The organism is Pseudoalteromonas sp. SR44-5, assembly GCF_014163675.1.
Lineage (GTDB): Bacteria > Pseudomonadota > Gammaproteobacteria > Enterobacterales > Alteromonadaceae > Pseudoalteromonas > Pseudoalteromonas rhizosphaerae.
The window spans coordinates 1-43,337 of sequence record NZ_JACJDT010000041.1 but is presented as its reverse complement, the minus strand read 5'-3'; the positions used below and the strand labels follow the sequence as shown (position 1 = coordinate 43,337).

42 protein-coding genes, 2 pseudogenes and 1 riboswitch are annotated in these 43,337 nt (G+C 39.4%); of the genes and pseudogenes, 22 read left to right on the top strand and 22 right to left on the bottom strand.

Features of this window, described 5'->3' with window-relative positions; all coding sequences use genetic code 11:
* Positions 1-71 precede the first annotated feature (71 nt).
* Complete coding sequence (sbcB, locus tag H5154_RS17835; RefSeq protein WP_182719152.1) at positions 72-1,523, top strand: exodeoxyribonuclease I; 1,452 nt, start codon at positions 72-74, stop codon at positions 1,521-1,523.
* A 47-nt stretch (positions 1,524-1,570) separates the two neighbouring features.
* Here sbcB and H5154_RS17830 read toward each other — a convergent pair whose 3' ends face one another.
* The 11 genes from H5154_RS17830 to H5154_RS17780 form a co-directional block, all read right to left on the bottom strand.
* The gene (locus tag H5154_RS17830) at positions 1,571-2,233 is read right to left on the bottom strand and encodes a hypothetical protein (RefSeq protein WP_246175522.1); all 663 of its coding nucleotides are present in this window, start codon (positions 2,231-2,233) and stop codon (positions 1,571-1,573) included.
* Between the two features lie 38 nt (positions 2,234-2,271).
* Positions 2,272-3,012 carry an iron transporter gene (locus H5154_RS17825; protein ID WP_182719151.1) on the bottom strand — a complete coding sequence of 247 codons (741 nt, stop codon included), beginning with the start codon at positions 3,010-3,012 and terminating at the stop codon, positions 2,272-2,274.
* Complete coding sequence (locus H5154_RS17820) at positions 2,999-3,325, bottom strand: cupredoxin domain-containing protein (protein ID WP_246175520.1); 327 nt, start codon at positions 3,323-3,325, stop codon at positions 2,999-3,001. Before H5154_RS17820 ends, H5154_RS17825 begins: the two co-directional genes overlap by 14 nt.
* Before the next feature lie 13 nt (positions 3,326-3,338).
* Positions 3,339-4,643, bottom strand: a complete 1,305-nt coding sequence (locus tag H5154_RS17815) for an ATP-binding protein (RefSeq protein WP_182719150.1) — start codon at positions 4,641-4,643, stop codon at positions 3,339-3,341.
* A complete protein-coding gene (locus H5154_RS17810) occupies positions 4,643-5,302 on the bottom strand; it encodes a response regulator transcription factor (protein WP_182719149.1) in 660 nt (219 codons plus the stop codon). The genes H5154_RS17815 and H5154_RS17810 overlap by 1 nt, the downstream gene beginning before the upstream one ends.
* Before the next feature lies 1 nt (position 5,303).
* Positions 5,304-5,951, bottom strand: a complete 648-nt coding sequence (locus tag H5154_RS17805) for a hypothetical protein (protein WP_182719148.1) — start codon at positions 5,949-5,951, stop codon at positions 5,304-5,306.
* A 2-nt stretch (positions 5,952-5,953) separates the two neighbouring features.
* Positions 5,954-6,748, bottom strand: coding sequence for an SDR family oxidoreductase (locus H5154_RS17800; protein WP_182719147.1), 795 nt, complete (start codon positions 6,746-6,748; stop codon positions 5,954-5,956).
* On the bottom strand, positions 6,745-7,434 hold the full coding sequence (locus H5154_RS17795) for a TenA family transcriptional regulator (RefSeq protein ID WP_149980954.1): 690 nt from the start codon (positions 7,432-7,434) through the stop codon (positions 6,745-6,747). Before H5154_RS17795 ends, H5154_RS17800 begins: the two co-directional genes overlap by 4 nt.
* On the bottom strand, positions 7,431-8,903 hold the full coding sequence (locus H5154_RS17790; protein ID WP_182719146.1) for an AMP-binding protein: 1,473 nt from the start codon (positions 8,901-8,903) through the stop codon (positions 7,431-7,433). The genes H5154_RS17795 and H5154_RS17790 overlap by 4 nt, the downstream gene beginning before the upstream one ends.
* Positions 8,903-9,541, bottom strand: coding sequence for a thermostable hemolysin (locus H5154_RS17785; RefSeq protein WP_149980952.1), 639 nt, complete (start codon positions 9,539-9,541; stop codon positions 8,903-8,905). Before H5154_RS17785 ends, H5154_RS17790 begins: the two co-directional genes overlap by 1 nt.
* Before the next feature lie 242 nt (positions 9,542-9,783).
* Entirely contained in the window at positions 9,784-10,665 is an 882-nt protein-coding gene (locus tag H5154_RS17780; protein WP_182719145.1) for an NAD(P)-dependent oxidoreductase, read from the bottom strand.
* A 122-nt stretch (positions 10,666-10,787) separates the two neighbouring features.
* Here H5154_RS17780 and H5154_RS17775 point away from each other — a divergent pair, with 122 nt between their 5' ends.
* From H5154_RS17775 to H5154_RS17760, 4 genes are all read left to right on the top strand, one after another.
* Positions 10,788-11,309 carry a glutathione peroxidase gene (locus H5154_RS17775; protein WP_182719144.1) on the top strand — a complete coding sequence of 174 codons (522 nt, stop codon included), beginning with the start codon at positions 10,788-10,790 and terminating at the stop codon, positions 11,307-11,309.
* On the top strand, positions 11,269-12,255 hold the full coding sequence (locus H5154_RS17770; RefSeq protein WP_182719154.1) for a 2-hydroxyacid dehydrogenase: 987 nt from the start codon (positions 11,269-11,271) through the stop codon (positions 12,253-12,255). The genes H5154_RS17775 and H5154_RS17770 overlap by 41 nt, the downstream gene beginning before the upstream one ends.
* A gap of 437 nt (positions 12,256-12,692) precedes the next feature.
* Positions 12,693-13,727: a hypothetical protein gene (locus tag H5154_RS17765; RefSeq protein WP_182719143.1), complete on the top strand. Its 1,035-nt coding sequence runs from the start codon at positions 12,693-12,695 to the stop codon at positions 13,725-13,727.
* Between the two features lie 122 nt (positions 13,728-13,849).
* Complete coding sequence (locus H5154_RS17760) at positions 13,850-14,353, top strand: hypothetical protein (protein ID WP_182719142.1); 504 nt, start codon at positions 13,850-13,852, stop codon at positions 14,351-14,353.
* A gap of 145 nt (positions 14,354-14,498) precedes the next feature.
* On the opposite strand, the gene H5154_RS17755 is transcribed toward H5154_RS17760, so the two are convergent.
* Positions 14,499-15,377: a LysR family transcriptional regulator gene (locus tag H5154_RS17755; RefSeq protein WP_077535644.1), complete on the bottom strand. Its 879-nt coding sequence runs from the start codon at positions 15,375-15,377 to the stop codon at positions 14,499-14,501.
* 93 nt (positions 15,378-15,470) lie between these two features.
* On the opposite strand from H5154_RS17755, the gene H5154_RS17750 reads away from it, so the two are divergent.
* The 6 genes from H5154_RS17750 (at position 15,471) to H5154_RS24200 (ending at position 19,063) form a co-directional block, all read left to right on the top strand.
* Positions 15,471-16,091 carry a LysE family translocator gene (locus H5154_RS17750; RefSeq protein WP_182719141.1) on the top strand — a complete coding sequence of 207 codons (621 nt, stop codon included), beginning with the start codon at positions 15,471-15,473 and terminating at the stop codon, positions 16,089-16,091.
* 14 nt (positions 16,092-16,105) lie between these two features.
* Entirely contained in the window at positions 16,106-16,798 is a 693-nt protein-coding gene (locus tag H5154_RS17745) for a glutathione binding-like protein (RefSeq protein WP_182719140.1), read from the top strand.
* Between the two features lie 18 nt (positions 16,799-16,816).
* The gene (locus H5154_RS17740) at positions 16,817-17,488 is read left to right on the top strand and encodes a glutathione S-transferase N-terminal domain-containing protein (RefSeq protein ID WP_182719139.1); all 672 of its coding nucleotides are present in this window, start codon (positions 16,817-16,819) and stop codon (positions 17,486-17,488) included.
* 81 nt (positions 17,489-17,569) lie between these two features.
* Complete coding sequence (locus H5154_RS17735) at positions 17,570-17,950, top strand: hypothetical protein (protein WP_077535648.1); 381 nt, start codon at positions 17,570-17,572, stop codon at positions 17,948-17,950.
* A 242-nt stretch (positions 17,951-18,192) separates the two neighbouring features.
* On the top strand, positions 18,193-18,459 hold the full coding sequence (locus H5154_RS17730) for a hypothetical protein (RefSeq protein ID WP_077535649.1): 267 nt from the start codon (positions 18,193-18,195) through the stop codon (positions 18,457-18,459).
* Between the two features lie 151 nt (positions 18,460-18,610).
* Positions 18,611-19,063 carry a tetratricopeptide repeat protein gene (locus H5154_RS24200; protein ID WP_404936191.1) on the top strand — a complete coding sequence of 151 codons (453 nt, stop codon included), beginning with the start codon at positions 18,611-18,613 and terminating at the stop codon, positions 19,061-19,063.
* Between the two features lie 184 nt (positions 19,064-19,247).
* Here the strand turns inward: H5154_RS24200 and H5154_RS17720 are convergent, their stop codons facing one another.
* The 3 genes from H5154_RS17720 to H5154_RS17710 all read right to left on the bottom strand — a co-directional run bounded on the left by H5154_RS17720 (position 19,248) and on the right by H5154_RS17710 (position 21,597).
* Positions 19,248-19,727: a zinc-ribbon domain containing protein gene (locus tag H5154_RS17720; RefSeq protein WP_182719138.1), complete on the bottom strand. Its 480-nt coding sequence runs from the start codon at positions 19,725-19,727 to the stop codon at positions 19,248-19,250.
* 5 nt (positions 19,728-19,732) lie between these two features.
* Positions 19,733-20,137: a biotin/lipoyl-containing protein gene (locus H5154_RS17715; RefSeq protein ID WP_182719137.1), complete on the bottom strand. Its 405-nt coding sequence runs from the start codon at positions 20,135-20,137 to the stop codon at positions 19,733-19,735.
* A 137-nt stretch (positions 20,138-20,274) separates the two neighbouring features.
* The gene (locus tag H5154_RS17710) at positions 20,275-21,597 is read right to left on the bottom strand and encodes a sodium-dependent transporter (RefSeq protein WP_182719136.1); all 1,323 of its coding nucleotides are present in this window, start codon (positions 21,595-21,597) and stop codon (positions 20,275-20,277) included.
* Between the two features lie 153 nt (positions 21,598-21,750).
* Between H5154_RS17710 and H5154_RS17705 the strand changes: the two genes are divergently transcribed.
* A complete protein-coding gene (locus H5154_RS17705) occupies positions 21,751-22,494 on the top strand; it encodes a 4'-phosphopantetheinyl transferase superfamily protein (RefSeq protein WP_182719135.1) in 744 nt (247 codons plus the stop codon).
* Here H5154_RS17705 and lysC read toward each other — a convergent pair.
* Positions 22,471-23,874, bottom strand: coding sequence for a lysine-sensitive aspartokinase 3 (lysC, locus tag H5154_RS17700; RefSeq protein WP_149982695.1), 1,404 nt, complete (start codon positions 23,872-23,874; stop codon positions 22,471-22,473). The genes H5154_RS17705 and lysC overlap by 24 nt on opposite strands.
* A 77-nt stretch (positions 23,875-23,951) precedes the next feature.
* Positions 23,952-24,123: riboswitch (Lysine riboswitch) on the bottom strand.
* Positions 24,124-24,237: 114 nt separating this feature from the next.
* Positions 24,238-25,485 (bottom strand): sodium:proton antiporter NhaD, encoded by a 1,248-nt coding sequence (gene nhaD / locus H5154_RS17695; protein WP_145242276.1) that lies wholly within the window; start codon positions 25,483-25,485, stop codon positions 24,238-24,240.
* Positions 25,486-25,663: 178 nt separating this feature from the next.
* On the opposite strand from nhaD, the gene H5154_RS17690 reads away from it, so the two are divergent.
* From H5154_RS17690 to H5154_RS17675, 4 genes are all read left to right on the top strand, one after another.
* On the top strand, positions 25,664-26,944 hold the full coding sequence (locus tag H5154_RS17690) for a hypothetical protein (protein WP_182719134.1): 1,281 nt from the start codon (positions 25,664-25,666) through the stop codon (positions 26,942-26,944).
* A gap of 5 nt (positions 26,945-26,949) precedes the next feature.
* Positions 26,950-27,495, top strand: a complete 546-nt coding sequence (locus tag H5154_RS17685) for a condensin complex protein MksE (RefSeq protein ID WP_149982697.1) — start codon at positions 26,950-26,952, stop codon at positions 27,493-27,495.
* A complete protein-coding gene (locus tag H5154_RS17680; protein ID WP_182719133.1) occupies positions 27,495-30,272 on the top strand; it encodes an ATPase in 2,778 nt (925 codons plus the stop codon). The genes H5154_RS17685 and H5154_RS17680 overlap by 1 nt, the downstream gene beginning before the upstream one ends.
* A gap of 169 nt (positions 30,273-30,441) precedes the next feature.
* Positions 30,442-30,987 carry a DUF4136 domain-containing protein gene (locus tag H5154_RS17675; RefSeq protein ID WP_145242267.1) on the top strand — a complete coding sequence of 182 codons (546 nt, stop codon included), beginning with the start codon at positions 30,442-30,444 and terminating at the stop codon, positions 30,985-30,987.
* A gap of 55 nt (positions 30,988-31,042) precedes the next feature.
* Here H5154_RS17675 and H5154_RS17670 read toward each other — a convergent pair whose 3' ends face one another.
* Positions 31,043-31,423 (bottom strand): SMI1/KNR4 family protein, encoded by a 381-nt coding sequence (locus tag H5154_RS17670; RefSeq protein WP_182719132.1) that lies wholly within the window; start codon positions 31,421-31,423, stop codon positions 31,043-31,045.
* 77 nt (positions 31,424-31,500) lie between these two features.
* Positions 31,501-32,013, bottom strand: a complete 513-nt coding sequence (locus H5154_RS17665; RefSeq protein WP_182719131.1) for a peptide-methionine (S)-S-oxide reductase — start codon at positions 32,011-32,013, stop codon at positions 31,501-31,503.
* A gap of 203 nt (positions 32,014-32,216) precedes the next feature.
* Here H5154_RS17665 and H5154_RS17660 point away from each other — a divergent pair, with 203 nt between their 5' ends.
* Positions 32,217-34,073 carry a TonB-dependent siderophore receptor gene (locus H5154_RS17660; protein ID WP_182719130.1) on the top strand — a complete coding sequence of 619 codons (1,857 nt, stop codon included), beginning with the start codon at positions 32,217-32,219 and terminating at the stop codon, positions 34,071-34,073.
* Positions 34,074-34,117: 44 nt separating this feature from the next.
* On the opposite strand, the gene H5154_RS17655 is transcribed toward H5154_RS17660, so the two are convergent.
* Positions 34,118-34,381, bottom strand: a complete 264-nt coding sequence (locus H5154_RS17655) for a YkgJ family cysteine cluster protein (protein ID WP_145242261.1) — start codon at positions 34,379-34,381, stop codon at positions 34,118-34,120.
* 126 nt (positions 34,382-34,507) lie between these two features.
* Here H5154_RS17655 and H5154_RS17650 point away from each other — a divergent pair, with 126 nt between their 5' ends.
* Together H5154_RS17650 and H5154_RS17645 are read left to right on the top strand one after the other, a co-directional pair.
* Positions 34,508-35,680, top strand: a complete 1,173-nt coding sequence (locus H5154_RS17650) for an efflux RND transporter periplasmic adaptor subunit (protein WP_182719129.1) — start codon at positions 34,508-34,510, stop codon at positions 35,678-35,680.
* A 3-nt stretch (positions 35,681-35,683) separates the two neighbouring features.
* Positions 35,684-38,863: an efflux RND transporter permease subunit gene (locus H5154_RS17645; RefSeq protein ID WP_149982707.1), complete on the top strand. Its 3,180-nt coding sequence runs from the start codon at positions 35,684-35,686 to the stop codon at positions 38,861-38,863.
* A 189-nt stretch (positions 38,864-39,052) separates the two neighbouring features.
* Here the strand turns inward: H5154_RS17645 and H5154_RS17640 are convergent, their stop codons facing one another.
* Entirely contained in the window at positions 39,053-39,991 is a 939-nt protein-coding gene (locus tag H5154_RS17640) for a LysR family transcriptional regulator (protein ID WP_182719153.1), read from the bottom strand.
* Positions 39,992-40,115: 124 nt separating this feature from the next.
* Between H5154_RS17640 and H5154_RS17635 the strand changes: the two genes are divergently transcribed.
* The gene (locus tag H5154_RS17635; RefSeq protein ID WP_182719128.1) at positions 40,116-40,772 is read left to right on the top strand and encodes a nitroreductase family protein; all 657 of its coding nucleotides are present in this window, start codon (positions 40,116-40,118) and stop codon (positions 40,770-40,772) included.
* Positions 40,773-40,844: 72 nt separating this feature from the next.
* Here H5154_RS17635 and H5154_RS17630 read toward each other — a convergent pair whose 3' ends face one another.
* The gene (locus H5154_RS17630) at positions 40,845-41,129 is read right to left on the bottom strand and encodes a hypothetical protein (protein WP_145242251.1); all 285 of its coding nucleotides are present in this window, start codon (positions 41,127-41,129) and stop codon (positions 40,845-40,847) included.
* 887 nt (positions 41,130-42,016) lie between these two features.
* On the opposite strand from H5154_RS17630, the pseudogene H5154_RS17625 reads away from it, so the two are divergent.
* Positions 42,017-42,748: pseudogene (locus H5154_RS17625) on the top strand (MCP four helix bundle domain-containing protein); the annotation flags it as partial.
* Positions 42,749-43,087: 339 nt separating this feature from the next.
* Positions 43,088-43,216 (top strand): annotated as a pseudogene (locus H5154_RS23450) (methyl-accepting chemotaxis protein); the annotation flags it as partial.
* Between the last annotated feature and the right edge of the window lie 121 nt (positions 43,217-43,337).

Here is a 43,337-nt window from a genome sequence, read left to right as displayed (position 1 = left end):
ACATACTCGAAAATACAAGAACAAATGAAAGCGCAGTAAAAACCCGCATAAATAAAGGGCTAAGAGACAGAATGAGCGAACCAACATATTACGAAAACCAACCTACGATATACTGGCACGATTATGAGACCTGGGGGGCGAGTCCGCAAAAGGATAAGCCGAGCCAGTTTGCGGGTGTTCGTACTGATCTTGATTTAAACATTATTGGTGAGCCGTTGATTGAATATTGCAAACCTGTGGCTGATTATTTACCGCATCCTGAGGCATGTTTGATCACCGGTATTACTCCGCAAGTGGCGATGCAAAAAGGTTTAGTTGAGGCTGACTTTATTGCCAAAATTCATGCTGAATTTAGTGTGCCGAATACCTGCGTGGCCGGTTATAACAGCATTCGTTTTGATGATGAAGTAAGCCGTTATAGCTTTTACCGTAACTTTTACGACCCTTACGAACGCGAATACAAAAACAATAACAGCCGCTGGGATATTATAGATTTAGTGCGTGCTTGTTATGCACTGCGCCCTGAAGGTATTGAATGGCCGTTAAAAGAAGATGGCAGCCCAAGCTTTAAGTTGGAACATTTAACGGTTGCTAACGGCATTGAACACGCTGCGGCACATGATGCGTTATCTGATGTAACCGCGACGATTGCTTTGGCTAAACTAATAAAAGAAAAACAGCCAAAACTGTATAACTTCTTTTTTAGTTTGCGCAGTAAAAAAGCCTTAGCTGAGTTAGTTGATGTGTTTAATATGACGCCGCTGGTGCATACTTCATCACGTATTCCTGCTACCCAAGGCTGTACCAGTTGGATTGCCCCGATGAGCTTTCATCCGACTAATAAAAATGCAGTCGTGTGTTTTAACTTAACCGAAGATCCACAGGTATTACTCGATTTGTCAATTGAAGAGTTGCGCACCCGCCTTTATACCAAGCGCAGTGAGCTTGCCGATGATGAACTGCCTGTTGGTTTAAAACTGGTACATTTAAATAAATGCCCTATTTTAGCGCCGGCTAAAACCTTATTACCTGAAAACGCCGCCCGTTTAGGCATTGACCGCGAGCAGTGTTTAAAAAATCTTGCGATTTTAAAAGCCAACCCAAGTCTTCGCGATAAAGTCACTGAAGTATTTAACGATAAGCCCGATTACGGTAAAACCACCAATACTGATTACATGTTATACGACGGCTTCACCAGTCATGCTGATAAAGCTAAATTTGCCATTATCCGTGATGCCAGCCCTGAGCAATTAGCGGGTATGAAGTTGGATTTTGAAGATAAAAAGTTTGATAACTTATTGTTTAAATACCGTGCCCGTAATTGGCCGCAATCGCTTAATCAAGATGAACTTGATCAGTGGCGTCAATATTGCCAAAACAAATTAATGCATGGTGAAGATCAACCATCGTTCAGCGCACAAGATTTTATGGTTACGCTAGAAAATCTCGCCCATGAACATGACGATAATGAAAAAAATCTGACTATTCTAAAAGCGCTTTATAACTACGCGCAAAGTATGTAGTTTGCAGAGATTTAAAGCCGCGAGAAAAGTTTTCGCGGCTTTTTACTTTAAAATTCAAACTCTAGGGCAAGGCGAAAACTATGATCTTTACCTTGTTGGCTCAGCTCTGTCACAAATCCTGCTTCCCACTTTAGTTGTCGCTTCGCTGAAAATCGATGCAGGCCAATAAAACCAGGGCCAATACCAAAGAAGTCTTCTCCGGCGTATAGCTCTAATGCAGGCTGAAACTCAGAGCGAAAACGATAGCGATACTGCGCGCGAAACTCAGTTTCCCATTCGTTTTTAATATCACCGCCCCACTCGTAGACTAAAAATGCATTCATGGTGAGGCTAGTCCGACCAAATTCTTTTTCCCATAAAAAGCCAGTTGTGGCTTCATAACTATCTTTGCCTTCTTGCTTTTCAAGTTCAAATAAGGCGCCCCAATCAGCCCACAGCCGCCCTTGCTCCACCAACTGCCAACGCAGTTCTAGTTCGTAGGCTGAGAAGCCAAAGTTACCGTCGTCATCACGTTCTCCAACCGCATAACCTTCCAAACTCATGGTATCGTTAAACGAGCCACCTAAGCCAATTCGTTGGGCTAAAATATTGCCCTTATCTGTTTGATGAGAGATCAAACGCCATTCAAATTCGCGCTCAAATGGTAGTACGTAAGGGTGGTAAACTTTATCTACGACTATTCCATCGGCTCGCACATTAAACGATGCCATGAACAAAAGCGAAGTTAAGCACCACGCGAGAATAAATCTCATGATGGCTCCTTTTGAGAAAATTGCCGAGTAAATACTATACTGGTGCCAATAAAGGCTAAAACCGCCACTAGATAAAGCCATAATGCAGTTTTGCTTGGCGTTGCTTCATAGCCGACTAAGGCTTTGAGTACACGGCCTAACTCTGAGTTTTCGACTAGCACTGCACGCCAATCAAAGTAGTTGGACGTAATATTGATCAAGTCAATTTGGCTGGCCAGATCTAATACTATCAGTAATTTTGCCGAGGCATTAAAAGCCAAAAACAACATCAGTGGATACACACCAAATCGTGCTCTAACACTATGCAGTAAAAATAATAGCAACACACCAAAACTACCACAGATCCCTATTCCCAAAGATGTCCCTATAAGCAAAGGTTTTGATGTGTCGGTGTTATGCCAAAAACCAACCAGATAAATAAAATAGTGACTCAAATACAGCGCCATAACCGCAACTATTGCAAGCAATGCGAATAAACGCTGCTGTTTACAACTTATTAGTGATGCAACATACACAATGACACACAATAGCATTTGACTAAACTCAAGGCCGCGATGATCAAATAACTGGCTCAACCAAGCGGCACTTTGTACATAAATAATACTACAAAGCAGCCCAACAAAAGCGGTCACTATCAGCACACGCTGGTTTAGCTTTAGCAATGACTGTAACAGCACGAGTAAAATCACGACTGGTAACAGCTGATTTATACTCATCAATAAACTAGTTATCAGCATCAGTCTTTCCTTCTACTAATACTGCACCACGGGCTGTGTTAGGTGAAAACTCACCAAAAAACTCATAACGCCCAGGGCTCAGTGGCCCGATATAAATCACACTACTACGATTTGGATACAGCACTTTCTCTCGATTTAAATCAAAGCTGTCAAACTCTTCTGGCGTACTATCTTGATTTTCAATTAAAAGTTTTAGTTTAGTATTGGCCGGAACAATGATCTCCGCTGGATAAAAAAGGTGATCTTTTAAAATTAATTTATATTCTTTAGCAAAACACGAAAACGGTAATACGCTAAATAGCAGCAGGCTGATAAACCCTAACCAGTTATTCACTCTCTGCTCCTTGCATAAATTCTACTCGTACTTGTAAGCCGCCTAATTCACTGTCGGCTAAAGAAATACTTGCATCATAAATTGTTACTATATGTTCAACTATCGCCATACCTAATCCGGCACCTTGCTCTCCAGAGGGGTGTTTATCACCTCCAACACGGTAAAAACGGTTAAAAATTCGTGCTTTATGGGCATCATCAATGCCAGGACCTGAGTCATCAATCTGCCAACCATACTCACCTTGTTGATTATTTAAGCGGATCACTATATTGCCACCACTGGGCGTATATTTTATGGCGTTACTTAATAAATTACTAAATAAGGTTGCCAAGGTAAATTGGTCACCATTAATAACATAATCATCGCCTTCAATACTGATCATATGTTGTTTTGCATCAAGTCGTTCGTATAGCTGTGCAACCACTTGTTGACTGACCTCTAGCACTGAAATTGGGCTAAATTGTGCCTGCCATTGCTCTGGATAGGTGCGTCCCAAAATCAACATTTGCTCAACAATATTACTAAGTTTATCGATACCTTGCGCCATTGCATCAAGTTCCAAGCAACCGTCACCTTGTGCGCGTAGATTATGAACATTTATTTTTAAACTACTCAACGGGGTGCGTAATTCGTGGGCAGCATCTGAGGCAAAAAAGCGTTCTCTTAAGTAGGCACTTTCTACACGTTTAAACAGATCATTTAACCGTGAGATCACCGGTTTAATTTCGTATTCGCTCACTTGCCAATTAATGGCAGTAAAGTCATTGGCTTGTCGCGTTTTTAATAATGTTGAAAGGCGTGTTAAGGGCCTTAATCCTTGTTTGACAAATAGACTGATCAACACCGCAAGCAGTGGCACACTCCAAAGCAAAGGTGTCATTGCTGACAAAATCATGGTCTCGCTAAGGGCATAGCGTTTACTCAGCGGCTCTGCCACCAGCACTTGTTTTGTCTGCATGGTTAATCTGAATACTCGCATCCGCTGTCCGGCTAAGTTTTCAACACTAAATCCATTCAGGCTTGGTTTTTGCGCCAGTTCAGCTAATGATTTAGACGCGCTAAGCAAATTGTTATCTTGCCAAATTTGAAACAGTAATCGAGTTAGATCACTTCTTAACACTGGCTTGTCGCTGTGTATAGGTTGCTCGATCAGTACATGAGCAATGGTTTGCAATTCGTTATCAAGTAGCAGCTCGGCCTGGCTCATACTTTCGCGGTAGCCTTTGCTGAATGCCAAAAAGCAAGTCAGGATCACCGTTGATAAAATAATCAGCGTTAATCTGCGTTTAATTGACACTAACGTTTACCTACCACATAACCTATGCCACGTAAGGTTTTAATTAGATCTTTAGGGAGCTTTTTACGTAGATGATGAATATGCACCTCAATAGTATTTGAACCTACTTCTTCGCCCCACTCATATAGTTTGCTTTCTAATTGTTGTTTGGACAATACGCGCCCTTGATTTTCAAAAAGTGCTTTTAGTAACATAAACTCTTTACGCGGCAGGTTTACCGGTTGCTGATCAAGTGTGACTGTAAAAGCGGAGGTATCCATTTCTACATTTGCTACATTAATAGTACTTGATTGCGCATGAGTTACGCGCCGACTAGCGACTCTTAAACGGGCAAATAATTCAGCAGGATCGAATGGCTTAGCTAAATAATCATCAGCACCTAAATCTAGCCCTTGTACTTTGTCGTCAATACTACCGCGTGCCGTTAAGATTACTACTGGTAAGTTAGGGCGATGCTTTTTGACGTGTTTTAATACATCAATGCCATCGCCATCAGGTAGTCCTAAATCAAGCACAAGTAATTCGATCTCGTCATTTTCGAGCCATTGCATGGCTGATTTTATACTAGCACAGTGCTCGACACTGTAACCTTGTTGGCGAAGTGAACGACATAATCCTTCAGCCACTAACTTATCATCTTCAACCAGTAGTAAATGCATATTATCTCTTTAGTTTCTTATCTACTTTTACCAATAACTGGGTGATCTCTTGCTGGCGGTATAAATCCGCTTTTGGCCTATCAGGGCGTGCCGGTGCCTGTTGAGCGGCAAGTAAATGTGTTTTTGCCTTTTTGTATTCTCTTTCGTCATACAAAAATGCCGCGTATAAGTAATTACTATCGATACCGTTTGGATTAATAGCAAGCGCTTGGTTAAATAATTTACTCGCTTTGTCATCATCACCAAATCCAATTGGCCAACCCGGTACTTTACTGTAAAGGGTCGCTAAACTGGTGTAAGCAGAGCCTGATAACGCATTGGCATCAATTTCTATGGCTTGCTCTAACTGTGCTTTAGCATCTTTTGCTAACCCTAACGCACCTAAGCCGCCTTTTGCCCCAGCATAACTTGATAGCACAATACCATACCAAATATGGCTTTGTGCCTGATCATCATAGGTCTTTGCAAACCCAGCGGCCTGCTCTGATAACTCTTCAAATGCATTGAGCTGCGCTTTATCTACTAATTCATAATTCACAGTTGCCCAACTTGTTTGCACCTGAGTTAATTCGCTAGCAAGATCGGCATGCGCTGCGCTGGTTAAAAATATCCCAGTTAACAAGCAGCTAGTATAAAGTAGTTTAGTCATAGTCATTCACCTTTATCAATTTTATCTGCAAAAAAACTTTTAATTTTAGGAAGTTGTTTTGCAATTGCGTTATCTACTAAGGATGGAAAAGCACCATTTAGTTTGACAAATAAGCGTTCTGGAAAGCCAATGTAACTGCGTGAATTTCCAGATTTCAATAATGAAATGAGCGCATCTGCCACTTTATCAGGTGGATCCATTGTATTGCCTAAAGCTTTATTCATCGCGCGTACTTGCACTGAATTGATATTTGTATCAGTTGCTCTAGGTGCTAAATATAATATTTTTACATCACAGTGACTGAGTTCGCGGGCCAGCGCTTCGGTCATTCCTCGTAAACCAAATTTACTTGCGCAATATAAGGTTTGATAAGGGTAACCAATACTACCAAACGATGATCCCACATTAACAATTGAGCCTTTTTTAGCTAAAATTTGTGGTAAAAATAGTTGGCATAACTTAATTGGCACCGACAGATTAACGATCAGTAAGTCATCTATTTGCTGCTCCGTCATTTCACTAAAACCTTGCATCACATTAATGCCAGCGTTATTGATAAGCATTGTTGCACCGCCAAGTGATTTAGCATGTTCAAGTAATTTTTGGCGAGTCTGTGCTGATGTTAAATCACCAATAAATATCTCACAGTCTTGGCCACACTTAACCTGTAATACCTCTAGTTGTGCTTGTTGACGACCAACTAACAGTAAACGCCAGCCATGCTGAATCAACTTTAATGCAACGGCTTGACCAATTCCGCCTGTCGCACCTGTTAACACGCAAAGTGGACGGTTCATGCAGTTTGCTCCAAGTCGCTACTTGCAAACTGTGGATCTGTATCTAATTCACGAAAAATATTGCCATATAACTTATAAAAACATTTAGCGGCATGCACAATCGCTTGTTGATCTGCAGGAGACTCTATTTTATTCATCAGATCTTCAAAAAACTTCACATGCTCAATATCCAAAGCCCCATGAGATGTTAAATAGCTAAATGCCTTTTTAGGTAATCCGGTCATATTGGCTATATTACTTGCCGCATTATCGGCTAACGCAATTGAAGTACCTTCGAGTACATGCACCATGCCAAAAAATGCCAATGGATTACCACGATTAATTGTATCGTAGGCATAAGCAACCATTAACTCGGTGGCAAATTTGGGAGCACTTTGACGTACTTGTTGTTTATCAAAACCACAGGCTGCAATATCATTGAGCACCCACTCTTGATGACCTATTTCTTCTTCTATATATTGTGCAACAGCCTCGCGGATCCACTCTTGTTCAGTCGATAATTTCGCGCCCACGGCCATCATTAATGGCACCGTATGTTTGACGTGATGATAGGCTTGAGCTAAAAATGAAGCATACTCAGTTGTGCTTACTTGCCCCTTGAATACTCGAGCTATGATCGGTGCAGCCAGTAAATACTCGCGTTCTGCTTGGGTTTGTGATTTTAATGTCTCGAAAAAATTGCTCATAATATTGCCTCACTGTACAGTGCTGTTAGTTGTGCATGATAATAGTTTGCTATTGCTTGGCGTTTAGGGCGGTTATTACTGGTTAATAATCCCCGCTCTGCAGTAAGTGGTTCAGCTAAGCGATGAAATGTTTTAATTTGGGCATATTCCGGTAATTGTGCGTTAATACCTCTACAATGCTCCGCTAATACCTCATCAGTCATATTTACTGATGCATAAATAAGTGCTACTAAATGCGCTTTACCTTCACCAAAGACAACAGCTTGTTGTACTTCACTGTTACTGAGTAGCAAAGATTCAGGCCACTCAGCGCTGATGTTGCGCCCAAAACTAGTAATAATTTGGTTTTTTAAACGCCCCTTAATAGTTAACCGACCTTGTTGTTGATCAACCAAATCACCGGTTGCATACCAACTCGTTTGATCATGGGGTTGTTGACCTAAATAGCCTAAAAATAAGGGTCCTTTAATAAATAGCTGCCCGTCTACCAGTTTGCTTTGCAAGTGATTTAACACCCGCCCTGCACACTCTATGTCATCATCATTTGGCGTATTTAAGCTCACCACTGATGAAGCTTCAGATAAGCCATAACCTTGATAAACTGGTAACCCTAAACTACGCGCCACAGTGATCAATTCACTGCTGAGTACAGCGCCACCAACGGCAATAAATTTCAGGCTCTTTGGTACTGTCCACCCCTGCTTGGCAAACCAAACTAAACAGGTCAATAATTCTGGCACCAAAATAAGCGTATTCGGTTGCACACGATCAATGGCATTGATCAGTTGACTGGCATCATTTAATTTTGCCCCAGAGAAGCCTAATTCTGCCAGTGTCATAACATGCACTTCACCTGCGGCTAATAACGGTGCAAAAACCCCTGCAATGTTTTCAAGTAATACTGGCAAAGGTAATAAACACAGATGTTTTGGCTGTTTTATCGCTATTTTTTTATGCAATGAGGTCGCCACTTGTAATTGACTTTGTAAAGATAAACACACTCCCTTTGGCTCACCGGTAGAGCCTGAAGTAAACGTCACTTTTTGGGTATCTGTAAAAAATGTTGTAGGGCTCGACGCGCTTACTTTATAGATATAAAGCGGGTAGCGGGTTAACACGCTCAAGGTCGCAATACATTCTAATCCGTCAAGTTCACAGGGGGTGTCGCTGATAAAATGCGAAACGCCGCTTTTATTCACGCTATTAGTTAGCTGTTGTGGGCTAAAAAAGGTCGGCAGCGGAATGCTTACTTGTTGTAACTCAATCAATGCAAAGTCAACAATTAACCAAGCAGGCGTATTGTCCATTACAAACGCCACGGCTGACATATCAAGCGCTTTAAAGTCGATAATTAACTCGGCTACTGCTTGCATCAGCGTCTGTTTACTGATCGGCTGCATTTGTTGGTCATGATGATCAACAATCACAGTATCAAGCGCTGCGTGTGGTAGTTTCGATAAAAACCCCATTATGCCTCCAATTGCGATGCTAATTGGCAACTCGCTTGATGATAGTGCTGTTTAATATTAAACAAATGAGGTGTATTTATTACGCAATCATGAGCAGCCGCTAAATCAACCACACACAGTGTTGGTTTATTTTCATAATAAGTCCCCCAATCTGCTGGGTTATCAAGTGCCTGACTATTGGCTAATGCAATTTCAGTGCAATTAACTGAGAGCATTTTTAATAATGCTCTAACCTTTGCAGTGGCACAAAATACCAAACGTTTTGCGCCAATTTGATAAAGTGCTTCATTCATTAGTACAAAATGAGCGAGAGTAGCTTTGCGATTTGTTGAGCATAAATTACCAAGCTCGTAAATATCTTCCCTCGGTACATCAACAAAGTATTCAATCGGCTCTGGTAAGTATTGCTCGATAAAAAGTGATTGAGTAGCAGCTCTAAGTCCCAGCGTGCAAGAATCAGCGGCAATACTTAATTGGCATAACACCGGCATAAACTGCTTAATATTGGCGCCGTAAGCTCTGGCAAAACTCGCTTTAACGACTTGCTCTAATTGCACACGAAATGGCATGTTTGCATTAGCACACACATAATCATGTGTGTTGGTAACAGGCAAATTAGTAACTTGAAGTGATTGCATAGTGTTCGCTCTTTTTAGACTATGGGTAAAATCTAACGAGCAAAACTTAAATAAACCTTAAGAAAAATTAATTTTTATAAAAAAACCCAAACAATGTTTGGGTCAGTGATTACGTAACTGGAGATTTCAGGAATAATAAGCCACATCTACCCGCTAATTGCGGGCTTATGCAAGTAAATTTAAGACAGTTAGCGTTTAATTTACTTGCTGGAGATAGACTTATTATCCGACGCTCTGATTATCTATTTTTTATGTAACGCTTCGATGCGCGCCAATAAGCTTGATGTGTCAAAACGCCCACCACCAAGTGCTTGTACGTCAGCGTAGTACTGATCGACCGTCGCGGTCATTGGTAAAATGGCACCATTATTTTTTGCTTCATCTAACGCAATACCTAAATCTTTACGCATCCAATCAACAGCAAAACCAAATTCGTACTCACCTGCCCACATGGTTTTGTAACGGTTTTCCATTTGCCATGAACCAGCCGCACCTTTTGCAATCGTCTCAATGACTTTTTCGCCATCAAGGCCTGCTTGTTTGGCAAAATGTAAGCCCTCGGCCAAGCCTTGCACAACGCCCGCGATACAAATTTGATTAACCATCTTACACAACTGCCCAGAGCCAACCTCGCCAAGTAACTGGCTAAAACGGCTAAATGCCGCCATAACTGGTTGTACTTTTGCAAACACTGCTGAGTCGCCACCAGCCATGACTGTTAATACACCATTTTCAGCACCAGCTTGACCACCCGATACTGGCGCATCAATAAACGCAATATCTTTTAGTGCCGCATTAGCGGATACTTCGCGCGCAACTTCGGCTGAAGTCGTAGTGTGATCGACTAAAATAGTGCCTGCTTGCATACCTTTAATCACCCCGTCAGCACCATAAACGACTGAGCGTAAATCATCATCGTTACCTACACACATAAATACGATATCTGCATGTTCTGCGGCTTTTGCTGGCGTTAATGCCACCTGACCTGCGTATTTTTCTGCCCATTGCTGTGCTTTTGCTGTGGTACGGTTATACACGGTTACTTGATGACCGGCAGTTGCTAAATGACCCGCCATTGGATAACCCATTACACCTAAACCGATAAATGCGACTTTCATTGACATAAAATTGACCTATTTCAGTGGTAACTTAAAAAGATAATTTGATTATCTCAACCGAACAGTAAAAAAGCGAATGAAAAAGTCTTCATTAAATTTCTTCATGGACGAGACAAAATAGGTAACCTATGGATAGCATATATCAATTCAGTGCCCCGCTTTATAACGGCGAAAATTTTTCCTTAAGTCAGTTAAAAGGCAAAACGATTTTAATCGTCAATACCGCCAGTAAGTGTAACTTTTCGGTGCAGTTAAGCGCACTTGAAAAGCTGTATCAGCAATATAAAGCACAAGGGTTTATTGTGTTAGCATTTCCGTGTAATCAATTTGACTACAATGAGCCAATAGACAACATTGATATTAAAGACTTTTATCAACAACAGTTTAATGTTAGTTTTCCTGTGTTTAGTAAAGTAATGGTCAACGGCCCTGATGCTCATCCGTTATTTAACTATTTAAAAGCACATACCCGAGGAATTGCACAAAATCGTGCTATAAAATGGAATTTCACCAAGTTTCTAATAAACTCTGAGGGACAATTGGCGGTACGTTATGCACCGCGCACTAAACCCGATACCTTGAAACAGGTCATAGAGAGTAATATTAATGATGCAACTAACGGTAGCGCTTTTCAGTTCGCAAAAATATGAACATGCATCTTTTGATGCCTGTTTAAACAATCAAACACGCATCAAATTAACCCGTTTTGAACAATCTCTTGATGCGAAAAGTGCCATACTTAGCCAAGGCTTTGATGCTGTATGCGTATTTGTAAACGATATCGTTGATAAAACGGTTATTGATCAGCTTGCTCAATTCGGCGTGAAATGTATTTTATTACGCTGTGCTGGCTTTAATAACGTTGACCTAGCTGCGGCAAATGCCCATAACATCAAAGTATGCCGAGTACCCGCTTACAGCCCTGAGGCAGTTGCAGAGCACTGTGTGGCATTAATGCTTACCCTCAATCGCAAAACTCACAAAGCCTATAACCGTATCCGTGAAGATAATTTTGATTTAAATGGCTTGCTTGGCTTTAACTTATTCAAGAAAACCATTGGTATCATTGGCTGTGGAAAAATTGGCTTGGCTTTAGTAAATATACTCAATGGCTTTGATGCAAATGTATTGGTTTGCGACCCTTATGCAGTACCAGGCAATTATACAATTTGTGATCTAGACACTTTATTAAGTCAAAGCGATGTGATCTCTTTGCACTGCCCGTTAACCGAGCAAACTCATCATATGATCAACGAACACGCTTTTGCCAAAATGAAGCAAGGGGTGATGCTTATAAACACTTCCCGCGGCGCATTAGTTGATAGCAAAGCCTGTATTGGCGCACTTAAAACTAAAAAATTGGGTTATTTAGGGCTAGATGTGTACGAACAAGAGTCAGAACTATTCTTTAAAGACCGCAGTGATGAAATTATGCAAGACGATGTGTTTTCGCGTTTGGTAAGTTTTCCAAACGTACTGGTCACCGGCCACCAAGGCTTTTTTACCAAAGAAGCATTGAGTGAAATTGCGCAAATCACCGTAAATAATGCACTTGAGTTCGCTAATAACCAACCACTAAGTAATGAAGTTAAATAAGAGGTTGATTTAGGTGCTAGATGCTAGATGCTAGATGCTAGGTCAAAGTTTAAAAACTAAGGCAGAAAAAATCAACCAAGTTAGCTTGGTTTAAACCGGTTAAGTTGCATAAGCTGAAGTAACAAATATCTGTTCTAACACTTTTAACTAATAATTAGAGTTGGCTGGCAGGCTGCTATGAGCGATAATCGGACACTGAAAAAATTAAATTTATTCATGTGTTTTGAGTAGAAACCTAATTTTGTCCAATAACATTATTAAACGCCGTTTTGGGGCAAAATAACATGCATGATTCCTAGCTGTTTTAATTACTTGTTTACAAAAGTAATTATTGGTGAAATTATCAGGGTATGTAATATACGCCGTTTTGATGTGTTATAAACCACCAAAATGGTGTTCAATAAGCTGCTAGCTCACCAAGGTAAGTGTAAACATCTATGGATTTATTTGAAGATATAGGCTTGTCAGGTAAACAACATAAAAACTTTGTTAATATACTTAAGCAGTCTATGAAAGCTGATAGAGCAGAGCTCTTAAAATGGTGTAATGGTTTTCCTGATAGAGACAATAAACTTGTTACTGAATTTCAAACGACATTCAATTCAAGCTTTTGGGAAATATATTTATATGCCCTATTTAAAGAAATAGATTTCAAAATGGACTGGTCTTATTCAAGACCTGACTTTTTGCTTGAATATAAAGGTAACAATGTTGTCGTAGAGGCAACCATATCTGAATCAGCAGTTGGTAAAACTCCTGAGTGGGAAAAAGATTTATCGAAAGGTATTCCAGATAGGTTCAAAGACATGAATATGGATTCTATTATTCGCCTGTCAAATTCGATAAATAAGAAGTACATAAAGTATAAAAGTTCATATTCTAAGCTAGAACATGTACGTCCCAATCCATTTGTTTTGGCTGTAGCTCCATTTGAACAGCCTCATTTTAACCTTCAATGTGAAGTGCCAATTATGGCTTTATTATATGATTTTTACGTAGACGAAGATGCATATAACGATGCGCCTCATTTATTCCCAAATGGTCCTCCTGATGTGAGGCTCGGTTGGGTCGAAAAAGATAATGGTACTGAGATCCCACTTGGCTTATTCGAAAGTGATGATTACTCTGAAATTAGTGCAATTATTTTAAGTACAACTGCCACATGGGGTAAAATTGAAGCTATGTCAGGTAATTGCGAAATTCAACGCGCAGTGTCCTCGGTATGGTGGTCTGAGGTTGATAATAAACCTATTCAGAGGCATTCAATGACAAACCAAAATAAAGAGAATGTTAGAGATGGTTTATACGTTTTTCATAATCCTTATGCTAAGAAACCAATAGACCCTGATATGTTCAAACTAGATGGTGTGACTCAGGTTTTTGTTGATTCTGATACAAAGCGTATTACGAAAGAAAGAAATGGATTTTGCCTTATGCATCGGCAAACAATAAACTTTGTATCTGAGAGCTAAAAAGCGCTTTAAATACAACAAAAACAGTTGGTTATATTTCGCCTTGTTCCACATTATAACCTACAATTTTTGTCTGCTTAAGCGGGCGTTTATGCTGCTATGGAAAGTCGGGGTAAATTAAATTGAGCAAAGTATTACGCATTTTATCTATTGTATTTGCTTCTCTAAGTCTAATTAGCTTATTTCAACACGTGTTTGATGTTGGATTTGTTTCTATTTTTTCAGATTTAATTGAGTATTATCGAAATGCCTCACAACAACTGTTTAGCATTTTTGAGTTTTTATTTACATTTAATATACCTCAAGCATTAAAAGACCTTTGGTTGCTTTCGTTTATTGGGGCTGGTGCATATATAAAAACTCCTAACATAGAAAATAGCCGCTTACTTCGTAACTTTGAAATATCTCAAGAGAATAAGTATTGGAAACCAATTTTTTTCTTACTAATGGGGGGCGCATTTATAGGCGCTGGCATATTACTTTCTATATTTAATCCATTAATATATACCGACTCTATGTCTGAAGAACCGCAGGTTTTAATGCGTGGTGCAGCTAGAAACGGTTTTATTGTCATTATTGGGGTTTGCGCTTTCTTTGTGTTAAATGCATATGCTCCTTCAGTGTAAAAGCAGCATAACAAGAGACTAAGATTACGACAGTCCGCTTATGGCACAGAGCCGTCATTCGGATCTAAATTGTTTATGCCCCCAAAATAATTTAACGTAAATACTCTAAAGCAAACTGTAATAGAGATCTGCATAATGCTTTACCTTAGTTAGTTAAATTTTCTGAAACAAAATCTATGAACTTCCTAACTTTTAACGGTTGTTTTTTGTCTGCATAAAGAAGGTGGACATTTCTAACTTTTGGTTGACACCCTTCAAGTACTCTAATGAGTTCTCCAGATTGGATGCTTTCTTCAAGCAAATGATAGGGTTGAAGAATAATGCCAATCCCCTTGAGTGCTGCATTTTTTAGTGCACTACCATTATTACTAATGAATCTACTGGTTTGTAAATGTAAGAGGTCAATTCTAAACTCCTTTTTAAAATTAGAGCTATCAAACCAAGGTTTAAAGCCTAAAAAATGATGATTTTCTAAATCCGTTATATTTTTTGGGGGACCGTTAGTTTTTAGGTATTTTGGTGAAGCACAAAAAATAAGTTGTTGGGAAAAAACTCTCTTTGAGATGTAAGAAGCGTCTTTCAAATCTCCGACTCTGAAAACGATATCATAATTGTCTAAAACAACGTCAGTTAAAGAATCGGATAATGTAAGGTCTATTCTTATTGCTGGGTTGGCCTCTAAAAAGTCGGCAATGATTGTTGTTAATACATGAGTACCAAAGTTGTGCGGAGCATTCACGTTAATCAAACCTTCAGGCTCTTTTGTAAAATCATCCATTGAAAGAACTAAATCTCTATATTGCTTTTGTAACGCTTTAGCTTTGTTTAGATACACCTCACCAGCTTCTGTTATGTTTTGTCCTCTAGTACTTCTATTAAGTAGTTTAATATTTACTTCCTTTTCTAGAAAATTCACGTATTTGCTTACCATTGTTGTGGAAATATCAAATTTCGTTGCGACTTTCGAAAAGTTTTTTTCCTTGCAAACAGAAATGAAAATCTCAATAGCTTTTAATCTGTCCATGTAAACCTCTGGTTTAAACTGTTTTAATCAAAAGTGGGTTAGTGATTTTATCCTAGCAGTATAAAATGGGCTCGTAAATCAAATGGAGTCAATATGGAAACTTACCACTTAATTAGCTTTGCATTAGTGTCATTCCTGACTGTGCTTAGTCCAGGTCCAGCTGTGTTATTTACAATTCACAATGTGTTTAATGCAAATTCACAAGATGTACTGAAGGGGGTTCTGGGTGTTGCAACAGGAATATTAATAGTAGGTTTCTTTGCAACGTTGTTAATCATGTTTACAACAGAAGCCGTTGGCGGCGCATTTAAGGTTCTTAATCTTGCAGGAGCTTTTTATTTTTTATATTTGGCAGCAAATAATCTTAAGGCATTTAAATATAAAAATAGTTTGAGCAATGAACAGAAAAAACATTTTTTTCACGGCCTAGTCATCAGTCTACTGAACCCAAAAGCACTTGCTTTTTTTATATTCATCTTTCCTACATACATGCAAGAAAATTATATTTCTGCGGGTATAGCAACACTATTAACAAGTATTTTTGCTTTAAATGTATTACTTGTTCATTGCTTCTATTATTTTAGTTTTAACTACTTAACTAAAACAATAGGCATTGACAAGTTCGCAAATTACTTCAATCGACTATCAGCATTTACTTTTTTTATCTTCGCTTTGTTTATGTTTAATCAATTTTTAACAAGCATTACTCAATAACTTAAGGTATCACTATGATTGATTTATATTACTGGACTACGCCCAATGGTCATAAAATTACGATGGCACTTGAAGAGCTAGGTTTGGATTACAATTTATATCCAATAGATATATCTAAAGGGGAGCAGTTTTCACCTGAGTTCAGCGAATTGAGCCCCAACCAAAGAATACCAGCAATAATCGATAACGCCCCATTCAATACTTTTAAACCAATCAGCATTTTTGAATCAGGCGCTATTTTGCAATATTTAGCTGAAAAATCAGGGAAATTAATCGGTGAATCTCTCACTGATAAATATAAAGTCTTACAATGGTTAGCTTGGCAAGTAGCCGGACTTGGCCCTATGGCTGGACAGAATCATCATTTTATACATTATGCTTCTGAGCAAGTACCTTATGCAATTAACCGCTATCAAAATGAGACGAATCGTCTTTATAGTGTTATGGACAAGCAACTGGCGCAAACTGAATATTTAGCTGGTAACTTTTATTCAATTGCTGATATCGCGTGTTACCCTTGGATAAGAATACATGCTTTTCAAAGTATTGATATTGAGAAGTTTAGTAACCTTAAGCGCTGGTTAAATAATATCAAAACGAGACCGTCAACAATTAAAGCTTTTGAGGTGGCAAGTAGAATTAATACCCAACCTACGGTTAATGAAAAGGCGTCGCACCTACTTTTTAATCAATCGCATGTTAAGTGATTTATTTAGGAGAACAACATGATTAAATTGTATGAATTAGCAGGAAAAAATGGGGTTATTTTTAGTCCTTATTGTTGGCGTATAAGAATGGCGTTAAGTTTTAAAGGGGTGAATTTTGAATGCGAAGAAGTCGCTTTCACGGACATTAAAAACATCAGTAAAGGGCTATTTAAAACGGTGCCAGTAATATCAGATAACAACAATGCTATTAATGATTCATATGATATTGCTGTCTATCTGGACAAAACTTACCCAGATACACCTTTACTTTTTCCAAATGAAGATTCAAAACAAACCTTTAGATTTATTGAAGCGTGGTCTAACTCGCTTCATTCTGATATCGCACAGATTGCAATTTTTGACATTTACAAAAAATTACAAGATAAAGATAAAGCATATTTTAGAAAATCAAGAGAAGCTCTTTTCTCAATGCCTCTTGAAGATGTACAAGAAAGGAAAAGTGCTGAAGCTACATCTAGTTTACTAAAAAAATTATTGGTTTTAGAAAAGTACCTCACAAGAGCAAGGTTTGTAGGCGGTTTAAATCCAACATATGCTGATTTCATCATTTTTGGTAGCTTGAAGTGGCTACTTCAAACGAGCGAACCTTTCAGTCATCATGAACTTCCAGAAAAGACTAGAGAATGGTATGTCGAGCTTTCAAATCGATATAGTGCACCTTCAAGTTAACGTAATGTCTTTAAAAATTAACCTTAGAAAAGGGACTGGAGTAATGATTTGCTCTGCAATAAAAGTTTTGTGGAATGTAATATGTATATCCGCTTTGTAATTAACGAATTTTGTCATGAGTCAAATCAGCGTCTAGGTCTATTTCTTGCTGTTAGGTATATGAAAGATGATAATAAATTTTTGGATTATGAGTTGGAACAAGCAGAGAGCATTATGGAGTGGTTTAACAACCACCTAGAATCGCCATTGGATTATTTGAATGCTCAAAAACTTAGAAAAGCTGATATTTTCATAAGTTGGTTCAAAATATCGGCCAAAAAACATATTTCTAAGGTTAGAGAATTTGTTGTATTGCTAGAAAGTAAAGGTATCGTAGTTGAAAAAATCAGAACAGAAAGACCTGGAAAAATAGTTTATTCAGATGAATATCAAGTGTTTGCTAAGCCATTTGAAAAGTATTAACTTTAACCACCCCTGATAGTTTAGCTGTACCACTTATCAATTGGAAAGTACTTTACTGTTATACATACACAGACATATATAAATTTTACCTAAATCAACCTCAAATAAAGGTTATTAACCCGTATTTGAGATTTTAAATTACTGTGTGGATGCAATTCACTCTAGTTGATTAATAATGGATTGTAGTTAACTGTTTTAAGAGCTGATACCAAAAACGAATTGTAAAAAATAAGAGACAATAGATGACAAGTGATACACCAAAAGACTATAGCGAGGATATGTATAAATTCTACTTTGAGGTTGGTGAGTGGAAGGGCGAAGCTCTTACAATCATTAGCTCATTTCTAGGTCATTATCATTCGAAGAATATAACCAAATTAGAGTTTGGTTATGAACTGATAATGCCTATTCAGTGCGTACCAGATTTGGTGTCACTTTTGATTGAGAAAAACATAGCTATTTATCAGATAGTGCGTGGTGAAAAAACACAAGAAACTTGGCGGTTATGACGAACTTGTAGAGTTGAATCAGTTTTTGTCACATTTTCCCTGTCCCTTGGTTTTAGTGTTTAAGGTGGATAGCTATTTTGTGTAATGTACTTTATTAAGATGTTATTAGCTTTGAGGAGATTATGGAAAGTATAATAAAACAAGCAATTCAATTGCGAAAAGAGGCAAACATCATGAGTCAATAGCGTTACTTGAAACGCTACTAGATAATGAGACATATTCTGCTAAAGCTCACTTACAAATTGCTTGGTCGTACGACAATCAAGGTAAAGAGAAAGAAGCGGTTGAGCATTATCTGACATCTCTTACAGGTCCTTTATCATCCATTGAAAGATTCGATGCTTTGTTTGGACTGGCAATTAACTATCGAAGCCTTGGTATGTATTCAGAGGCCCTAAGCTATTTCGAGCAAACGATCAGTGAGTATCCTAGTTGCATTGAAATCCAACCTTTCTATGCCATGTGCCTTTACAACATAGGTCGTCACAAAGAAGCAACAAAGTTGCTGCTCGAACTTTTAGTATCCACGACGAATAGTAATGCTATTAAAGAATATCAACGAGCTATTTCTTTATACGCTCAGGATTTAGACAGAACTTGGTAAAACGAAACACATTTACTAGTGGCAATTCGAGCAGATTTACAATACGTAGTTATCAGTATTATTAAGTCGGCTTCAATGTCCGCATATGGCACATCTGTGACAGTCAGACTTGATTGAGTCCTATTTATCGGTTCTGACAAATCAAGTTAAGATGTAATCACATAGGTCTCTTAAGTACGTCTACTTACATTTTACGGATAGCATTCACTTTATTAATCTTCTTAATAACTCCTGACTCAAAAAGTTGCTGCGCGCTGGACTTGAGCAATTGAGTTTCCTCAAGCGTTATATGCTCTTTAATGATTAAGTTTGCATAGATAATTTGCAACTGGTTTATTGCACGGCTTTTCTTTCTGCATTCAAAGCACTTGATCGCATGTGCATCAATCCAAAACTTTAATTCTTCAAACCAATATTGCTGCTCTTTAGCAAAAAATATAAACGCTCTATGACAATCGACACATTGCTCTTCTATATCAACATAGAGTTGCCTTGGATATAAACTGTCACATTGTTTTTCGATAACTGCGGGGATTGCCGTCTCAGGAAAGTAGCGAACACTTTTATACCACCAAAAGGCATTCTCGATTTCTTGCTTTGTATAACTATTACCAGAGAGGATTGGCTCGCTGCCATATCTTGGGTGGTTTACATAATTGGTCATCTTAGCTATTTACCCAGCACAAAAAGGATGGCTAAAGCGCCGACTGCTAGAGCAATAATTAAACTTTTATTTAGTTTACTCAACCAAGGAGAAACAATAACGTCATTTTCTGAGTCGTTTACTCGCGGTTGAGGCTGTTGAGCTGTTGGTCTTGCTGGCAGTTCGCTGTCTGCAAGCTGCTGCAAAGTCATTACAACCTGTTCAGGATTAACATGGTCGCCATTTGCAATCGTTATATTCTCAATAATGCCACTGCAGTCGGCCATTATTTCTAAAACAACTTTTTCAGTTTCAACATCAAATAACACATCACCGGCATAAACGAGTTGGCCTTCACTAACATAAAGTTTAGCGATATCTGCTGTGTTTATTGAGTCTGGAAGCGTGGGGACTTTAACATCTATGTTCATAATTCCTCCCTGGATATAATACCAATCGACTTAAATATTTAACCATTTATCTGTCGCTATAAATGGTCAGTAACTTAAAACGATTGGTACAACACTATATATTAACAATTAAAACTAAAAAACTGACAGCTAAATTATCAACCAAACGCGACATTAGCGAACACGGCGGTCATCAGTATCGGACACACATAACGTATGTACTGAGCAAACCAATAACGCATGCCACTTGCAGCCTCATTTAATTGATTACCACGGCGCCACAACCACCCTACAGTGATAAAGTAAAATAAGCCCATAAGCGGTAATTGATACTGAGTCAGTACCATGATCACTAAACCAAATAGCCAATCAAAATTGAAAATAATCAACGATGACGCGGCTAAAACCGTTAAGCTCACTAAAAACGTCGCTTTTTTACGCTCTACTTGATGGTTTTCAACTAAAAAAGCCACTGGAATTTCAGTTGATGAAATAGTCGAGGTAAGTGATGCAATCGACATAAGTACAAAAAACAGTAAACCAACCAATAAGCCAATTTCGCCCATAGTATTAAATAACTGCGGTAGAATTGCGAAAATTAGTTGCCCTTCTCCCACTAATTTTCCATCACTAAATACTTGCACGCCATTGTGCTGCGCCACGTAAATTGCAGGAATAATTAATAAACCCGCTAAAAAGGCAACCCCTGTATCAAGTAACGCTACCGACGCGGTTAACCGCGGCAAATTAGCATCAGGCTGCAAGTACGAGCCATAAATCATCATACAACCGACACCCAGTGACAGTGAAAAGAACGCCTGTCCCATTGCCGCAATAATTAAACCTGGGTCGAGTATTTGGCTAAAGTCTGGCACTAAATACGCAGCAAAGCCTTCACTTGCGCCATCAAGCGTGGCTATATAAGCAATTAGCACAACGAGTAACACCAATAGCATCGGCATTAACCGTCGCGACCATGTTTCTATGCCAGATTTAACACCTTTGAGAATAATACTCGCAGTGAGGATCAGCATCAGTGGTGTAAATACAAAATTACGCGCCATCGAATCCGTGTGCAAAAACGTACTGACGGTGGTAAATCCAAAAAAGCTAGCAATGGGTTCAAGGGCATAAGCAAGCATCCAACCTGCAACAATTGAGTAAAAGCTCAGCATCACAATCGCACCGGCTAAACCTAAATAACCAGCAGCAGCGCCTACTTGCGGTGCTTGCTCTTGCCATGCTTGTCTAAGTGCTTTAACCGGATTAGCTTGCGCTTTATGGCCTAAGTACAACTCAGTGTATAAAGCTGGCAAGGCTAAAAAAAAGATAACTATAAAATAGACTAGTAAAAACGCGCCGCCGCCATGATTTGCCGCTTGCGTGGGAAATCCCCAAATATTACCTAATCCAACTGCAGCGCCAGAAGCTGCTAAAACAAAGCCAAGGCGGCTTTGAAAACCATCACGCAATTGTGCCATACATCTACAAATCTGTTATTATTTTTCATTATTGTGAATTAAACCATATTTAACTCTCACAGAGTAATAAATTTGCCTTGGCTTAATTAACCAGCGCACAACCGCACAAAATATAAACATGTTTGTTCTTTTATCACTTTAATTGTGGATTTTATGCCTGCATTATTTTTTCAACAGCAACTCGTTATCACCAAACACAGCGTGCAGCCATTCAATGCGAATACTATTTTATTATTTGATGCCCAGCAGTTAAATGTTGATGAATTCGATTTAAACGCACTATTAAGCCCATTTGAACTGACGGTGATCACCCGTAGAAAAAGTTACAAAGCCAAGCAAGAATATTTAGCCACTCGGCTACTGCTTAAGTATTTGGTAAAACAAACGATGCCACAATTTCGTGAGCTAGCAAATAACCATATTAGCTCTGAATTTGACCAGCAAAGCAGTAAATTACTGCTTCATATAACTGACTGTGACACAGTATTGCGTAGTTGTTTATCCCACTCTAATGGTTTTGTGGGTGCTGCATTAAATGTAGAACGAATTGAATTTGGTTTTGATATTGAAAAAATAAACCTGAAGCGCCCATTTGCAAAGCTCGCTAAGCATTTTTATCATCTTGATGAGGTAAATTTAATAACGCAAGATCAGCAAAGTGCAGAACGATTTTTTAGAATATGGACCTTAAAAGAAGCACTTGCCAAAGCCACCAGCCAACCAATTGCAAAATTACTCAGCCCCAATGTATTTACTGAACTTGAGCGAGCAAATTTAACAGCGCTGAGTTGTCAATATCATGAGTTTGATATTAGTGTGGTAAGTGACAAGAGCACTGTCTGGCAGTGCTCTGTGGTAAATTCTACCGCCCAATTACGCGGCGTTTTGAACTTCTAATAAACGGCTGTGGATCGCTTGCACAACAAAGTCTGACTCGCTCTGCTCCACTAAAAAGCACAGGTTATGTTTACTTGCGCCATGACAAATTAAGCGAATATTAAAATCGCTTAATACATTCATTAAGTTAATTTCTTGCTGACGTAATTGAATTTGTGAACCAATTAATGCCACTAAGGTTAAATTGTTCTCAACCGACACGTGGCAAAACTCCGCTAACTTATCAAGGCATTCTTGATCAAGCTCAGGACGCGAGGCATTTGGCGCATTATCTAAAGTAATTGCAACACTTATCTCTGAGGTAGTTACCAAATCAACCGAGATATTAAACTCACTTAAAATTGTAAACACGTGGGCTAAAAAACCACTAGCCAAAAGCATTTCGGGGCTTTTTAAGGTTAACAATATTTGATTTTTACGCTGCGTGACAGCACGAATTCCGGGGATTTGTGATTTCTCACGTTCGATCCAGGTACCACCACGTTCAGGCTCACGGCTAGAACCAACAAACACACTAATATGGCTGCGGCTCGCAGGTAAGATAGTTGCCGGATGTAATACTTTCGCCCCAAAGGTAGCCATTTCGGCCGCTTCATCAAAACTTAAACGCGCAATCGGCGTAGCCTTAGCACATAAGCGCGGATCGGTGCTAAAAATGCCCACGACATCAGTCCAAATGTGCACGCTTTTAGCGTTTATAGCTTCGGCCAGTAATGCCGCACTGTAATCTGAACCACCACGACCAAGTGTGGTAGTTTGACCATGTGCGTCGCTGCCTATAAAGCCTTGAGTTACAATAACCTGTTCAGCTAATAACGGAATTAAATGCTCTTTTGCGGCCATTGCTGTTGCAGCTACATCAGGGGTTGCTTTAGAAAACTGGCTGTCGGTTTTTAATACCTGTCGCACATCAAAACGCACCGCATTTAAGCCATTTAAACGCAGTACCTGAGTAAATAAATAGGATGATAAACGCTCACCAAAGCTCAATAACTCATCATGTTGTTGCTTTGATTTTAGTGGCTCACTGGCAAGTGACTTAAAAGCTTTAATGGTTTCATCAAAGCCATGAGCTAAATCAGCATCCAATGACAGCTCATTTAAAATAGCTTCTTGAATAGCAATAACGCCAGCAATGTTCTCATTGCGCTCATCTGCTGATAAATCTTTTTTACATAAGGTCACAAGGTGATTAGTCACTCCTGCGCTGGCACTGACGGCCACTACTCGTACGTTGTTATCGGCTACAATAATTTCACTGCAACGGCTCATCGCTTCAAAGTTAGCCACACTGGTGCCACCGAACTTTGCGACTACGTAGTCTGATTTTTGATTTTGTGCTGACTGTTGCAAGTTAGTTGCAGCTAATTGGGTATTCATGTCGTCTCCTTTTGTGGCATTCATACCACGATAAAACAAGAAGAACTTGGCAAGGGGGTGCTCGATAAGAAAAGTCCACTGCCAGAAGCTCTCCACCTAATTGGTGACAGTTTTGAGGATTCAGCCCCATAAACCGAAAAACCACTGTGACGTCCAGTTGCTTTCCTCGGCGAGTACTTCCCTCCTTAATGATTACAGGCATACGTCGCCTAACATTAAGTACCTAAGTACCGCACCTCTTCTGAATGTTAGATTAATTACGTAAATTATTAGCAATTAAATAACAAAACCCGCTATTAAGCGGGCTTTGAAAGTTATCGTTTAGACGTCTAGCTGTCAAGTTGTTTTAAATAATAAAAGCAATTAAATAAAACTACCTGCTAAATACGATCCCATATAACCAATTGTATAAGCGATTAATAAATACACCGACATACGTAAATAACTCATAAAGGTAAGCGCTTTTACTTTACTCATAGCGATAATACCGGCAGCCGAGCCAATAATAAGCATGGACCCCCCCACCCCAGTTGCATACGTAAACGACAACCATTGTTGTGGACTCATCACTATTTCAGCTTTAAGTAACGCAGCCGTTAGTGGTACGTTGTCAACCGCAGCTGATAATATACCCATTAAATAATTAGCGTATTGTGCTGGCATTAACTCGTAAAGGTGAGTGAACTTACTGAGCATACCGACTTCTTTCAGGGCGCCTACAAGTAATAATACGCCAACGAAGAACAGCAAGGTGTCGTATTCTATTTCGCGAATATAATCGATGATTTTTTTATTCACATCTTTTTTGCGCATTAAAAATTGCGCTACTAAAAACATCAACGACAAACCAAATAAGAAAGTTAACAAAGGCGGCACATGATAAAGCACGCTTAACGTTAATGTCCCGACAATCGTTGATAAGAAAATCACTGCAATAGTGATATCTGTTTTCTCAATGCGACGGTCCTCTTGTTTGGTAAACTCAACTTGGCCGTTGAGCCCAAATGACAGCATAATGGCCAATAGCGCCACGCTAAATAACGCAGGCACAACCAACAATAGCAAGTGACCAATGGTAACTTTGTCATCAAGGAAAATCATCAAGGTAGTAACATCACCGGTAATTAACGACACTCCGCCCGAGTTCACACTAAAGATGATAAGCGTAGCGTATTTAATTAGCTTTTTCGGATCGAGTTTTAACGACATAACCACCGCAAGGGAAATTAATGTGGCTGTGATATTGTCTGAAATCGACGAAAATAAGAAGGAGAACCCGCCAATCAAAAACATCAGTTTGCGTTCGCTGATAGCACTGGGCATTATCTTATGCACAATATTTTGGATAAAACCTTTGGAGTTCAAATAGGCTACAAAGGTCATTGCAGCCATTAAAAACAACCAGAGTGTGGCAATCTCTAAAATATTGTGGTCAAGTTGATGTTGTACGTTTTCGGGGCTTTGCCCGTGAAGCGGCGAGATAAATAAGATAATCCAGCATAAAGTACCAAAGAAAAGCGTGGTTTTGGCCTTGTTTACATGGATAATATCCTCTATAACGATGAGCACGAATGCTAGCGTTATCAGGGTTAGGATAATTGCAGTTACCATGGTGTTTGAACAACCTTTATAAAAATGTAAAAATTGTATGTTATGAGCCGCAGGACGACACGGCGCGCAGTCTAGCACCAAAGAATGTGTAAAACTATTGTCAATTTGCTTTTCTACGACTAATCGCTGAGGCCTAACAAGCCGGCTTTACAAGATAAATTAGGATTTTTGGAGTTTTATGATCCCAGCTAAAAAGTTGCTAAATACCCTAACAGAGCACTGGGGAATGTTAGAGCTGCTATTTAAACGTTTTAAAATGGCTGATTTCAGCCTAAAAGACGTGCAAAATGCGATCAAACAAAAACAACCTACGTGGTCAAATGAGCGCATTTACAAAGAAACCAACCGCCTTTTAAACCAAGATATTATTATTCCCTTGGCTAAATCGTCACAACTTGAAATTAACCGTGCAATTGCAGATTTTGCCACTTTTTTATTGCAGGAAGAACATTTAGGCTTGGCGCAAGAAATTAGCGTGCTGGTTGAAGATTTAGCCCGTTTGGGTAACCGTTTAGACAATGCCGGTAGTAATGAAGACTACGACGAGATGCGCCGTTTTAGCCGCATTATGGATGATCGGGTGCGTAAAATAATGAAACTATTTGCCCACAACGAAAATGCCATTTTAAATATTGTAGAACAAGCAAAAGCTAATAATGCGGTGCAATCATTACAAAAGCGTTATCAAGCGGTGATTGAAGCGTTTGATGAATACATTGAACCAATGCTTGAAATGGTTGATATTCGTGGCGATTTTCATGCTTGTTTTAATACCATCGAAACACAAATCAGTACGCAAATCGAATATATTGAACGCAGCGGTAAAGCTTATCAAGATAAACGCATGCTTGAACGATTACGTACCCGAATTTTAGAAATGCATTTAGTTGGTCGCGAAAGCCTGCGTAAAAGTGCCGATATGCTAATGCCACTGCGTGAAGAGTTGCGCCGTAATAATATGATCACTCGTCAAGCAGCTAAAGTACTTGGTTTAGTACGTAAAAATGGCGTTGATAATATGCTCAGCGCCGTACAACCACATTTTGTCTCTGACACGCAGCGATTCTCATTGGGGCAACAGCGCCATATGGTCGCTTATATGGCTGCACTTGTTGAGTTTGAACACAGTGAATACGAACTTCCTGATCAACAAGATGTGCCTGCTTTTGTTACGCCAAATATTCCAGATTACAATAATGTTAAAGCAAACTTTAAAAAACGCTTCAATGCTAAACGTAAAAAGCCACAACCATTATTGACCTTTTTAGAGCAAAGCTACCCCGACCTTGAAGCTGACGAAATGCTGTTTTTATATCAAAAGCTGGTAAGTGACAGCGATATTGAAATCAATCAAAGCGATGAAAAAATGCGCGTAAAAATTGCCGGGCAACATTTTTCTCTTTTCCCTTTTAATTCTAAGCCTGTTGACTCTCAGCAAACACCAACAGTGGATGAGTAACCGTTATGACACAGATAAATTTAGATGAACTTAGTCATCTACAAGCAATTAATAAAAAATTAGTCACCGGCTATCACATTAGCGAACAAGACACCGTAATGTGGCAAGAGCTTGATCAACAAATTGATCATTACCGCGCATTATTCAGCGCCCTTGGCCACGATTTACAACATGACAGCCGTGGTTTTTATTACTTTGCCAGTGATGAAAGTACACCCAATATGGGGAAAATTTCCCGCGCGATTGCCTTAACCATTTATATCTTAATTGAGCACTATGCAAACTCAGGTAAAGACCCAATGCGTGCCTTATTTGATGAAGTGAATGATTTAGAACTGATGCAAACTTTAGTGCAAATGAACAAGCACTTATTTGATCAACTCGAAATTTTTTCAGGATCAGACCTACGTAAAGACGTGTACTTACGCATGATTCGACTTGGCCTTGCCCGTGAAGTAGAAGGCGGCTTTATGCTGCAAGCACCTATCTACCGTTATATTGATGCCTTAATGGAAGTAAACGAAGAAACCTATATTGGAGAGGACGAATAATGAAAAACCTATACGGCCTCAGTAAGCTGGCATTATTAAACACCGCCGGTTATGCCAAATGTGTGATCCCGCTTGATAAAAGCAGCTCAATTTGTGCACCAAATAACACCGGTAAAAGCTCGGTGATCAATGCTCTGCAATTTCCGCTTATTAATGATTTACGCCTAACAGAATGGGACGGTCATGATTTAGACGAAACCCGTAAATTTTATTTTTCGTCAGATCAATCCTATATTTTACTCGAAGCCGACCTACCCCATGGCCCGGTGGTGATTGGTGTAGCTGGGCTTGGTAAAATTGCCGGTTACGCACATCAGTTTTTTTGTTACCAAGGCAAGCTTGATCTTGAGCAGTATACTCAAGGTAAAACCATCATTAAGTTCACTAAACTGTTTAATCATTTAAAAGAGCAAGGCTTTAACCCTATTGAGCTTAAAGCGCAAGAGCTCAACGCACTATTAACGGGTGGTGCCACGCCATTTGATGGCGACATTAACTTAAAGATGATCCCGCTTAACAACGTGCAAGATTCGGCAATTTATAAAGAAATTTTCCGCCGTATTTTGAACCTGCATAAATTAGGCGCTGCCGACGTAAAGCGCTTTATGTTACGCGTATTTGAACGCCACATGTCAAACTCAAAGGTCGATTTTTATGAAGTATGGCGTCGCTCCTTTGATAAAGTAAACCGCGCAAAACGTGAGCTAAAAGCACTCGAGTCGATGCAAGAGCCTATCTGCGCCCTTGAATCTATGCTTGAAAACCAAACCGTACTCAAAGGTAAATTAGCCGCATACGCCCCCAAAATTGACCAAGCATTAATCGATTTTGATAGCTACCAAGAGGCGCAATTGAGCGAGCTTAATGTTGCCCTTGAAGACATTGAACACGAAAAGCACGAGTTTGAACAAAAACAACAACTTTATGTACAACAATCGCGCGATATTGAACGCAGGCAAACACAAATAGAGCAATGGTTTTTAGACTTTGGTGCTCTAAAATCTGAATTTGAATTGGTTAACATGGCAACCTTAAAAGTAAGCCTTGGTCAATTAAAGCAAGATTACGAGTCACTATCGCATTCTATCAACAGTGCACAAGGGCAAAGCCTGCATACTCTTGATTACCGTATTAGTGAAACACAAAAGCAGATCAAAAGCTTAAAGCTACAGCTTAAAAATCTTGAGTTTAATTTATTTACCCGTATGCGCGAGGATTTATCACTTAAAGAAGTTGAAGAGATCTCGCGTATTCTAAACCCTGACATTCTGTCATTTGCCACCACCAGTAATGGTGATATAGATATCACTGATGAAGATGCCTTTGGTGCATTTTTAGAGCAATTATCAGATAACGTGAAAGGCGGCGTGCTTACCCTGCCAGGCGCGACCATCAAGCTGAAAAAACTCTCACCGGTGCAGATGCAAAGCGGTGAAAATAAAGAGCAACTTACTGCGCAACTCAGCGCCCTAGAACAGTCACTCAATGAATTTAAGCAACAGCGTGATGTGGCCGCCAATGTGGCCGACAAACAAAAAGAAAAAGATGCCTTATACGATGAACTCATGGCAGCAGAAAGCGCACTTAAACGCTTTGAACAATTCCAGGTTATGCTGCAATCTATTGATGCACAAACACTCTTAAAAGAGCAATTATTGGCTGAACGCGAGCAAGTTGATAGCTACTTACAAGATATTCAAAATAACAGCGGTTCAATTAGTGATCGACGCTCGATTATTAAATCGAAAAAAGATTTAATTTCACGCCAAGCCGAGCGCCTACGCCAAGTGAAATCTGAACGAATTGACCACACGCTGGATTTATATAGCGGTAAAGTCACCCCGTATATGATTGATGTGCAAATTGACTTTGATAATCTCAGTGACTTAGTTCATCACTTTAATAAAGATTGCCAAGAGCTGCGTAATTTTGATATCAACGTTCGTAATACCTATTTGCATATTTACAATGCCGGTATTACCAAATTTGATAACGAAAATGACGAGTTTAGTAAATACCAGAAATTGATTGGCGCGTTCCATAATATTGATAACGAACGTGATGCGGTTGAACGCCAAGCCCGGGTTGCACTCACAGAAGTAGCCGCGACGATTAAGGGACTGCGTGAAGATTTAGACAGACTGCGCCGTGAAATGAACAGCTTCAATAAAGGCATTAGTCAGCATCGTATTTCAAACTTACAAGCATTTAAAATTAACGTGATACCACGCAAAATGTTGGTTGATAGTATTGATACCATAATCAGTACCTCAAATCAGTTTGAACAAGGTGATACGCTGGATTTACTCAGCCAAGAACCCTACAGTGAAAGTGCTGTCAACGAAGCAAAAGATCACTTAATTAAACTTGCCTCTGATAAAGCCGGTTTAACCCTTACTGACTTATTTGATATTCGCTTTGAAGTAGTAAACCGTGCAGGCGAAACCGAGCATTTTGAAAAAATTGATTCGGCTGGCTCAAACGGTACGCGTATCACCATAAAATTATTATGCGGTATGTTGTTTATCCGCTACTTATTAAGCGACCAAGAGCAAAACTTATACCGCATCCCGATTTATATTGATGAAGCGGCCGATATCGATCCGCAAAATCAAAAAGCAATTATAGAAACCGCACTCAGCTTTGGCTTTGTGCCAATATTTGCCTCGGTGAAACCACAAATTAGCTGTGATTATATTGTGCCAATTCGCTCCGTTAAAGACGGCGCCCAGAACTGGGTAGATGAAAAGGATTGGATAGAAGTAGAGCATGAATAAGACAATAGCCACGTTTGTGTAAATTAATGCATCATTCAGTCAAGGACGACTAGACTGATCAACATCTACTTTGTACACAAATTACAGGTAAAAAATAACATTTCCTTGAATTAATTCTATGTTATGTTATCAAACGAATAGTAATTAAATTTGCCAAGGAGCAAACTCCATGAAAAATATACTAATTGCAGCTGCTGTATTACTACTAGCAGCGTGTGCAAAAACGCCTGATATTGACTACGACAAATCTGTGGACTTTGGTAACTACAAAACGTTTGCTTGGTTTCCACAAGCAACCTTGGCTGACGCTGGTAACTATCAAATCAGCCCATTGATGGAAAAACGTGTGCGTGAAGCGGTAAATGCACAATTACAAGCAAACGGTATGACACCTGCCGATGAAGCATCAGCAGATGTGTTAATTAACTATCATGCCTCTGTTGATACTAAAGTTGACGTTGATACATTTAATGTAGGTTACGGTGCACGTTGGAACTACTGGGGCATGGGTTATAACACGCAAACAACAACCCATGAATATGATGTGGGCACTTTAGTGATTGATGTTGTTGACCGTGCCTCTAACCAGCTTGTTTGGCGTGGTGCTCGTGAAGGTCGCCTTCAGAAGAAACAAACACCTGAAGAGCGTAACAAAGCAGTGCAAGAAGCCGTTGCAACAATTTTAAGTGGTTTTCCACCAGAAAAACTAAAATAACACTTTAAATTAGCATTCAAAAAAGCTCACTATTTAGTGAGCTTTTTTGTAAGTCTTATGCCTCTTTTAGCACATTCGCCACAAATTCTGTGAACGAATTGGCTATAGGACTAGTAAAGCTAGCATTGTATACATTGCTTGTATCGGGTCTAATATAAATAGTACCATCTATATCGTTTGAAAAGACCATAAGAAACCCATATCTAAAATGTTCAGTGTGCTTATTTTGTTCGTAAATATCTAAACGTTTTATCTCAGGGTTAATCCCATAAATAGGCTCATCAAATATTTCTGCATAATTTAAGTTTACCAGGTAATCAAAAAAATCTTTTGGTAAATCAATATTTAATCTTGCTTCTAGATCATAAACTTTTTTTCTTGCTTGGCCTTGGCCAACTACACTAGAATGATCTTTCAACATTTCTACTAGATTCATAAGTCCTTCTTATAATTAATTATACATAGCATTTTTTATGAAAGTTAAACTATGCAGGTTTATTAAATTAGTAAATGCTAATCCGCCTTATATTTATGCAGTAAATCTAGCGGTATATGGCAGTAATCATCTGGATGATTAGTTAGTCGGTCTTGGTGCTCAGCATCACTGGGGACGTAATTTGTTAGCGGTTTAACCTGCACAGCTATTTTGTCGGCATCATCTCGTTGGCTGATATAATCGCTTGCTAACGTTAAGTGACTTTGCTCTTCACTATAAATAGCCGTGCGGTACTTTTCACCCACATCATCACCTTGCTTATTAATACTGTATGGGTCAATAATTTCAAAGAAATAATCAATTAGTTTATTAGGCGTGACAGCATCAGTATCACAAATGACTTTGACACACTCTGCATAACCATCGTACTCACTTTGTGTATTATCACTTGTACCATTAGCCCGCCCTGCTTCTGTAATAACTACTCCGGGTAAGTGCTTCATAAACTCTTGCACGCCCCACAAACACCCTCCCGCAAAATAAATAGTTTGCTGGCGAGCATAAAAGTTAGCTGGTTGTTTTTCATTCATAGAGGGACCTAATATATTTAACAAGCAAAGACAGTGTAATGCTTTCATTTTAAGAATGATTATCAAATGCAGTTTTTTCGAATTAATGTACAATAGCGCCAAAAATCGTGACTGTTTAATTTTGCTATTTTATCACGCTATAAAAAAGTGTTACGACTTTAATTTTTAGCGCAATCGCACATAAAGAATATGAGAAAAACAACATGAACCGTACCTCGCACCTTATTATACCCGCAGTACTTGCCAGCATATCCAGTGTTGCTTATGCGGCAGATGACTCTGAAGAATCGACAACCATTGAGCAAATAACAATCGAGGCATCCCCTACAGCAAATACGTTACCAGTAGGTACCTTTGACTCACCTATATCAAATTTAGAGTATGACCCTCGTGTTGATTTGCAATCGCGTAACATGGCAGAAGCACAAGCTGATGTTACTATTCGTGGCGGTATCTTTGAAAACACCGGTTTTAGAGTCGGCAGTGCTACTTTACTCGATCCGCAATCAGGCCATTATTTTGCAGAAATTCCTATTGCACCGCAAATGCTCACTGGCGCAAGTGTATTGACCGGTGCTGATAATGCACTTTACGGTGTAAATAGCTCAGTAGGTAGTGTGTCGTTTGGTTGGAAGCCAATTACGACTGGTGGCAGTGTATCTGCAGGAGTCGGCACTAACGACTTTAATTTACAGAGTGTTCATGCTGGTAAAAGTATCCCTTTAGATACAATCGCCGATTGGCGCCTAGGTTTTGAAGGTGAATATTCTCATTCACAAAGCGATGGCTCAATTGATTTTGGCGATCATGATTTTAATCGCGCTACTGCTCGTGTGCAATTAACGAGTGCAGATTCACAAACTGATTTATTTTTTGGCTCACAAGAGAAATTTTTTGGCTGGCCGAACCTCTATACCCCATTTGGCGTGAATGAAACAGAAGACTTAGAAACGCAACTGTTAATGCTTAACCATAAACAAAGTTATGCAACAAACAGTGAGTTTGAAGTATCGGCTTATTATCGAAAAAATAACGACCATTATATTTACTCTCGTGAAAACCCAAGCGCGTTTGAAGCTTTTCACGAAACAGAAGTTAAATCATTCGCCATCTCCGGGCGACATGCTCAAAACGATGTGTTCTCACTAAACTACTCAGCACAATTTATTGAAGATTCCATTGAATCAACCACGCTTGAGAATAACTTTACTTCGCGTAACTATTATAAAATCAGTGTATTGCCAGAATACACTGTGGCTCTTGAGAACAATCAGCAGCTAACAGTGCGTTTAGGCGCAGCCTTCGATGATACCAACCGCGATGACTCACAATTATCGCTGATAGGTGATATCACATTCAATACAATTAATAGTAACGCCACTGAGCGGACATTTTATTTATCCTACGCTGAGGCCAGTCAAGTTGCAGGTTATACTGCTATTGGTGGCAATGACTCTGGTGGATTGTTTAGAAGTAATTATAACCTTGAGCGTGAAACCACCAAAAACTTAGAACTGGGTTTATTACTAGAACAACAAAGTTGGCAGCTTAATTCGGCTATTTTTTACCGCCAAGATAATAACTTAACTGACTGGACATTTAGCTTTGATTCAACCTCAGCGCGTTTTGCCGAACCAGTTGATATTGATACCGCTGGCCTTGAATTTTTAGCCACTAAGCAATTTGAAAATACTGAAATTATAGCCAGTTACACCTACCTCCATAAATCAGAAACCTATGGCTCGCCAGATGTCGATGCAAGCTTTTATGCCTTAAACTTCCCTGATCACCGTTTAACTCTTGGTGCTGTATGGAGCCCTACGGATATATTAGAGTTTCGGATTGATAATGAATGGCGTAAACAGCATAAAAATGCCCTGCGACGCTCTGATGATGAAGCCTTGTTTACTCAGCTGACGTTAAAAGTAACGCCACCGATACTGCAAAACTTCTTTATTACTTTAGCAGCAGATAACCTTTGGGATGAATCGTTTGAGGAAATTCCAGGCACACCTGGGCGCGGTGAGCAATACACACTAACTGCAACTTATAGCTGGTAAATAAAAAATATGTATAAAAACCGCATTTTTAAGATGCGGTTTTTTTATGTCATTTGTTCAAGCTCGGTAATTAATTGCAGCGCTTGCGCATTCGTTGTTCCACACACATCAATCGTCGCACTAAAATCACTGCATACTTTTGGCCGCCTTTCATCACCAAATAACTTACATAAATTGTTGTTATCTAACTGAATACAGCGCTCTCCTGCTTTTTTGCCATTAGGCATCCCCGGAATTGGTGAGCTAATACTTGGTGCGATACAACAAGCCCCACACCCGAGTCGACACGCCATTGGTGATGTATTCATCTTTGCCCCTTTTGTAATCTATTTCGCTAATTTGTTAATTGTGTAATGACTTGTTACATCTTAATACGCCTTGTAAACACTTTATTCATTATAATTGCTGTGTCACCTAATTATGAGGAAAGCCCTGTGGCTACTAAAAAACAAATAATTCTACCTATTGCCGTATTAGTCGCCGGTGTAGGTCTTGCGGTTGCGTTTTCAGCAATGAAACAACCGCCAGAAGAAAAGCCAGCACAAGATACACGCCCTCTGGTATCAGTTAGCGCAGTTCACCTTGATGCAATTACGCTAGACGTAAAATCGTATGGTGTAGTAAAAGCAAAAGATCACACCCCACTGGTTGCGCAAGTAAGCGGTCAAGTGGTATTTGTCTCTGAGCAATTTGTGCAAGGTGGATTTGTCAAACAAGGCGATATTCTAGCACGAATAGATCCAAATGATTATGAAGCTGCGTTAATTGAAGCCCAAGCAGGCATGGCGCAAGCCAGCTCTGATCTAGAAATTGAGCGAGCGCAAGCTCATGTAGCACAGGCAGAGTGGGATCGAATAAAAGACGATTCAAATCAAATGATCCCATCTCAATTATATTTACGCAAACCACAATTAGCCGAAAAACTAGCGCGTTACCGTGCAGCACAGGCATCTGAAAAACGCGCAAAACGTAATTTAGAGCGCACATACATAAAAGCGCCTTATGATGCGATTATTTCTGAACGTGCAATTAGTTTAGGCAGCGTAGTTAATCCTGGAAGCCAATTTGGCGCTCTCAGTTCAACCTTAGTGGCTGAAATTCGCCTTCCTGTGGCAGATAAAGAATTACAATACCTAATCGATAGCGGTATCGGCGCGAATGTAACACTCAGTGCAGACTATGCTGGTAAGCCAACTACTTGGCAGGCAAAAATTGTCCGCAGCGAAGGTGTTATTGATCAAAAAAGTCGTATGAGCTATTTAGTGGCGCAAGTAAATACACCTTATGCCAGTGAGCAACCGCTGCGCTTTGGCTCTTATATCAATGCGACCATTTCTGGCCGCGAGCTTGATAATGCGATTATCGTTCCTCATCACTTAGTGAAAAACGGTAAAATAGTGGTAATGAATGATGATTTAACTCTTTCGTTCAAACCTATTAATATTATTAGAGAGCAAAATGGCATGGTCATCGCTTCACAAGGCTTAAATGATGGTGAGCAATTGATCACCTCGGCTTTAGATTTCCCAACCGAAGGCATGCAAGTAAAGCTAAATGACTCTGATAAACCTGCAGCTGCAACTCAACTTGCACTGAAAGAGGAATAGAGCATGACCATCCATAGCGAAAAAGGCTTAATTGCCTGGTTTGCTCGCAACCCTGTTGCAGCAAACCTATTAATGATTTTTATTTTAGTGGGTGGTATTTTAACCGCGTTTTCTATTCGCAAACAAATGTTCCCACAATTTGAAAATAACTGGATCAGCGTCCAAGCTGTCTACCCAGGTGCTGCCCCACAAGAAGTAGAAGAAGGCATCACCATCAAGGTAGAAGAAGCTCTCGAAGGCCTAGAGGGTATTAAACGGAAAATTACTTATTCAAACCGCGGTTATTCTCAAGCGTGGATCGAAATTGAAGAAAAATATGATACTAAAGAAGTGCTCGATGAAGTAAAAATGCAGGTTGATGCAATCAACACCTTCCCTGCAGACATGGAGCGTCCTATTGTGCGCCATGATAAGTTTGAGCAAGAAGTAATGATCCTCGCCTTATACGGTGACATGAGCAATTATCAGCTCAAAGAACTTGGCAACAATATCAAAGACGAACTGCAAGCACTGCCACAAATTAACTTAGTTGAATTTAATGGTGGCCTTGATTATGAAATTGGTATTGAAGTTAGCCCTGATAAACTTCGTGAGTATGGTTTAACTTTTAGAGACATTGCGAATGCAGTGCGTGCTTTTTCAGCCAATATGTCTGCAGGTCAGATTCGCTCTGAAAACGGCTATATTTCGATGCGGGTTGAAAAACAAGCTTACCGAGGGGATGAATTTGCCAAACTGCCATTGATATTACTACCAGATGGTGCACAAGTGTATTTAGGCGATGTAGCAACCATTAACGATGGCTTTGCAGAAGGCTTACAATACTCTAAATACAATGGTAAAAATTCCTTGTCGTTTGAAGTAAATGCCTCAAAAGATCAAGATATTACCAAAGTTGCAAAAGTTCTTAAGCAATACCTTAATGATAAAGCAGGTCAACTTCCAGCGGGTGTTAAACTCACGCCGATTGTCGATTTAACCTACTACCTAGAGGGTCGATTAGACATGATGATCGACAACATGGTGTGGGGTGGTCTATTGGTTATGGTGGTACTTGCGCTATTTTTACCCCTACGCTTAGCATTTTGGGTGATGATGGGTTTACCTGTGTCATTCCTTGGCGCGTTTTTAATGATGCCGATGGGCTTTTTAGATGTCACCATCAACTTAGCATCACTATTTGCCTTTATATTAGTGCTAGGTATTGTGGTTGATGACGCCATCGTCGTAGGTGAATCAGCCAGTGCTGAAATTGAAAAACATGGCCACTCTCTTGATAACGTAGTACGTGGTGTTAAGCGCGTCGCAATGCCTGCCACCTTCGGTGTCTTAACTACCATCGCTGCTTTTTTACCGCAAACTTTAGCAAGTGGCCCTGGTGCTGCGTTTTCAAAAGCCATTGGCGGGGTTATTATCCTGTGTTTGATTTTCTCTCTGATTGAATCAAAACTTATTTTACCAGCCCACATAGCAGCAATGAAACACCGAGAACCAAATCCGAAAAACCCATTACATCGCCTCCGTAAAGTGATGGATGGCGGTTTAAAACGGTTTGTTGATAACTATTACACGCCATTTATTGGCCATTGTATTCATTATCGTTATACCGTAATTATTGGTTTTATTTGTGTATTAATTGTCAGTGCTGGGATGTTTGCCGGTGGTTTAGTGAAGTTTGTAGCGAACCCTAAAATTCCTCATGACTTTCCACGTATCTCAGTCGAAATGAACTTAGCATCGTCTGAACAAGCAACCCTAGAAACCGCGCAAAAAATAGAGCAAGTTATTATCAATGTTGATAAACAACTTAAAGAGCAATATGGCACAGCTATGGTACGCGATCTTTCCGTTAGCTTACGTGGACGTACCGATGCCAGTATTATGGCGGTATTAATTGATCCTGAGTTACGCCCTATCGATACCTTTGCATTGAGCGCACTATGGCGTGAACAAATGCCTCCTTTACCGGGCGTGAAAACACTAACCATTCAAGACAGTATTATGAATGGTGGTCGAGACGACGGTGATGTGAGCTTCCGCCTAGAAGGAAAGGATGCCAAACAACTAAAAGAAGTAGCAGCAAAACTTAAAGAAAAACTCAACACCATGGAAGGTGTGGGTGATGTAAATGACTCAATGCAAAGCGCTACAGATGAAGTACAGCTTGACTTAAAACCACTGGCGTACAGCATGGGTTTAACCCTTGCCGATGTTGCCTCACAAGTCAGCTTTAGTTACTACGGCCTTGAAGCACAGCGTATTCTACGTGACGGCGAGGAAGTGAAAGTAATGATCCGCTACCCTGAAGAAGCACGTAACTCGATCAGCGATATCGCCAGTGCTCGTATCATTACACCTAGTGGCGCAGAAGTACCTTTGGCTGAAATTGCCGATGTAAAACTGGTTGATGGTGTAAACCGTATTCGCCGCGAAAACTCAAAGCGTACTGTTAACGTATGGGCTGCGGTTGATACCGACCAAGTTGAACCTTTTGCCATTGCTGAAGAAATACGTGATGAGTACTTACCGGCACTACTGAAAAACTACCCAGGTGTACAAAGTAGTGTTGCTGGACGTATTCAAGAAGAAATGGATAGCGTTGCTGAGCAAGTGCGTGATTTTGCACTTTCAATGATGATTATCTTCGCGTTATTGGCAATCCCACTACGCTCATACTCACAACCATTGATTATTATGTCAGTGATCCCATTTGGGGTTATTGGTGCCATGTTTGGCCATATGATTTTAGGCATGACTATGAGTGGCTTATCAATTTTCGGGATCATTGCTGTAGCCGGTGTTGTTGTGAACGATTCATTAGTAATGGTGGACTTTGTTAATAAAGCACGTGCTGACGGTGTAGCAATTAAAGACGCAGTAATGCAAGCTGGTGCACGTCGTTTTAGAGCGATTATGCTCACCTCAATCACTACCTTTATTGGCGTGTTACCGATTATTATGGAAACCAGCCTACAAGCCAAAATTGTCATCCCAATGGCAGTATCACTGGCCTTTGGTGTGTTATTTGCCACGGTGATCACGCTGATCCTGATCCCATGTCAATATGTCGCACTAGAAGATGCTAAACGATTAATTCGTAAATGGCGTGGAAAAGAAGCGCTGGTAGATGGTGAATCAATTCATAGCAAAGTGAATACTATAATAAACCGCTCACCTTTATAAAATTTGATATCCCAACCAACTAGCCCGAGCTGTATACAGTTCGGGCTTTTTTATTTGAATCAAAAAACGTTGAAGGAATTATCTTTAAACGAAATCGTAGAAAATATAAATAAAAATGCCTCTGCAAAAAAATAGTCAATCCCTTTTGATGTTGAATTGACTGATTTTATTGCAGAGTGTGTTAGGTAATTAATTTTCCAGAACACTAGGTTCAAGTATACCTTTATCAATTAGTTGGCTTATCATCGTACGTGCTTTTTCTCTGCATACATCACGCAATAAACGCACTGCAGGCGTTATTGATTGACGGCTTGGACAAATTAACCACAGCTCACCACAGGTATGCTGGTAATTATTCATCACTGTAACTACCCTATCGTGAAGTAGATCATCAGCAATATCTAATGCCGATTTTACGGCAAGCCCTTTGCCAGCAACACACCAGCGCCTTACTAAATCACCATCATTAGAGGCGCGCTTGCCTTGCATTTTTACTTTGTATTTTTTTTGCCCGTCGGTGAATTCCCACACGTTATTGATAATATCTTGCAGTTGATAAAATAACCCTTGATGCTGTGCTAAATCATCTGGGTGCATAGGCGCACCATAGCGTTTTATATAGTCAGGTGAGGCGCATAACAAACGTGGAATATTACAAATTTTAAATCCGTAAACATTGGCATCAGTTGGCGAGCCATAACGCAGTGCTATATCCACCGAATCTCGGTAGAAATCCACGTTACTATCACTAATATGTGTGCGCAGGCTCACCTTCGGGTAACTATCCATAATTTCATCAATCCAAGGGATCACTAAATTACGGCCAAGATCAGAAGATAATGCAACCCTTAACTCACCTTCAATCTCATCATGTTCGCCTTTTAGGTTCTGCCGAGCTTGCTCAAGTATCGCTATTGCTTGCTCACACTGTGGGATATAGCGCTCCCCTGCGGCAGAAAGCCTTAGATGACGTGTTGTGCGCACAAATAGGTCTACACCTAATGTTGATTCCACCCGTTTGATAGCAGCACTGGCGGTTGCTGTACGCATATCAAGTTTTGCCGCTGCAAGGGTAATACTTTTAAATTCAGCGACTTTCAAAATAAGTTTTAAATCGTCAATCTGCATATTATCTAAATATATTTGATAATGATTCAATAATTATGCTGTTTATCAAAAGTAATGCAAGCGCTATCATCTGCCTCATTCAACGGCTTTGATTAAATAAAGCTATTCGCTACAGGAACCAATTATGACACACCCGATTATTACCGACTTAGAAGCGCGTTACACAGCAAAAAAATATGATGCAACTAAACGTGTATCGGCAGAAGATTTAGCTGTGATCTATCAAGCCATGCGTTTATCTCCGTCATCAATTAATTCGCAGCCATGGAAATTCATTGTTATTGAGTCTGAGCAAGCAAAACAACGTATGCATGATACTTTCGCTAACAAGTTTCAATTTAATCAGCCGCATATTAAAACTGCATCACACATTATTTTGTTTGCTTACAACCCGAAATACACCAGAGAAGATTATGCAAAAGTGATTGACACTGATATCGCCAATGGCCGTACGCCAGCAGAAAATCGCGAGCAAGCCTTTGGCGCATACGCATTTGTTGACTTAAATACTGACGCATCTGGCAATAATGCCGCATGGACCAAAACACAAACTTACCTTGCACTTGGTAATACTATGCATGCTGTTGCGCGCTTAGGTATTGATTCAACACCAATGGAAGGCGTAGATAGCGAGCTAATTAGTGAACTTTTTGCGGATGAGTTAGATGGTTATATTTGTGAAGTCGCACTTGTCATTGGTTATCACGAAACACAAACCGACTATAATGCTAAGCTTCCAAAATCACGTTTGAGTCAAGATCAAATTATTCAAGTGGTTTAAGTTTTACATTACCGGTTAAGAAGAGCCTGTTACAGGCTCACTTTAACAAGCTTTTTTGCATTATAGCCTCTGCTATGTGCTCTCTTTAGCAGCTCCACAAACAATTTTTTCTTCGCCAAGATGATATATATTATTTATTGCTACATAGGCGCCAGATACAACGCCTGTAATAGGGACTAATAATATCCCACTAATTGAATAGTAGGTATTGGTATCCTCAAAGCCATTAATTATTTTCAATGTCTTACGGTCAGAAGATATTTCACATTTATTAACTGCTGACATGTCCTTAGTTGGTACAACGATACAGCCTGATAACATCGTCAAAGTAAAACATATAGTCGTAACTAATTTCATCTTGTAACATCCTCGTTTTTAATTGTCATATAGAAACCATAAAAATTAATATTTATAGATTGTTGGGTAACTATCTTATAAATACTTTACTAAACAAAGTATGCGCTCCACGCAACCTGTTAGTAAATAATGGTAAAAAATTTTTATCTAAGAAAACCGCTTTTTACAGGCTTGCCTCCATAACTCCCCGCAAACCTTGCACATATAAATCAAGCTTATAGGTTCAATTTTCACTAATAAACATGCACATCAGACACAATACTATGCACCGTTTTATATTGAGGAAACTTATCTAAAATTTTCTTGCAATAACAATAGCATAGATGGGCAACTTACTTTAGCAGTGATTCTGTTAAAGAAATCAAATAAAAACCAATAAAGAAACTATTAATTTAACAAAGGTAATGAATTGCAATCAAATTGTAAGCAGTAATGTATTTAGAAAAGTAACTTATTCAGTTAATTATTATATTTAATTCAGGTATAGAAACAACGTCAAACCATAGTATATAATAGTACAATTAAAATTAACTTTGATAAAAATCAAATTTAGATGTCTTAAGTATGGCTGTTACGACTCATATTAATTATTTTTATATGGAGCCTAAAACCCGTAAAATCTAATTACAAAGCATTAAAAAAGTATTTTTGTACAATGTTACTTTTTAGGCTAATTAAAGAGTTTTAAATAGATCAATGACAACCACATTACTAGATCACACTCATTTAAAAGTATCATTGAATGATATTTAGAACTGATCGTTATCAGTACACAAATCCACCCGGTTATTGCAGCATGCTATTAAATACTGCAATAAATATAAAATATTTATATAGGTACACGATGATCAGAAATATAAAAATAGGCATGCGCTCAGCCTTGGCATTTGGGATTTGGGATTTTGAGTTTGATTACTCTGATTCTAGGGGTATTTTCCATTATGCAATTATCAAAATTGAACTCTATATCAGATGTCATTAGCCTGCATCGAATTCCAGCACTCACAACAGCGGTTGAGTTAGAACGATACTCAATGCATACACAGCTATTGATTACTGAACTTTCTGACACTAAAACTCAACAAGAACGAAATGATATACAACGACAATTAGACAAAGAAGAACGTGACTATAAAAGTGCAGAAAAACGCATGGCAGCTTTAGTTCGTTCAGATGAGGCGAAGAGGCAACTTGATAACGTTATAAATTTGCATGATGAATTTACTGCAACATTTACTAAGTTGTTTCGACTTTATGAGCAACAAAATGAAGAGGAAGCGTTAACTTTTCGACGTAAAAAAGTTATGCCAGCTGCTGAGCTGTTAATATCTGAATTAGAGAAATTATCTCAATATCAAATTCTTCGAGCTAATCAGATAAATGATGAAGCAACGCAAACATACCTTAATTCAAAAGCAGCACTTATTAGTGGCATTGTGATTACTTTAGTGTTGCTTAGTGTTATTGCTTTCTTTTACAGCCGCAGCTTAACACTCCCGTTACGTTATGCTGTTGCAGTTGCAAGACGCGTGGCCAAAGGCGATTTAACTGAAAGAATTAATGATTCTCACAGCGATGAAGCGGGTGAAATGCTTCAAGCATTAGCTGACATGCAAAATCAATTACGCGAAACACTTTCACAAATTGGTGGGTCGTCTCAGCAACTGGCTACAACCTCTGAACAGTTAACGGTTGTAACTAACCAGTCTACACAAATTGCAACCCAACAAAGAGATCAGCTAGAGCAGGCAGCTACGGCGGTTAATGAACTAACAGCAGCCATTGAAGAGGTTGCGCGTAGTGCAAACTCTACGAGTGACAATGCTGAGGTTGCGGATGAAAAAGCACAGTTAGGCCAGGCTAAAATAAACGAAACCATCAAAACAATAGGTTCATTGGTTTCAGAGATCCAAAACTCAGCAGCTGGTATTACCACCTTAGCCGCAAATATAAAAAATATAGAGTCAGTACTTGATGTGATTAGAGCGATAGCAGATCAAACGAATCTGTAAGCGTTAAATGCCGCTATCGAAGCTGCACGCGCTGGAGAGAGTGGTCGCGGTTTTGCTGTCGTAGCTGATGAAGTAATACCAATCTGCATAAAGATTAAGTCAATTTTATCCAGTCTCTAGAGCATATGCTTTTAACCGTATCAGGAACAGAAATGAATTTATTCCACGCTTGCGAAACCTGTTCGACTATTTCTTC

What these genes read in the sequence shown, in the direction of transcription:
- sbcB (WP_182719152.1), top strand. Translation starts at nt 72, where the DNA reads ATGAGCGAACCAACATATTACGAAAACCAACCTACGATATACTGGCAC.
- H5154_RS17830 (WP_246175522.1), bottom strand. Translation starts at nt 2,233, where the DNA reads ATGGCATCGTTTAATGTGCGAGCCGATGGAATAGTCGTAGATAAAGTT.
- H5154_RS17825 (WP_182719151.1), bottom strand. Translation starts at nt 3,012, where the DNA reads ATGCTGATAACTAGTTTATTGATGAGTATAAATCAGCTGTTACCAGTC.
- H5154_RS17810 (WP_182719149.1), bottom strand. Translation starts at nt 5,302, where the DNA reads ATGCATTTACTACTGGTTGAAGATGATAAGTTAGTGGCTGAAGGATTA.
- H5154_RS17805 (WP_182719148.1), bottom strand. Translation starts at nt 5,951, where the DNA reads ATGACTAAACTACTTTATACTAGCTGCTTGTTAACTGGGATATTTTTA.
- H5154_RS17800 (WP_182719147.1), bottom strand. Translation starts at nt 6,748, where the DNA reads ATGAACCGTCCACTTTGCGTGTTAACAGGTGCGACAGGCGGAATTGGT.
- H5154_RS17795 (WP_149980954.1), bottom strand. Translation starts at nt 7,434, where the DNA reads ATGAGCAATTTTTTCGAGACATTAAAATCACAAACCCAAGCAGAACGC.
- H5154_RS17790 (WP_182719146.1), bottom strand. Translation starts at nt 8,903, where the DNA reads ATGGGGTTTTTATCGAAACTACCACACGCAGCGCTTGATACTGTGATT.
- H5154_RS17785 (WP_149980952.1), bottom strand. Translation starts at nt 9,541, where the DNA reads ATGCAATCACTTCAAGTTACTAATTTGCCTGTTACCAACACACATGAT.
- H5154_RS17780 (WP_182719145.1), bottom strand. Translation starts at nt 10,665, where the DNA reads ATGTCAATGAAAGTCGCATTTATCGGTTTAGGTGTAATGGGTTATCCA.
- H5154_RS17775 (WP_182719144.1), top strand. Translation starts at nt 10,788, where the DNA reads ATGGATAGCATATATCAATTCAGTGCCCCGCTTTATAACGGCGAAAAT.
- H5154_RS17770 (WP_182719154.1), top strand. Translation starts at nt 11,269, where the DNA reads ATGCAACTAACGGTAGCGCTTTTCAGTTCGCAAAAATATGAACATGCA.
- H5154_RS17765 (WP_182719143.1), top strand. Translation starts at nt 12,693, where the DNA reads ATGGATTTATTTGAAGATATAGGCTTGTCAGGTAAACAACATAAAAAC.
- H5154_RS17755 (WP_077535644.1), bottom strand. Translation starts at nt 15,377, where the DNA reads ATGGACAGATTAAAAGCTATTGAGATTTTCATTTCTGTTTGCAAGGAA.
- H5154_RS17750 (WP_182719141.1), top strand. Translation starts at nt 15,471, where the DNA reads ATGGAAACTTACCACTTAATTAGCTTTGCATTAGTGTCATTCCTGACT.
- H5154_RS17745 (WP_182719140.1), top strand. Translation starts at nt 16,106, where the DNA reads ATGATTGATTTATATTACTGGACTACGCCCAATGGTCATAAAATTACG.
- H5154_RS17740 (WP_182719139.1), top strand. Translation starts at nt 16,817, where the DNA reads ATGATTAAATTGTATGAATTAGCAGGAAAAAATGGGGTTATTTTTAGT.
- H5154_RS17735 (WP_077535648.1), top strand. Translation starts at nt 17,570, where the DNA reads ATGTATATCCGCTTTGTAATTAACGAATTTTGTCATGAGTCAAATCAG.
- H5154_RS17730 (WP_077535649.1), top strand. Translation starts at nt 18,193, where the DNA reads ATGACAAGTGATACACCAAAAGACTATAGCGAGGATATGTATAAATTC.
- H5154_RS17720 (WP_182719138.1), bottom strand. Translation starts at nt 19,727, where the DNA reads ATGACCAATTATGTAAACCACCCAAGATATGGCAGCGAGCCAATCCTC.
- H5154_RS17715 (WP_182719137.1), bottom strand. Translation starts at nt 20,137, where the DNA reads ATGAACATAGATGTTAAAGTCCCCACGCTTCCAGACTCAATAAACACA.
- H5154_RS17710 (WP_182719136.1), bottom strand. Translation starts at nt 21,597, where the DNA reads ATGGCACAATTGCGTGATGGTTTTCAAAGCCGCCTTGGCTTTGTTTTA.
- H5154_RS17705 (WP_182719135.1), top strand. Translation starts at nt 21,751, where the DNA reads ATGCCTGCATTATTTTTTCAACAGCAACTCGTTATCACCAAACACAGC.
- lysC (WP_149982695.1), bottom strand. Translation starts at nt 23,874, where the DNA reads ATGAATACCCAATTAGCTGCAACTAACTTGCAACAGTCAGCACAAAAT.
- nhaD (WP_145242276.1), bottom strand. Translation starts at nt 25,485, where the DNA reads ATGGTAACTGCAATTATCCTAACCCTGATAACGCTAGCATTCGTGCTC.
- H5154_RS17690 (WP_182719134.1), top strand. Translation starts at nt 25,664, where the DNA reads ATGATCCCAGCTAAAAAGTTGCTAAATACCCTAACAGAGCACTGGGGA.
- H5154_RS17685 (WP_149982697.1), top strand. Translation starts at nt 26,950, where the DNA reads ATGACACAGATAAATTTAGATGAACTTAGTCATCTACAAGCAATTAAT.
- H5154_RS17680 (WP_182719133.1), top strand. Translation starts at nt 27,495, where the DNA reads ATGAAAAACCTATACGGCCTCAGTAAGCTGGCATTATTAAACACCGCC.
- H5154_RS17675 (WP_145242267.1), top strand. Translation starts at nt 30,442, where the DNA reads ATGAAAAATATACTAATTGCAGCTGCTGTATTACTACTAGCAGCGTGT.
- H5154_RS17670 (WP_182719132.1), bottom strand. Translation starts at nt 31,423, where the DNA reads ATGAATCTAGTAGAAATGTTGAAAGATCATTCTAGTGTAGTTGGCCAA.
- H5154_RS17665 (WP_182719131.1), bottom strand. Translation starts at nt 32,013, where the DNA reads ATGAATGAAAAACAACCAGCTAACTTTTATGCTCGCCAGCAAACTATT.
- H5154_RS17660 (WP_182719130.1), top strand. Translation starts at nt 32,217, where the DNA reads ATGAACCGTACCTCGCACCTTATTATACCCGCAGTACTTGCCAGCATA.
- H5154_RS17655 (WP_145242261.1), bottom strand. Translation starts at nt 34,381, where the DNA reads ATGAATACATCACCAATGGCGTGTCGACTCGGGTGTGGGGCTTGTTGT.
- H5154_RS17645 (WP_149982707.1), top strand. Translation starts at nt 35,684, where the DNA reads ATGACCATCCATAGCGAAAAAGGCTTAATTGCCTGGTTTGCTCGCAAC.
- H5154_RS17640 (WP_182719153.1), bottom strand. Translation starts at nt 39,991, where the DNA reads ATGCAGATTGACGATTTAAAACTTATTTTGAAAGTCGCTGAATTTAAA.
- H5154_RS17635 (WP_182719128.1), top strand. Translation starts at nt 40,116, where the DNA reads ATGACACACCCGATTATTACCGACTTAGAAGCGCGTTACACAGCAAAA.
- H5154_RS17630 (WP_145242251.1), bottom strand. Translation starts at nt 41,129, where the DNA reads ATGAAATTAGTTACGACTATATGTTTTACTTTGACGATGTTATCAGGC.